General features: G+C 47.6%; 52 protein-coding genes (1 of these 52 running past the window's edge). 46 read left to right on the top strand and 6 right to left on the bottom strand.

From position 1 onward, the window contains the following. The 37 genes from DP091_RS18840 to argH all read left to right on the top strand — a co-directional run. A partial coding sequence (locus DP091_RS18840; protein ID WP_113059741.1) for a helicase-related protein occupies positions 1 to 1,289 on the top strand: 1,289 nt, incomplete at its 5' end. A gap of 101 nt (positions 1,290 to 1,390) precedes the next feature. Next, positions 1,391 to 2,251, top strand: coding sequence for a ComFC family protein (locus tag DP091_RS18835; RefSeq protein ID WP_113059737.1), 861 nt, complete (start codon positions 1,391 to 1,393; stop codon positions 2,249 to 2,251). A gap of 113 nt (positions 2,252 to 2,364) precedes the next feature. Beyond that, positions 2,365 to 2,775 (top strand): TIGR03826 family flagellar region protein, encoded by a 411-nt coding sequence (locus tag DP091_RS18830; protein ID WP_113059736.1) that lies wholly within the window; start codon positions 2,365 to 2,367, stop codon positions 2,773 to 2,775. 87 nt (positions 2,776 to 2,862) lie between these two features. Beyond that, positions 2,863 to 3,159, top strand: coding sequence for a flagellar biosynthesis anti-sigma factor FlgM (flgM, locus tag DP091_RS18825; RefSeq protein ID WP_113059735.1), 297 nt, complete (start codon positions 2,863 to 2,865; stop codon positions 3,157 to 3,159). Next, the gene (locus DP091_RS18820) at positions 3,156 to 3,656 is read left to right on the top strand and encodes a flagellar protein FlgN (protein WP_113059734.1); all 501 of its coding nucleotides are present in this window, start codon (positions 3,156 to 3,158) and stop codon (positions 3,654 to 3,656) included. Before flgM ends, DP091_RS18820 begins: the two co-directional genes overlap by 4 nt. 18 nt (positions 3,657 to 3,674) lie before the next feature. Beyond that, entirely contained in the window at positions 3,675 to 5,246 is a 1,572-nt protein-coding gene (gene flgK, locus DP091_RS18815) for a flagellar hook-associated protein FlgK (protein WP_113059733.1), read from the top strand. Positions 5,247 to 5,258: 12 nt separating this feature from the next. Further along, on the top strand, positions 5,259 to 6,152 hold the full coding sequence (flgL, locus tag DP091_RS18810; protein WP_113059732.1) for a flagellar hook-associated protein FlgL: 894 nt from the start codon (positions 5,259 to 5,261) through the stop codon (positions 6,150 to 6,152). 12 nt (positions 6,153 to 6,164) lie between these two features. Continuing rightward, a complete protein-coding gene (locus DP091_RS18805; protein ID WP_113059731.1) occupies positions 6,165 to 6,740 on the top strand; it encodes a DUF6470 family protein in 576 nt (191 codons plus the stop codon). Positions 6,741 to 6,813: 73 nt separating this feature from the next. Then, positions 6,814 to 7,278, top strand: coding sequence for a flagellar assembly protein FliW (gene fliW / locus DP091_RS18800; protein WP_113059730.1), 465 nt, complete (start codon positions 6,814 to 6,816; stop codon positions 7,276 to 7,278). Beyond that, positions 7,256 to 7,492, top strand: a complete 237-nt coding sequence (csrA, locus tag DP091_RS18795) for a carbon storage regulator CsrA (RefSeq protein ID WP_113059729.1) — start codon at positions 7,256 to 7,258, stop codon at positions 7,490 to 7,492. Before fliW ends, csrA begins: the two co-directional genes overlap by 23 nt. A 169-nt stretch (positions 7,493 to 7,661) precedes the next feature. Next, complete coding sequence (locus tag DP091_RS18790) at positions 7,662 to 8,492, top strand: flagellin N-terminal helical domain-containing protein (protein ID WP_113059728.1); 831 nt, start codon at positions 7,662 to 7,664, stop codon at positions 8,490 to 8,492. Positions 8,493 to 8,572: 80 nt separating this feature from the next. Further along, entirely contained in the window at positions 8,573 to 8,917 is a 345-nt protein-coding gene (locus tag DP091_RS18785; protein ID WP_113059727.1) for a flagellar protein FlaG, read from the top strand. A gap of 15 nt (positions 8,918 to 8,932) precedes the next feature. After that, positions 8,933 to 10,453 (top strand): flagellar filament capping protein FliD, encoded by a 1,521-nt coding sequence (gene fliD, locus DP091_RS18780; RefSeq protein ID WP_113059726.1) that lies wholly within the window; start codon positions 8,933 to 8,935, stop codon positions 10,451 to 10,453. Between the two features lie 59 nt (positions 10,454 to 10,512). Then, positions 10,513 to 10,899, top strand: a complete 387-nt coding sequence (gene fliS, locus DP091_RS18775) for a flagellar export chaperone FliS (protein ID WP_113059725.1) — start codon at positions 10,513 to 10,515, stop codon at positions 10,897 to 10,899. 1 nt (position 10,900) lies between these two features. Continuing rightward, the gene (locus DP091_RS18770) at positions 10,901 to 11,221 is read left to right on the top strand and encodes a hypothetical protein (RefSeq protein WP_113059724.1); all 321 of its coding nucleotides are present in this window, start codon (positions 10,901 to 10,903) and stop codon (positions 11,219 to 11,221) included. 14 nt (positions 11,222 to 11,235) lie between these two features. Then, a complete protein-coding gene (locus tag DP091_RS18765) occupies positions 11,236 to 14,409 on the top strand; it encodes an IPT/TIG domain-containing protein (RefSeq protein ID WP_113059723.1) in 3,174 nt (1,057 codons plus the stop codon). 71 nt (positions 14,410 to 14,480) lie between these two features. Further along, complete coding sequence (fliB, locus tag DP091_RS18760; protein ID WP_113059722.1) at positions 14,481 to 15,713, top strand: flagellin lysine-N-methylase; 1,233 nt, start codon at positions 14,481 to 14,483, stop codon at positions 15,711 to 15,713. A gap of 5 nt (positions 15,714 to 15,718) precedes the next feature. Beyond that, positions 15,719 to 16,825, top strand: coding sequence for a glycosyltransferase family 2 protein (locus tag DP091_RS18755; RefSeq protein WP_181469854.1), 1,107 nt, complete (start codon positions 15,719 to 15,721; stop codon positions 16,823 to 16,825). A 202-nt stretch (positions 16,826 to 17,027) separates the two neighbouring features. Further along, positions 17,028 to 18,503, top strand: coding sequence for a hypothetical protein (locus tag DP091_RS18750; protein WP_113059720.1), 1,476 nt, complete (start codon positions 17,028 to 17,030; stop codon positions 18,501 to 18,503). Between the two features lie 4 nt (positions 18,504 to 18,507). Continuing rightward, entirely contained in the window at positions 18,508 to 19,788 is a 1,281-nt protein-coding gene (locus DP091_RS18745; RefSeq protein ID WP_113059719.1) for a polysaccharide pyruvyl transferase family protein, read from the top strand. A 31-nt stretch (positions 19,789 to 19,819) separates the two neighbouring features. Next, entirely contained in the window at positions 19,820 to 20,674 is an 855-nt protein-coding gene (locus tag DP091_RS18740) for a LicD family protein (protein WP_181469853.1), read from the top strand. A 38-nt stretch (positions 20,675 to 20,712) separates the two neighbouring features. Continuing rightward, positions 20,713 to 21,441, top strand: coding sequence for an IspD/TarI family cytidylyltransferase (locus DP091_RS18735; RefSeq protein WP_113059717.1), 729 nt, complete (start codon positions 20,713 to 20,715; stop codon positions 21,439 to 21,441). A gap of 1 nt (position 21,442) precedes the next feature. Continuing rightward, complete coding sequence (locus DP091_RS18730; protein ID WP_220091175.1) at positions 21,443 to 22,516, top strand: NAD-dependent epimerase/dehydratase family protein; 1,074 nt, start codon at positions 21,443 to 21,445, stop codon at positions 22,514 to 22,516. Between the two features lie 37 nt (positions 22,517 to 22,553). Further along, the gene (locus tag DP091_RS18725; protein ID WP_181469852.1) at positions 22,554 to 23,768 is read left to right on the top strand and encodes a polysaccharide pyruvyl transferase family protein; all 1,215 of its coding nucleotides are present in this window, start codon (positions 22,554 to 22,556) and stop codon (positions 23,766 to 23,768) included. 193 nt (positions 23,769 to 23,961) lie between these two features. After that, the gene (locus DP091_RS18720; protein ID WP_009594275.1) at positions 23,962 to 24,159 is read left to right on the top strand and encodes a cold shock domain-containing protein; all 198 of its coding nucleotides are present in this window, start codon (positions 23,962 to 23,964) and stop codon (positions 24,157 to 24,159) included. Between the two features lie 197 nt (positions 24,160 to 24,356). Then, the gene (gene hpf, locus DP091_RS18715; RefSeq protein ID WP_113059715.1) at positions 24,357 to 24,923 is read left to right on the top strand and encodes a ribosome hibernation-promoting factor, HPF/YfiA family; all 567 of its coding nucleotides are present in this window, start codon (positions 24,357 to 24,359) and stop codon (positions 24,921 to 24,923) included. 666 nt (positions 24,924 to 25,589) lie between these two features. Continuing rightward, entirely contained in the window at positions 25,590 to 28,103 is a 2,514-nt protein-coding gene (gene secA, locus DP091_RS18710; protein WP_113059714.1) for a preprotein translocase subunit SecA, read from the top strand. Between the two features lie 393 nt (positions 28,104 to 28,496). Then, positions 28,497 to 29,610, top strand: a protein-coding gene (gene prfB / locus DP091_RS18705; RefSeq protein WP_113059739.1) for a peptide chain release factor 2 whose coding sequence is annotated in 2 segments (ribosomal slippage) — positions 28,497 to 28,568 and positions 28,570 to 29,610 — 1,113 coding nt in all. Because the reading frame shifts where the segments join, the coding sequence is not laid out codon by codon here. A 26-nt stretch (positions 29,611 to 29,636) separates the two neighbouring features. Further along, positions 29,637 to 30,542 carry a YitT family protein gene (locus DP091_RS18700; RefSeq protein WP_100540915.1) on the top strand — a complete coding sequence of 302 codons (906 nt, stop codon included), beginning with the start codon at positions 29,637 to 29,639 and terminating at the stop codon, positions 30,540 to 30,542. A gap of 295 nt (positions 30,543 to 30,837) precedes the next feature. Next, positions 30,838 to 31,407 carry a GNAT family N-acetyltransferase gene (locus tag DP091_RS18695; protein WP_113059713.1) on the top strand — a complete coding sequence of 190 codons (570 nt, stop codon included), beginning with the start codon at positions 30,838 to 30,840 and terminating at the stop codon, positions 31,405 to 31,407. Between the two features lie 391 nt (positions 31,408 to 31,798). Continuing rightward, positions 31,799 to 32,854 (top strand): N-acetyl-gamma-glutamyl-phosphate reductase, encoded by a 1,056-nt coding sequence (argC, locus tag DP091_RS18690; RefSeq protein ID WP_113059712.1) that lies wholly within the window; start codon positions 31,799 to 31,801, stop codon positions 32,852 to 32,854. Positions 32,855 to 32,872: 18 nt separating this feature from the next. After that, positions 32,873 to 34,099: a bifunctional glutamate N-acetyltransferase/amino-acid acetyltransferase ArgJ gene (gene argJ, locus DP091_RS18685; protein WP_113059711.1), complete on the top strand. Its 1,227-nt coding sequence runs from the start codon at positions 32,873 to 32,875 to the stop codon at positions 34,097 to 34,099. Between the two features lie 31 nt (positions 34,100 to 34,130). Further along, positions 34,131 to 34,967: an acetylglutamate kinase gene (argB, locus tag DP091_RS18680; RefSeq protein WP_113059710.1), complete on the top strand. Its 837-nt coding sequence runs from the start codon at positions 34,131 to 34,133 to the stop codon at positions 34,965 to 34,967. A 263-nt stretch (positions 34,968 to 35,230) separates the two neighbouring features. Beyond that, positions 35,231 to 36,451 (top strand): acetylornithine transaminase, encoded by a 1,221-nt coding sequence (locus tag DP091_RS18675; protein ID WP_113059709.1) that lies wholly within the window; start codon positions 35,231 to 35,233, stop codon positions 36,449 to 36,451. A gap of 58 nt (positions 36,452 to 36,509) precedes the next feature. Further along, positions 36,510 to 37,466 (top strand): ornithine carbamoyltransferase, encoded by a 957-nt coding sequence (gene argF / locus DP091_RS18670; protein WP_113059708.1) that lies wholly within the window; start codon positions 36,510 to 36,512, stop codon positions 37,464 to 37,466. A 106-nt stretch (positions 37,467 to 37,572) separates the two neighbouring features. After that, the gene (locus DP091_RS18665; RefSeq protein WP_071219780.1) at positions 37,573 to 38,805 is read left to right on the top strand and encodes an argininosuccinate synthase; all 1,233 of its coding nucleotides are present in this window, start codon (positions 37,573 to 37,575) and stop codon (positions 38,803 to 38,805) included. Positions 38,806 to 38,936: 131 nt separating this feature from the next. Continuing rightward, positions 38,937 to 40,352 carry an argininosuccinate lyase gene (gene argH / locus DP091_RS18660; protein ID WP_071219779.1) on the top strand — a complete coding sequence of 472 codons (1,416 nt, stop codon included), beginning with the start codon at positions 38,937 to 38,939 and terminating at the stop codon, positions 40,350 to 40,352. 182 nt (positions 40,353 to 40,534) lie between these two features. Here argH and DP091_RS18655 read toward each other — a convergent pair whose 3' ends face one another. Continuing rightward, the gene (locus DP091_RS18655; protein WP_113059707.1) at positions 40,535 to 41,308 is read right to left on the bottom strand and encodes an alpha/beta hydrolase; all 774 of its coding nucleotides are present in this window, start codon (positions 41,306 to 41,308) and stop codon (positions 40,535 to 40,537) included. A gap of 381 nt (positions 41,309 to 41,689) precedes the next feature. On the opposite strand from DP091_RS18655, the gene DP091_RS18650 reads away from it, so the two are divergent. Beyond that, positions 41,690 to 42,418: a bactofilin family protein gene (locus DP091_RS18650; RefSeq protein ID WP_113059706.1), complete on the top strand. Its 729-nt coding sequence runs from the start codon at positions 41,690 to 41,692 to the stop codon at positions 42,416 to 42,418. Positions 42,419 to 42,608: 190 nt separating this feature from the next. Here the strand turns inward: DP091_RS18650 and DP091_RS18645 are convergent, their stop codons facing one another. Next, on the bottom strand, positions 42,609 to 44,045 hold the full coding sequence (locus DP091_RS18645; protein ID WP_113059705.1) for a VanW family protein: 1,437 nt from the start codon (positions 44,043 to 44,045) through the stop codon (positions 42,609 to 42,611). A 206-nt stretch (positions 44,046 to 44,251) separates the two neighbouring features. Between DP091_RS18645 and ftsE the strand changes: the two genes are divergently transcribed. The 5 genes from ftsE (at position 44,252) to DP091_RS18620 (ending at position 50,149) form a co-directional block, all read left to right on the top strand. Further along, on the top strand, positions 44,252 to 44,938 hold the full coding sequence (ftsE, locus tag DP091_RS18640; RefSeq protein WP_113059704.1) for a cell division ATP-binding protein FtsE: 687 nt from the start codon (positions 44,252 to 44,254) through the stop codon (positions 44,936 to 44,938). Then, a complete protein-coding gene (gene ftsX / locus DP091_RS18635) occupies positions 44,928 to 45,836 on the top strand; it encodes a permease-like cell division protein FtsX (RefSeq protein ID WP_113059703.1) in 909 nt (302 codons plus the stop codon). The genes ftsE and ftsX overlap by 11 nt, the downstream gene beginning before the upstream one ends. 27 nt (positions 45,837 to 45,863) lie before the next feature. Next, positions 45,864 to 47,132 (top strand): murein hydrolase activator EnvC family protein, encoded by a 1,269-nt coding sequence (locus tag DP091_RS18630; RefSeq protein WP_113059702.1) that lies wholly within the window; start codon positions 45,864 to 45,866, stop codon positions 47,130 to 47,132. A gap of 131 nt (positions 47,133 to 47,263) precedes the next feature. After that, positions 47,264 to 48,733, top strand: a complete 1,470-nt coding sequence (locus DP091_RS18625) for a S41 family peptidase (RefSeq protein WP_113059701.1) — start codon at positions 47,264 to 47,266, stop codon at positions 48,731 to 48,733. A 93-nt stretch (positions 48,734 to 48,826) separates the two neighbouring features. Further along, positions 48,827 to 50,149 carry a PDZ domain-containing protein gene (locus DP091_RS18620; protein WP_113059700.1) on the top strand — a complete coding sequence of 441 codons (1,323 nt, stop codon included), beginning with the start codon at positions 48,827 to 48,829 and terminating at the stop codon, positions 50,147 to 50,149. Between the two features lie 73 nt (positions 50,150 to 50,222). Here the strand turns inward: DP091_RS18620 and DP091_RS18615 are convergent, their stop codons facing one another. Next, positions 50,223 to 50,873, bottom strand: a complete 651-nt coding sequence (locus DP091_RS18615) for a response regulator (protein WP_113059699.1) — start codon at positions 50,871 to 50,873, stop codon at positions 50,223 to 50,225. 48 nt (positions 50,874 to 50,921) lie between these two features. Continuing rightward, the gene (locus DP091_RS18610; RefSeq protein ID WP_258394612.1) at positions 50,922 to 52,082 is read right to left on the bottom strand and encodes a sensor histidine kinase; all 1,161 of its coding nucleotides are present in this window, start codon (positions 52,080 to 52,082) and stop codon (positions 50,922 to 50,924) included. Positions 52,083 to 52,271: 189 nt separating this feature from the next. On the opposite strand from DP091_RS18610, the gene DP091_RS18605 reads away from it, so the two are divergent. From DP091_RS18605 to DP091_RS18595, 3 genes are read left to right on the top strand one after another with little or no spacing between them, the layout of a single operon-like run. Further along, entirely contained in the window at positions 52,272 to 53,219 is a 948-nt protein-coding gene (locus DP091_RS18605) for an ABC transporter ATP-binding protein (protein ID WP_113059738.1), read from the top strand. A 47-nt stretch (positions 53,220 to 53,266) separates the two neighbouring features. Next, on the top strand, positions 53,267 to 54,448 hold the full coding sequence (locus tag DP091_RS18600) for an ABC transporter permease (protein WP_113059698.1): 1,182 nt from the start codon (positions 53,267 to 53,269) through the stop codon (positions 54,446 to 54,448). After that, a complete protein-coding gene (locus tag DP091_RS18595) occupies positions 54,441 to 55,604 on the top strand; it encodes an ABC transporter permease (RefSeq protein ID WP_113059697.1) in 1,164 nt (387 codons plus the stop codon). The genes DP091_RS18600 and DP091_RS18595 overlap by 8 nt, the downstream gene beginning before the upstream one ends. 207 nt (positions 55,605 to 55,811) lie before the next feature. Here the strand turns inward: DP091_RS18595 and DP091_RS18590 are convergent, their stop codons facing one another. Further along, complete coding sequence (locus DP091_RS18590; RefSeq protein WP_113059696.1) at positions 55,812 to 56,630, bottom strand: OmpA/MotB family protein; 819 nt, start codon at positions 56,628 to 56,630, stop codon at positions 55,812 to 55,814. Continuing rightward, positions 56,614 to 56,644 carry the end of a flagellar motor protein gene (locus DP091_RS18585; protein ID WP_113059695.1) on the bottom strand. 764 nt of this gene lie beyond the right edge of the window, so only the last 31 of its 795 coding nucleotides appear in the window; its start codon lies off the right edge, out of view; its stop codon occupies positions 56,614 to 56,616. Before DP091_RS18585 ends, DP091_RS18590 begins: the two co-directional genes overlap by 17 nt.

The following is a 56,644-nucleotide window of genomic DNA, read 5'->3' as shown; positions in this document are numbered from 1 at the left end:
GATGCGGCAGCGAGGCCCGAAGCCGCACGGCATGCGCCGCGTGCGGCTCGGCGGCTTGCGCCTATTGCGAGGCCTGCCTCGCGATGGGGCGCAGCCGCGCCTGTTCCCTGCTGCTGCATGGCGCAGCAGGATCGGCCGTGCGGGGCACGGCCGGGGGTTCCCCCACCGCGGCCTTAGGCCGGTGGGGGCTAAGCGCAGCGCAGAGCGCCGCCGCTGGCGCTGCGCTGCGGTTCTTGGCGGAGCCGCCCGCAGGGGGCTCCGCGGGGCCCGCCCGGTTTCTCATCTGGGCGGTGACCGGTGCCGGAAAGACTGAGATGATCTTTCCGCTGCTGCAGTCGATTCTGGATGCGGGTGGACGCGTGCTGGTTGCCGCGCCAAGACGGGATGTGGTGCTCGAACTGGCACCACGTTTATCCAAGGCTTTTCCCGCGGAGACGGTGGTCACGTTATATGGTGGGAGTCCGGACCGCTGGAAGCGGGGGAGCATCACGCTGGCAACGACGCATCAACTGCTGCGTTTCAAGAGAGCTTTTGACCTGGTGGTGATCGACGAGATTGATGCCTTCCCTTATCATAATGATCCGATGCTGGATTACGCGGCCAAAGGCGCTTGCAAAATAGGAGGGAAGTATATCTACCTATCAGCCACTCCGCCAACACCGTTACAGCGTGAGGCGGCTGCAGGGAGATTGCCACATGCCAAAGTCCCCGCACGCTTCCACGGTCATCCGTTACCCGTTCCACAAAAGCTGAAAATCTTGACGGTGAACCGCTGTCTACAAGAAAAAAAGCTTCCCCCACTCCTGGTTCGCAGTCTGAGTGCATCTCTTTCCCGTGGTGCTCAAGTGTTCCTGTTCGTTTCCCGGATCAAGCATATTGCTCCGATTCTGGAGCTGCTTCGCAAGGCGATCGCCAACATGCCGATTGAAGGGACTTCATCCATTGATTCGGAACGGACAAGCAAAGTGATGGCCTTTCGTAACCGTGAGATTCGCTTGCTTGTGACAACGACCATTCTTGAACGCGGGGTAACGGTTCCTAAGAGTGACGTGTTTATTATGGATGCGGACAGTGAGCTTTTTGACGAAGCTGCATTGATTCAAATGGCCGGCCGCGCGGGCCGATCGAAGGATGACCCGGCGGGACGGGTGGTTTTTGCTGCGCCCCAATGGACTCGGAGTCAAAGCTCGGCAGTCCGGCAAATCAAAGCGATGAACAGAATTGCCCGTAAGGGAGGGTATTTACGATCTGTTCAGGAATTGTCGAATAGTAGGGGATTCCCGGAATAGTGATGACAATATATTCGCGTTGTTGTTTTGTAGTCTTTTTACCCGTTGAGTTGATGTCTCATTATTCTCTATTCCAACTCTTTGAGAAAGGAAGGAACATATTGATTTCAAACGCCTTTAGCCATCTGATCGGGCATATGCATCGTTTGCTCAAACCAATTGACGAAATCTGTCTAGCTTGTGGAAAAACAGGTTCATTCACCCGGGAACTTCCGGGCATATGCCGTGCCTGTTATCGGAATATCCCCTGGATTATGAAACCTAAATGTTGGCGTTGCGGGCGGGGAATCGGCTGCCCCGACTGTACTCGTTTAGGGATGAACGATCGAAGCTTTGTTTTGAACCGAAGTGCGGTAACCTACGATACGCAGATGAGAGAGTGGTTGGCGCAGTACAAATATAGAGGGAATGAACGTTATGCTCCTCTTTTGATAGAGATGATGCTGCGGGCATACGCAATGCTCCATCGGGAAGCAAACATCCATTTGGGCAATAAGGGGTCACGGAAATCTAGTAACATGCCATGGAATGTACATGCCGTCACTTCGGTTCCGGTCAGTGAGGAAAGGCTTCAGGAGAGGGGCTTCAATCAAGCGGAGGTACTCGCACAGGGGCTTGCGCTTCGAATTAAAGTGCCTTATGTACGGATGTTGGAACGTAGACGTCATACGGATAAACAGAGCTTCAAAAACCGGATGGATCGGTTGAAGGCTATGGAGGGTGTTTTCGGTGCATTTCAAAATGGACCCGATATGCTTTTGTCTATAAGTAGCCAGGCCGCAGAGCATACTCATTCTGAAGAGGGAGCATCCCTGTTCAAAGGACCATTTCGTATACTTTTGATTGATGATATCTATACAACGGGAAGTACGATTAATGCTTGTGCGCAGGTTTTGCGGAGATGCGAATCCCTTATGAAAATGCCCGTCGAGATTTATAGTTTAACCTGGGCTCGTTCGTAAATGATTAAAATAGGAAAAATGTGTGGATTCTGTTACCTGATGATAGACGTATGGCCTAAGATCATGTAATCTAGGGGTATCAAAGGTTCTATGTGGCATGGAGGTTGTTGAGCATGAATCTGGGGAATTGCCCTCGGTGCGGCAAGTTATATACGGTGAATATTCGGGAATTATGTCCTGAATGCATGAAGGTTATTGAGAAAGAATATGAGAAATGCGCAACCTTCCTTCGTGAGCAAAAAGGTGCAACGATTCACGAGGTATCTGAAGCTACGGAAGTATCTGTGCGGCAAATTACGAAGTTCATCAAGGAAGGCCGGATCTCGATTGCGAACGCGCCAAACCTGGCGTATCCTTGCGAAGTATGCGGAACGTTGATTCGCGAGAGCAATATGTGCGAGTCCTGCCGGACGCGATTAACGAGGGAGCTAAGACAGGCGGCTGCTGGCGACCAGGAACACCAGCCAGGGTCCCGCAAAGACAGAGAGACTTACAGTGCAGTCGATAAACTGCGCAAATACTAACTTTTGAACTATTAACAATGTTTCATATCCGGCCGATAAACTTAGTAAAGCTTATCGGTCTTTTATTTTAAGTGAGGTGAATAGGGCGTGAAGATTAACGAATCGGGACGTGTGAACGGCATCAATTCGTATCAACGGAATATTGAATCTCGGGAGATGCAGCATATCGATAAGAAGAAACGCCGCAAGGATGAAGTATCAATCTCCCCGGAGGCGATGGAACTGAGTGCACAGAGTAAAGTACAGGATCCGGAACGCGCGGAGAAAATTCAGCGTCTGAAGGAAGCTGTAACCAACGGCACATATGAAGTGCCGGTTGATCGTCTGGCAGACAAAATGCTCCCGTATTTTCAATCCTACAATAAATCAGGTGAGTCCAAGTGAGTGCTAGGTCCATAATCGATTATATGAAGCGTCAGGATGAGCTGCATCAGCAGCTCATAGAGGCAGGGAAAGATAAAAGGCAAGCCATTCTGGATAATAATGTGGAACGTCTTACAGCGGTCATGACCAAGGAGAACCGCCTGCTGAAGCAGGTGGCGGAAACGGAAGCGCTGCGTCAAGGTGCCGCAGATGATTTTTTACGTGAGAAGGGCATCCGCTCCCAGCTTCAGCTGACGGTTACTGAAATGACTCGTCTCGTATTTAACCCGGAGGAAAAAACTGAGCTGCAGGATGTGCAGCAGCAATTAATGGACAGGCTCATGGAACTCAAAGAGCTGAATGCGATTAACCGAGAGCTCATTGAGCAATCCCTAGCGTTCATTGATTACAGTTTGAATTTGTTAGTTAGTCGTCCGGAGGATGATTTGCTCTATCAGCATCCGAAGCATCAGAATCCTGCCGGCAAGGGCCGGAGCATGTTTGATACCAGGGCATAAGCAGAAAGGAAAATGTAGATGAGATCCACATTTCATTTGCTCGAAATCGGAAAGAGGGGCTTGATTGCCCAGCAAGCTGCAATTAACACAGCTGGTCATAACGTTACGAACGCCAATACCCCGGGATACTCCCGTCAGACTACTCGCCTGGTTGCAGCTAACCCGATTGCATTCCCGGGAATGCAGCGATCCCAAGCCGCAGGTCAGCTTGGAATGGGCGTAGAAGCGGAGAGCATCCAGCGGGTTCGGGACTTTTTATTGGATATCGAATACCGTAATCAGAACACGAATTTGTCGACATGGAGCGTTCAGCAAGAGACGCTTTCGAATATTGAGGGGATTTTTAACGAGCCTTCGGACAGCAGCTTGAGCGCGAGCATTGCCGAGTTCTGGACGGCTTGGCAGACGCTGAGCAAGAATCCTAGTGACACCGACTTGTCCGCTCGTATGGCGGTTCAGCAGAAAGCGATCGCTTTGACGGAGACGTTTAACCATATTTACTCTCAATTGGATACCCTCAGCAATAACTTGACTTCCCGCATCGACACCAAGGTAGCGGAAGCTAACAACTATATCGAGCAAGTGACGGAATTGACGCAGAGTATTAAACGGATCGAGGGTCTTGGCGATAATGCGAACGACCTGCGTGATAAGCGGGATTTGCTCGTTGATCAGTTATCATTGCTAGGGAACGTGAATGTAACGGAGACCGGTGACGTATATCAAGTGACGTTTGGCAACCAGGTCGTGGTTGATGATATGGCGTTCACACCGATTACGAACGCAATTGCGGGCGCATTGACCGGCGGGGAGATTGCCGGTTATGTGACCTCCCGAGATGTGCATGTTCAAGGATATATCACCCAGCTGAACATTATGGCGAACACACTGGCTACAGGCAAAGTGGAAGTGACCCTGCCGGCTGGAACGATCTTACCTCCAGGCGTGAATATCCCGAATGCCGTGATGGATGCGAATAATCCTCGGAAGCTTGCTGAGGATGTGAAACATACGGTTGATGGCCTAAACGGATTACATAAGCTGGGTTATACCCTTAATGAGCCGGCCACAACCGGCGGCGACTTCTTTGTATCTGCTAACGGCGGGCCAATTACCGCTGGGAATATGAGATTAAGCCAGACGATCCAATCCGATCTGAAGAACATCGGCGCTTCCTTGCGGACCGAAATGAAGACGGATCCGAATGGTACAACCTCCGAGGTCGTTTTGAAAGGTAACGGCGGCATGGCGCTTCTGATCGCTGGGTTGTCTGAACGTACGTTTAGTTTTAATCCGAACAATAGCAACGGTGCGGTAAGCGATATTACGAATTTTGAAGGATATCTGCAGTCCGTTATCTCCAAATTGGGTACGGACAGCAGCAATGCCATCAAGATGGTGGAGAACGGCACCTTGCTGGTTGAGCATGCAGATACACTTCGTCTATCGATTAGCAGTGTGTCGCTTGATGAGGAGATGTCGGATCTGATCCGCTTCCAGCATGCCTATAGCGCATCCTCACGTGTGGTTACTACCATTGATGAGATGCTGGACAAATTAATCAACGGTACCGGCGTCGTCGGCAGATAGGAGGAATGAATCATGCGCATAACCCAATCCATGATGACCAGCTCCATGATGAGCGGCCTGCAAGGCAATTACCGCAGACTGGATAAATATCAGGAGCAAATGATGACCCAGCGACGGATTAATCGTCCTTCCGACGATCCGGTGGGTGTAGCAAGTGCGCTCCAATACCGTGGTCAGATCACGGCTACAACGCAGTTTGAGCAAAATGCGGATGATGCGGATGCATGGCTAAAGTATGGGGATACGGTAATGACCGAAGTCACACAGATTATCCAAAAGCTTTCGGAGCTGGCGGTGCAGGGCGGAACGGATACGGTACCAAAGGATGCTAGGGAAAACATTGCCGCTGAGGTGGATCAGTTATTCCAGCAGTTGGTTTCTCTCGGCAATTCGCAATTCAAAGGGAAGTATATTTTCAATGGTGAGAGAACCGATGAAAAGCCATTCCCTGAGGATCCAACCCAAACCTCATATGCTTTGGATGATGGCGAAGTAAGGTATCAAGTTGGTGCTGGGATCACGGTGTCTGTAAACACTTTGGGTGAGCAAGTGTTTGGAGCATATGGAGACACTTCGGGAATATTTGCTGTGGTAGATAATCTAAAGAAGGCGCTGCTTGCTGATGATACAGCAGGTATTCAAAGTGCCATACCTTTTTTGCAGAAAAATTTGGAGACGACAATTACCGCCCAAGCGGAAATGGGCGGTAAACAAAATCGCCTGGAATTTACGCTTAGCAGACTTGGCGATTTAAATGTAAATTACATGGATTTACAATCCAAAGTAGAAGACGCAGATATTTCAAAAGTTATTATTGATCTCAAAACTTCTGAGAGTATATACCAAGCTTCCTTGGATACCATGGCTCGAATTATTCGACCTAGTTTAATGGATTTCCTAAGATAAAGGAGGATATGGATGAATATCCCCCGGATACAACTTCAACAAGGATACTCACAGATTGGCCTTCAAACGACGAAGGGGCAACAGAGTATTGAGCAGCCTAGACCGTCCTTAAATATGAACCGACAGTCGAGTGTTTTAGAGATGGAGCGCACCATGCCAAGTTTGATGATTGATTCGCGCAAGGCATGGTCTGCACTGGGAAAGCCACGAATCGAAGAACTGACGGACCGTTTAGCCCAGTCTTCGCTACAAATATCAATGCAAAACATTGCAGAGATTGCCCGCAACGGGGATCGGATGATGGCTATTCAACAAGGCGGGAGCGTGTTTGCCGAGATTGCTAGGGAAAATGTGTTTAAGGACCGGCCAAGAGTTGAAGTAATGGGTGAACCGGGATATGACAATGTGGAGATTACCTTCATCCCCGGACAGGTCAATACTACTTATATTCCAGGTGGGGTTACTTTTAATCCTGAAACTTACAAACCTGTAATTGATTACCAGCCTGGTAAGGTCAGTACTTATTTAACACAAAAAAATTATATAAATATATCTGTAATAGGGAATCAACTGGATACAGTTGTCTAACTACAGGTTTACAATAGCTATAATGGACAAGTGTCATTATAGCTATTGTTGTTAGAATGGGAGGAATACAGACATGATAGTTAATACAAAGAGATTCGGTCCAATAAAAGCGGAAAATGATCAGGTAATTACTTTTGTAAGTCCATTGTTCGGTTTCGAAGGGCTGGCTAGATATATTTTTGTTCAGTCAGAAGAGGACAGTCATCCTTTTGAATTTTTACAATCCGTTGAAGATGAAAATCTCACCTTTATTTTGACCGATCCGTTTGTCTTTTTTAAAGATTATGAATTCCAATTAGAACCTCATTGGATAGAAGCTTTAGGGGTAGAGAGTGAGATGGATTTACAAGTGATGGTAGTCGTTACTGTTCGTTCTACTGAAGATATCACTTGCAATTTAAAGGCCCCTGTTGTACTTAACAGAGTTAGAAATGTTGCTGCTCAAATTATCTTGGACAATGGTGGTTATTCGACTAAGAAGTCGTTGTTAGAAAGGACGAAAGGAGAGGATTCTGATGTTGATCCTATCCAGGAATAAAGGACAGAAGATTATGATTAATGATAATATTGTTCTCTCTGTTATAGAAATTAACGGGGATCAAGTCAGGATCGGTATTGAAGCACCCTCGAACATAACGATTTACCGTGAAGAACTCTATGAGGCGATTAAGCAGCAGAATCAGCAAGCTATAAATTTTAATGAGGATATCCAAAACATTCTGCACCAGGTGGTTACACAGAAAAAAAAATAAGATAATTCAAAAAATATATTATTCAGCTATAAACAATATTGCAGCGCTACCGATAAATATAATAGGGTCGAAAGTCATGGCAGTGACGGCCGAATGTCATAGTTTCGATCACAAAAATGGGTGAAGCAAGGATGCTAATCACCAACACATTCCAAGGAGGAATTTAATCATGCGTATCAACCATAATATCGCTTCTTACAACACACAACGTCAACTTACTGCAAACAACAGTGCGCAAAGCAAATCTCTTGAAAAATTGTCTTCCGGTTATAGAATTAACCGTGCAGCCGATGATGCAGCTGGATTGGCAATCTCCGAGAAGATGCGTAATCAGATTCGCGGTTTGGAACAGGCTAACAAAAACGCACTTGACGGTATTTCTCTGATTCAAACAGCTGAAGGTGCTTTGAATGAAACTCACTCCATGTTGCAACGTATGGCTGAGTTGTATACGCAAGGTGCGAATGAAGTCTTGACTACTTCTGATACTGCTAAAATTGATGCTGAAATCGCTCAATTGACTGCCCAAATTGACGATATTGCAAACCAAACTAGTTTCAACACTAAGAACTTGTTAGGGAACGCAGCACCAGCAGCCCTTACCTTCCAAGTCGGAGCTAATGAGGATCAAATTATCACATTAAATCTTCAAAAAGCAACTGCTGCTACATTGGGTATTACTGGTCTTGGTTCAACCGCCAAGTTGGATGGTACTAACGCTACTGCAAAAGCTAACTTGACTAAAGTTCAAGATGCAATCGATAAAGTCTCTGAAAACCGCGCTAACCTTGGTGCTGTTCAAAATCGTTTGGAGCATACTATCAACAACTTGGGAACAACTTCTGAAAATCTGCAAGCTGCAGAATCCCGTATCCGTGATGTAGATATGGCGAAAGAAATGAGCGAATCCACCAAGATTAACATTCTTCAACAAGCTGCAACTGCTATGTTGGCTCAAGCTAACCAGCAACCACAAGGTGTACTGCAATTGCTTCGTTAATATGCTATTTGTTTTATTGGGCCGGCCGGGTTATCCGGCTGGCTTTTTTCTATAAAATATAAATTGGGGAGCTGAATTGAGTGCGTATCGATTCGTTCACTGATAAAACTCTTCCACGACAGGGGCTAATTTCGTCGAATCAGAATACAGGGGGAATAAGCAGCCAGACACAGTCGCTTCTAGATAATGTGCCCAGTGTGAGCGAAAAGCGACTTAATGATTTGATAGAGCACGGTAATAAGGTGCTGCGGCGATTGGATACCCGTTTGAAATGGTCGGTTCATGAGGAGAGTCGGCAATTAGTCGTGAAGGTTTTGAATACCGAAACCAATGAAGTATTACGTGAGATTCCTCCAGAGAAATATCTTGATCTGGTTCAGAATTTGATTGATCAGGTTGGCTTATTTCTTGATGAAAGGAAATAAAAGAGGAGGGGAAACATGCCAATTCGATTTAGTGGAATGGCCTCTGGTTTGGACACAGATACACTTATCAGAGATCTAATGAAAGTCGAGAGAATACCCCTAGAGAAGTTGACCAAACAGAAACAGACAATATCCTGGAAACGAGACTCTTACCGGGAAATAAATACTCAGTTGACAGCTATGCGAACATCGATTGATAAGATGAGATTTTCTAATGCATACAACAAACAAAGCGCAACTAGCAGTGATACAAGTATAATAATAGCTACTGCCTCGTCATCTGCAGTAAGTGGAGGGTTTTCTGTACGAGTGGATAACTTGGCTTCCAGTGCTCTGGTGGCTGGGGAGCAAGTGGTTGTTGATCTTAAATCAAAAGTTCCTGCAACAGGATCATTCGAGATTGTAGGACCAAAAGGCCCACCAAAATCTATTCAAGTGACCCCGGATTCTACCTATGAATCTGTGATGAAAGAGGTTAATGCTGCTAATATTGGAGTGACTATGAGTTACGATAGTATTAATGGAAGATTTATGCTAAGCTCTAGCACATCAGGGAGTTCATCCTCTATTTTAATCAATGATGATGGTAACGGTACAGCATCTCAAGTTTTTGGGCTAACAACAATTGTTGATAAGGTGAATCCAGATGGCTCTGTCGTTCAAGAAAATAAAGCGGTCACCGGTACAAATGCAAAAGTGGTTGTTAACGGCCAATCTTTAGAATTCGCTAACAATGCATTTGAGTTCAATGGCGTTCGGTTTGATTTAAAAGGGGTGTCTACATCTACGGTTTCAGTAACTGTTACCAGGGATACTTCTAATATTGTGGATCAGATCAAAGGATTTGTTGAGAAATACAATGCTTTGGTGGACTCTGTAAATGAGAAGATTAAAACGACGCCTAACCGCGGTTACACACCTTTAACGGATGAAGAAAAGGAAGCAATGTCCGAAAAGCAGATCGAACTTTGGGAAACAAAAGCTAAATCGGGTTTGCTTTATCGGGACGATATTCTACAGGGAACGTTATCTAGTTTGCGAAGCTCACTTGTAAATCAAGTGAGTGGCTTAAAAGATGAGATGAATACTCTATCGGATATAGGAGTGACCTTTAAATCTTACACCAAAGGAATGACAAGTGAATTAGGTAAGCTAGAGCTGGATGAAGCTAAACTTAATGAAGCAGTGGCGAAAGATCCAGATGGTGTGATGCAGTTGTTTACAAAATCAAGCCAACTGGATCCTAAGGATAAGAATTACCAAAGTGAGATTGGATATGCTGAAAGGCTTTATTCTACTCTAACTTCAAGCATTAACAAAATGATTAACAGAATAGGAACGGTCACTGTATCAGATCAAGTTGATGGAAGTCAGTTGGGTAAACAAATTGATACAATTAATGACAAGATGTCAACTTGGGAAAGTCGATTGAAGTTAATTGAAGATCGATACTACAAGCAGTTCACTGCTATGGAACTAGCGTTACAAAAGTTAAATAATCAAGGTTCCTGGCTTACGTCTCAGTTAGGTGGTTAATTAAGCAGAGCCATATTCAGAATCATATTTAACTAAGAGTAAAAAGGGAGAGGTAATAAATGTACGCATTAAATCATCAACAACAATATATTAAAACAAAAGTAGAAACGGCTGGTCCGGGTGAATTGACCCTCCTTTTATATGAAGAGTTGTATCGTAAACTGAATATGGCAAAAATGCTATTTAGTAAGAATCAACAAACTGAGATGTTAGAGAAAATTCATGGGGCCCAAGCGATTTTATATGAATTAATTGGGACGTTGAATTTTGATTATGAATTAGCGGGTCAACTTCGAGAGCTATATCAATTTTATTTATCTCAACTTAATTCATTTGTGATTAAAAGAGAACTGGAATTGTTGGAGTCAGTGATCGAGTTTGCAAAAGAGTTTGCCATGACTTGGAAGGAAGCAGTACATCTTGTGAAGAATGGCAAGGGGAATTAATATGGATCGATACCAAACTATGTTAGCTTTAAGATGCGTGCTTGAAGAGGTTTTGCAACAAGGGGATGTGAAAGGTCTATTGGCTAGAGAAAATGAAATTGACCATCTCTATCATCTATTGCAAACAAGAGAAGAAGAGGAATATAACCAGGTAGAAATTGATATGCTTAATGAATTGGTAGAATTAAATGATTCAGTAAAGATGCTTGTTACTGAATCAATGAACCAAATGCAACAAACTCACGCACTTTCTTCCAGGGTGTCAAGAAGCTATGATTCAGCAGGTGTAAATGAATCATACTTTTATGACGGGAAATTTTAGATAGGAGGGTAAATATGAAACTTAGGTTTCAAAAGATCTTTATGGTACTGCTTACACTTATAGTAGGTTTAAGCATAGCTCCCATGCACTTTGCGGAAGCTTCAAGCGATTATGTGACTGCTACTAAATCTGTAAATCCCTCCGAAATTTTAGTCGGTGGTGAAACTGAGGTTACACTAAATATTAAAGGAACGCCACCGGTTAATGTTGTAAAACCGAATGATGTTATTCTCATAATCGATAGGTCCGGAAGTATGGGAACCGAGAAAATGGATAGCGCTAAAAGTGCAGCAAAAGGATTTATAGATTTAATGGATCTTTCGAAGCACCGTGTCGGAATCGTTGATTATAGTGATACCGCCGCCTCGTTTGATTTAACTTCCGATGCTCAAAGTGCCAAGGCATATATTGATACTCTGAGAGCTGGTGGCGGTACATCAACAGGTGCTGCTATTGAAAAGTCAAAAGAACTGCTGTCAAATCACCGTGAAGAAGCACAACCAGTTATTGTTTTGATGACTGACGGTCAAGCAACTGGTACAGGAGATGGATTAAACGCCTTTGACTATACATTAAAAAAAGCATCAGAAGCAAAAGATGCAGGTATTGTATTTTACACAATTGCTTTATTGAATACCAATGAGGATCCAATTACAAGTGCTCCGAACGTTTTGCTGAAGAATATGGCTACAACTTCACACCATCATCATTTTGTATTAGGATCAGTTGGATTGTCGGAAATCTATGCTGCAATCGTTCAAGAAATTGGATTGGCGAGTGCATATGACGTTGTTGTAACTGAGAATGTTAATGATAATTTTGAAATCGTGGCAGGTTCATATGAACATAATATTCCTAAGCCAACGGTAAATGGAAACACGCTTACTTGGAACTTTTTAGAGTTGAAAAATGATACCTTGTCCTTTAGTTATAAAGTTCGTCATAAACTAGCTTCAAAAGCGGGTACCTTCCCGGCTACTAAATCAACATCAGTTATTACTTATAAGGACTATTCAGGAGCTAACAGAACATACTTTATTCCGTCACAATATATCAAAGTAAAATACCCGGCTCCCATTATTACATCAGTGACACCTGATAAGGGGAAAGTTTCTGGAGGAGAAGAGATTACAATTATAGGTGAGAATTTTCTTCCTAATCCTCAAGTATCCTTCGGGGGTTATACCTCAAGTTCAGTCACTTTTGTAAGCGATAAGGAGTTAAAGGTAATAACTCCTCAAGGTGCACAGGGGCAAGTTAAACTATCGGTGATAAATACGGATGGTCAAGCTGCGGCTGCAAACTTTAATTACTATGTTGATCCGGAAGTGAGTCAAATATCTCCAAATACAGGATCGGTAGCAGGTGGTACACTTGTTATGATCAATGGAAAGTACTTTTTACCGGGAGTTAAAGTGAAGTTTGGTGAAAATTACTCCCCAACAGTCACACGTTACTCATCAATATACTTGAACGCCGTCACGCCGGCAGGAACAGATCCAGTATCTGTTGATGTAACAATAGAAAATCCGGACGGGACCCTTGTCACAGTACCTAATGCTTTTACATACACCCCTCTCCCGACAGTAAAATTAACATCTATATCTCCTTCAACGGGATATACAACAGGGGGTGAAACGGTAACGTTAAACGGTGAGATGTTCAAGAAAGACAGTAAGGTCTTCTTTGGTGATGTTGAAGCCACGGGGCTTGTATACTACAGTCCTACTAAATTGACAGTGATGTCACCTGCTTGGTTGCAGGAAGAGGCCGTTGATGTAAAAGTAGTAAATACGGATGGAACATCGTCAGAATTACTTCAGGTATATCAATACGTATCGCCTCCGCCTCCACCTGCACCGTCGATTACTTCCGTTAGTCCGAATCACGGTCCGCTAGCGGGTGGTACTCCAGTTTACATTGACGGAAAGAATTTTGTTGCTGGTGCTAAAGTTATCTGGGGAACAGATAGAGAACCGCAAGTAACCTTTGTAAATAACACGAGACTTCTTATTACAAGTCCGGGATGGTCTACGTCCGAAACTGTTGATATCACGGTCATTAACCCGGACCAGCAAAGCACGCTATATGAAGATGCGTTTACGTACGATGAGCCGCCAAAGCTGCCGGCTCCAAAGATTAAGGCTATTACACCGGCAAATGGCCCTTTAAAAGGAAATACCACAATTTATGTGGATGGTTCAGGATATAACTCGAGTACAAAAATGTACTTTGTAACTAGTGGAGGAGAAGTTGATCTTGGTGCTACATATGTTAACTCCACAAGAATAATGGCAGTAACGCCTGCTTCAAGTTTACCCGGGCCTGTCGATGTAAAGGTAGTAAATGCTGATTTACAATCAAGTACACTCCCGAGTGGTTTCTCATACGACCCGCCTCCTGTTTACCCAGATCCCGTAATTACGGGCATCAACCCTAGTGTTGGTAGTACAAGAGGAGGATATCTGATTGATATTAATGGAACTGGTTTCCAAAAGAATGCAATTGTAATTTTTGGCGATAAGCAGTTAACTTTAACGGCTTACCTAAATTCTACAAATGTTAGAGTAACAGTACCAGCATCAAACACAACTGGAAGTATTGATGTTACTATTATTAATCCTGACGGTAAATCCCATACAATGGTAGGTGCATTTACTTATCAGGAAGATATTCCAACGATTAAACTACTGTCTCCAAACTCCGGGCCGATGGCTGGAGGTACAGTTGTTTATGTGGATGGTTCTTATTTTGTTAAAGACGTAACTGCATCACTGAATAACGTAAGTGTACCAGTAACCTATGTCAATGCATCAAGAATTATGTTCACTACTCCAGCTTCATCAGTTTCTGGTACTGTAGAGTTTAAAATTACTAACCCTAGCGGGTTATCAGCAGTTTCATCATTTACCTATAATGCACCTCCTCCAGCATTGCCTCCGGTAGTTACAACTGTCTCACCTGCATATGGTCCACTCAGCGGAGGGACATTCATTTATATTGATGGAAGTAATTTGAAATCGGGTGCTAAGATTAACTTTAATGGTGTACTATATGATACAACGTATGTTAACTCCCGCCGTGTTATGTTCCAAACACCAGCAGGAACATCGAAAGGGATTGTAACCTTTACGATTATTAATCCTGACGGGCAAGAGAGTGGAACGTTGAATTTCGAGTATAAATAATATATCCAACAATGGTACAAAGGGGCCAATTGGCCCCTTTGTTCAAATTGAAAAAGTGCAGGAGTGATTTTATGCAACGAGAAGTTCTCATACCCACATATATGAAATCATTTGCATGTATTGGTTCAGCATGTGAAGATAGTTGTTGTATTGGTTGGCGTGTGAACCTTGATAAAAAGACATATAAGAACTATAAAAATTTGAAACACCCGGAATTAGGGATGAAATTAAGAAAATCTATAAAGCGTATTAAAAATGAAGAATCAAGTGAATCAAAATATGCTTATATTGTAATGGATCAAAAAGCACGTTGCCCTATGTTAGAAGAAAGTGGATTGTGCGGAATTCAAGCAAAACTTGGTGAACATATGCTTTCCTCTACTTGCACAAGTTATCCTAGAATTGTAAATAAAGTAAATAGAATGGTTGAAGTCTCATCGAAATTGTCTTGCCCGGAAGCAGCTAGACTAGCACTCATGAATCCAGATGGAATTGAATTTGACCACATGGAATATGAAGTAAATCCGATATGGGGAATGAAAGAATCCTTAGACACAACCAAAACCAGCAATGGAGAGCATTTATTTGAACCTTTACGGATTTTCACCATTGAAGTAATCCAAAATCGAAATCTACAGTTAAGCGATCGAATGGTTTTTCTTGGTTTATTTATAGATAAACTTAAAATTCTCTTGAAAGAAAAGTCTTTTAATCAGGTAGAATTATTAATCAATGAATATAGAAGTAAGATAAATTCTCCACAATTTATCAATAGTTTATCGGCTGTTCATATTAGCCTCGATTTACAGCTAAGACTTGTAATAGAGTTTATTCAAGCAAGAAACCTTTATGGTGGAGGAGTTCCAAGGTATAAGGAATGCTATTCTGATATGATAACAGGGCTGGGTATTACAGATGAAGACTCTTTTAATCTTAATGATTTAATAAAGAAATATAAGGAAAGTTACTCATTGTACTATGCTGAATTCATTGAAGAGTATGGCTATATATTGGAAAATTACTTAGTTAATTATATTTTTGAAAACTTGTTTCCGAATTTGGAACAGGGAAATGTATTTGATCAGTATATTAGAATGTCTGTTTTATATGCAATGCTAAGGATTCATCTCGTTGGAGTTTCTGGTGCTTATAAAGGATTAGTTCCTGAAATGGCACTAAAAGTGATTCAATCTTTTACACGTGTTGTAGAGCACAACACTTCCTATATAAATTCAATTACGGAACTGCTTGAAACAAATGGATTAAATAAGCTTGCTCATATAGCTGCGATGCTAAAGGAATGATATTCGTGAATAGTAATTTACCTGTTTCAGCCTGTGTACTTGTTAAAAATGAGGAACAGCACATTTTAAATTGTATTCGGTCCCTTATACCAGTTGTAAACGAGATCCTTATAATTGATACTGGTTCTACAGATAAAACGATTAGCATTGCATCCCATGAAGATGTAATTATTCTTAATTACACTTGGAATGATGACTTTTCCGAAGTTAGAAATTATGCGATTGGCGTAGCCAGCCAGCCATTTATTTTAATGATTGATGCTGATGAAACATTGAACATAAATTCTTATACATATCTCGAACAATATACTCGGAGTTGTGTTAAGGTTCCGGCAACTGTGAATATAAGGAATGTTATTGATGAGAACACAATAGTTAATTCTGTTGTTACCCGCTTGTTTCCTAATTTATCAGGTTATTGTTATAAAGGAATGATTCATGAACAACTATTCTATGATGATAAACCGCTAGAGCAAGTTCTGCCTACTGAAATTGTTATAGACCATTATGGATACCGAAAATCCGAAATTCAAACAAAACATAAAATAGAGCGAAATCTTACGTTGTTGAATAAACAATTAGCAATAGATTCGAATTCCATTTATTTGAAATATCAAATTGGGCAGACATATTATGTGAATGGTGATTATCAAAAAGCAATTCCGTATTTTGATGATTCAATCAGAATGATATCAGTTTCAAAATTCGATGCGTTACCTAGATTTATGTCAACGGTATTCCTTTCCTACGGCTATTGCTTGTTGTATACTTTGCAATTTGATATATTGGACAATCTAATAAATGACGCAACAGAATTATATCCCGACTTTACGGATCTGTACTACTTGTATGGTGTTTCGCTAATAGAAAGAAAAGATATTCATAACTTTTCTTCAATTCAGGATGTTTTTGAATTCTGCATTCGTTTGGGAGATGTGAAGAATCCTCTTTATGAATCGGTGGAGGGAGTAGGTTCGTATAGAGCCTTATTTAATCTGGGCGTCTATTTTGAAGTGACAAATAATGTTGAACAAGCATTTAAATACTATCTTCAAAGCTCAGAATATAATTTCAAACCTGCTATAGAAAAAATAAAACGTTTGTCCATGTGATGGATGATGACCTGAAAACTTTGTGTATCGGGTCATTTTATTTTTTATAAGGGAGTAAGGTCCTATCCGAAACCGGGGTTCAAGCCCCATGTATCTTTTGATTATAATATAGAAGGAATAAACTTAAGCATTACTTAATTACAATTAAAAGTCGATAAATATATTAGAGTTATTCAATTGTAAATATAGATGGAGGCTCACTATGAGAAAGAAAGTACAGAATCAGATTATAGAGATTCTCCCAACAATTTTGGAAGGGGTTAGCTACGCAGTAACGTCACGTTCCCAACAGGTAGGTGTGGTTCTAAACGATTGTTATACAACATTTAATTTTATATCTGACATACTCTATGAAGGACTGACTGTAGAACGATTCAATTTTTATCACAATTTTATTGTTGAATTGCAAGTTTTACTCAAGACAATTCACGAAGAGATATCAGTTGGGCATCATGTTCAAGATTTAGCAAATGAATTCAAAAAATTACTCCAAAATTTGGAGGATGAACTTATCCATGAAACCGAGGTTAAGATTGAGGTCGTATTCATGCCATATAAATCAAGTATGTGGGATAGCCTTGAAAGTATATGGATGGCAGCCAAGGAAGACAAGAGATGCAATGCGACCGTTGTACCGATCCCTTATTATGATAAGAACCCAGACAGAACGGTAGCAGCAATACATTATGAGGGTGGACAGTTTCCGGATTACGTCCCCATTGTACACTATGACAATTATGATTTAAGTTCCGCTTTACCTGACATCATATATATTCATAACCCTTATGATGACAGCAACAAGGTTACTTCAGTTGATCCGAGATATTATTCACATCATTTAAAACAGTACACGAATATGCTTGTCTATGTTCCATATTTTATTTCCGGAGCGTATGCGAATGTTGAAGCTTTTGCGCAGAAACACCTCACATCATGTCTTAAGTCTGTAGATCAAATCGTTGTGCAGTCGGATATGCACAAAAAATTGTATTCAGACTGTGGAGTGAGTGAAAATAAATTACTTGTACTTGGTTCTCCTAAATTGGACTCTGTGAAAAATATGTTCAAGGAGCAAATTCTAGTTCCTACAGATTGGATTAAGAAGATTGAAGGAAAGAAAGCAGTTGTATTAAATAGCAGCATTGGTTCGCTTTTGGTGGCTCCAAATTATCTTACTGAATTAAAGCATAGAATATCAATCATATTGTCTTTTAGTGAATTAGTTTTGATATGGAGACCGCATCCTTTACTAAGAACCACTATTTACTCTATGAAGCCAGCTTTGTTAGGTGAGTATAATGAGATCATTCAAATGGTTCAGAAACATGAGAATGCTATTCTTGATCAATCAGGAAGTACATTACCTGCAACCGTTGCGTCATTCGGGATGATAAGCGACACCAGTTCTTGGGCACGTCAGTATATCGCAACTGGAAAGCCGGTGTTAATGCTTCGAGGAACCAGTGGAGCCAAAAAGGATAGATTATGTGTCTTTGATCATTTTTCAAGCTACTTTTTAAATGATGGCTACAGCATAGAAGATTTTTGTCGTATGCTTATTTCCGGTAAGGACGAAAAGAAAGCAGAGCGATTGAAGGATGTAAGAAATTCAATAGTAAATACGGATGGCTCTTGTGGCAAAAAAGTAAACCATCAAATAATTAGTCTTCTGGGGTGATTGGATGAGGTACGGAATTATCTCCTATAAAAAAGCAGTTAGACCCAATGGGACAAAATGGACAAACTTGGGGGATCCCATTCAATCTTATGCAATGGTTAAAATTTATGAAGAGATGGGTATACCGGAGTTTGAGCTTGTTAAAATCAATAGAAATTCATCAAAGACATATGACGGAGACTATGTCATTTTACCGTTTAATTGCTTTAACATGATCTTTGATAGAGAAAAGCATAATGCTCTTCCTGTTTCAGAAAAAATCATCCCTGTTTTTGTAAGTTTTCATTTGCACTCCCGCAACTTAGATTCAGAGCTTGTGCAGCATTTGAAAACATATGAACCTATAGGTTGTAGAGATGAAGAGACGATGATTGTTTTAAGAGGTCATGGCATTCGTTCTTATTTGTCAGGATGTGTTACCGCAACGTTACCGAAACGACAAAAAACGCCGACAAATGGTAAAAATTACTTTGTTGATTGTCCCCCAAGTCTGAAGAATTTTATTCCTCAAAGTATTTTAGATAATTCGGAGTTTCTTACGCATATGCCCTATATTCCAAGGATTTCCGATGATATCTTTCTAACAGACGAGGAAGAACAAAATTATTATCAACAAGGTGTTAATCAACTTAAGATTTATGAAAATAATGCTAGTCTCGTTGTTACTTCGAGATTACATGTAGCTGCACCCTGCATGGCGATGGGGATTCCCGTCATACTTGTCAGTGAAAATTTTGATGGTAGATTCGCATGGATTGATAAATACTTGCCTCTCTATACTCATGGCGAGTTTAGTAAAATCAACTGGAATCCGAGTCCTGTCGACTACGAAGAGGATAAAGAGATAATCAAGAAACAATTCATTTATAGAGTAAAAAAAGCGTATGAGGAAAACCACCTATTATACAATTGTAGCAGTTTATACGAGAATAGACGAAGATCGCTGTATAATAAAGGAATCATTGATTCATTGAAACAAATATCAGAATTGCCGGAGCAAGTAAATTATGCATTATGGGGTGTAAAGGGAGAGACCATGAACCTGCATCATATAATCGCCGATCATTTCCCAAAGTGGAATTTATGTACAGTTATAGACGAGTACTACACCGGTGAATATGAAGGTTATAAAATCAAGAAATCCAAAGATATCCCTGGATTGAATAAGGATTTAATTTATTTTGTTGTTCCCGAAGCCGCTCATGAGTTTGCATCTAAGTTTCTGAAAGAACAGAAATTAAGATGTTTTCTGATCAAAAACAAAACGGATATCATTGAAATTTAATTTAAAGGTATTGATAACGATGAGATATGCAATGAGAAAAGAGGTTCAAAACGTTGAACTTTCTAAAAGCGAATTACGCAAAATGCAAATGAATATGCTTGAAATACTAATTGAAATTGATCGTATCTGCCGAAAGCATAATATAAAGTACTCTTTAGATGGAGGGACATTTCTCGGTGCGGTTCGCCATAAAGGATTCATCCCATGGGATCCTGACGCAGATATTGTGATCTTGAGGAAAGATTACGATAGATTTAAACATGCCTGCGAAAAAGAATTGAACGACTCTTGTTTCTTCCTGCAGGATTATAAAACAGACAAATTTTACAGGTGGGGTTATGCTCGCTTGCTTCGGAAGGGTACTTCGTACGTCAGGGCAGGACATGAGCATCTGAAATCACAAAATGGTGTGTTTGTAGATATCTTCACTTTAGATAGCGTGCCGGATTCTTATTTAGGAAGGATCGCCCATAAATTTATTTGCTATTGTATCCGGAAATCTTTATGGTCTGAGGTAGGTAAGGTCGTACATCCGAATTTTTTTTTACGAACTTACTACAAACTCATATCGAAAATCAGTAAAGAGTCACTATTTTATTTAAGAGATACAATTGCTGAGTTATGTAACAAGAATGAGCAATCAATATTAGTTCGACATATGTGTTCGCCCCATCCGCCAAAACACTCTTATGGTTTTCCAAGGAGTCTATTTAGCTCTTTAAGCGAGTATGAATTTGAGGGTCATAAGTTTTTGGGGTTCACCGAATATGACTGGTATTTAAAATCGATTTATAACGACTACATGACACCTCCGGCAGAAAAGGATAGAGCAAGCCATATTCCCTGCTCAAGTTACTCATTCATAGAACCGACAGAGTTAAAATAACAAGGATTTTTAATTGTATGAGGGGAAGCGCATTATAGATGATGACAACTGCACTAATATTCGCAGGTGGCACAGGGTCCAGAATGAACAGCAGATCAAAACCAAAACAGTTCCTAGAGTTACACGGTAAACCGATCCTTATTCATACGTTGGAACATTTCGAGTACAGTCAAGAGATTAACAGTATAGCCGTTGTTTGCCGCGAAAATTGGATTGACTATCTTAAAGAACAACTAAGACATCATTTCTTCGAAAAAGTACGCTGGGTAGTTCCCGGAGGTGAGACAGGACAACAATCGATATTTAATGGACTAAAAGCGATCTACGAATCCTGCGATAACCCGAAAGAAACAATCGTTCTAATCCACGACGGTGTCAGACCATTAATAAATGAAAAAGTTATTTCCGATAATATAGCTACGGTAAAACAATTTGGATCGGCGATCACTGTGACTAAAGCTGTAGAGACCGTAATTAGAACGAATGATCTAAATGAAATTGTTGATATTCAGGATCGAAATCTTGCGAAAATAGCCAAAGCTCCTCAAAGTTTTTATCTTAATGATATTATGGCGGTGCACCTTAAAGCATTAGAAGATAATAATGTGACGATGGTTGATTCGGCATCATTAATGCTGCATTATGGTTATAAGCTTCATACGGTTGAAGGTCCTGTCGAAAATATCAAGATTACGACTCCTTTTGATTATTATATTTTCAGAGCTATTTATGAAGCTCGGGAGAACTCTCAGATTTTTGGATTGTGAGATGAATAAAAAGATGAATATAGAAGCGCCAAACGACAGCATATTGCAAAAAGATATCGATAGAATTGCTCAAGAATTGGTGAAATTCCCCGAAATTAATCACAAGACGATTTTTGTAACAGGCGCAAGCGGTTTATTAGGTTCACTTACTGTTAAGTCACTCTTATGTCTGAATCGCTGCTATCGTTTTAAAGTGTCTGTAGTAGCATTAGTAAGGAGCTTGGAGAAAGCTCAAGCAGCTTTCGGTGACCTGATGCATGATGACAAATTACGAATTATTGTCGGGGACATTGGTGAAATTCCCGATATTGTTGAACCTATAGATTATATCATTCATGGGGCTAGCGTTACTTCATCGAGAGATTTTGTGGAGCATCCCGTGGAAACCATTTTTACAGCCATTAATGGAACGAATCAAGTGCTGGAACTTGCTAGGTCCAAAAATATATCAGGTATGGTGTATATATCTTCACTTGAGATGTACGGTACCATAAACTCCGACATTCCTGTGTCAGAGGATGCAGGGGGTTATATTGATCCGCTATCGATTAGAAGTAGTTATTCAGAGAGCAAACGTATGGCAGAAAATCTGTGCTGTGCCTTCTCGTCGGAATACGGACTTCCCGTAAAAATTGCAAGACTTACACAGACCTTCGGTCCAGGAGTTTCATATAACGATAACCGAGTTTTCGCTCAATTCGCGAGAAGCGTTATCAAGAAAAAAAACATCGTGCTGCACACCAAAGGAAGCACAGTTAGAAACTATTGTTACACCAGTGACGCAATTCGAGCGTTATTTTATATTTTATTAAAAGGTACCACGGGATCTGCATACAATGTAGCAAATATGGGTACCGGCATATCGATCCGTGATATGGCCGAATTGGCAGCTAAATTCGGTTCCCATACGAACATAGTGTTTGAACGGGGGGATAACGAAAAACGCGGATATAATCCACCGGTAACCATTTGCCTCGACACTTCCCGTCTGCAGGCATTAGGTTGGTCAGCCGAGGTGGGATTGGAAGAGATGTTCCAAAACCTAATTAAAAGTATGGAATCTAGTTTGATATGAGTTGTCTTAGTGAAAATAATGATAAGCAGGTATGGTAATGAAAAAGAAGATTGCTCTAGTGGGTTTGAATAATTTCAATAATATGGGGGATCAGATTATATCGGAAACTATGCAGTATCTGGTTCAAAAAAATTGGGATGATAAAGTTGAAACTTACTTTGTGGACATCAACCCATATGACTCCTACTGCAAAGCAAACATACCATTTCGATTCAAATGCTTTAATATGATCAGAAAGCTAGAGTCTATTTCCCGATATTTTAAGCGTCCGGACGATGTTACATATTACATTCAATACTTCTCTTGGAAGATCAAACTGTATAAATATTATGAACAACAGCTCAGAAAAGCAGATGCTGTGATTTTTTCTGGCGGCGCTTTTATTAAATATCATACACAAGAGCTGAACTATTTAGTGGACATGATTATTAGGATAGCAACGAAACAAGGCATCCCGGTGATGATGAGTGGAATGGGCATAGAAGGTTACAGTCCAACGGATCGGAGATGTCAAAAACTAAAAGAAGCTATTAATAGATCATGCGTTAAGATGATAACGACAAGAGATAATTTACCGTTGCTCAATGAAAAGTACATTGTTAACAAATCTATTATTACAGCATTGGTTGGGGATCCTGCATTTTATATTCCTGAACGTTATCAGATAGAGAGACAAAGAACCAATCGAATAGGTATTGGAATAATTCGAAGCGATAATTTTATAAAATACGGAATTAATTTTTCAGAAGAGCAAGTTTTGAATTTATATCAAGAGATCATCAAGGAACTTGAGAAAAGAAAGCTTCCTTGGACATTATTCTCAAATGGCTTTACTTCTGACTACAAGTTTGGATTGCAGTTGCTAGATAGTTTGGAAATGGATCATAGTAATTTTCTACCGCGTCCCAGGAATACGGCGGAATTCGTTAGTATGGTATCACAATTTGATTTTATCGTTGGAGCACGGTTGCATGCTATTATTACAGCCTACTCGTTAGATATCCCGGCGATCGGATTGATCTGGAATGAAAAGTTAGCGTTGTTCGGAACATTGATTGGTAAGGAACAGAATTTTTTAAGTGTTACTGAGACTAACGCACAGCATATAGTTGATATAATAGAAGAAAAACGTAATGATTATTATGATGAAAAACAAAGAGAAAAGCTAAAAGAACTAACAAACAAATATATTGACATATTCATTGATATGTTTTTAAAACCTGTTTCACCCCCTCCCTCCCCGGGTAAATAACCCTAAACCTATTTTGTCCGCAGACTATTTTTGCCCGCCAACTCAGGCCTGAAGCCAAGTCGACATTTTTCCGGTTTTTTTGCAAAAGAAAACCTTTTCCTTGGTAATTGACACTGGATAAGTCGGGTGCTATAGTCGGAAATGTGGACAATTAGTGTCACACTTTATTTGACAATGAAGGGAATGTTAGTGCATGCAAGGTAAAGTGAAATGGTTCAACGCAGAGAAAGGTTATGGCTTCATCGAGACTGAGGACGGCGGCGACGTATTCGTACATTTCTCCGCGATCCAATCCGAGGGCTTCAAGACTCTGGAAGAAGGACAATCCGTAGAATTCGAGATCGTTGAAGGCGCTCGTGGCCCGCAAGCAGCTAACGTAATCAAATTATAATCATCCCGGCTTAGCCGACCTACATAAACGGTAATCGATGGTTAACAATTGGAGATTCGCTAGCCCAAGACTCCGGAACTTCCGGAGTCTTTTTTTGTATCCGACCTCCGATAAATATTGTGCAAAAATTCACAATTCTATCTTTTTACATAGCCTTAACAAAATGCTATAATGAAGGTGCAAAGGAGGAGTGCCCAATGCAATTCACTATCCGAGGTCAACAAATTGAAGTGACCGATGCTTTGAAGGACTATGTTGACAAGAAACTCAGCAGGCTAGATAAGTATTTTGATGCACCCCCCACCTCCGAAGGATATGTCACACTGAATGTCATTCGAGGATTGCACACAGTGGAAGTGACCATTCCGCTCACAGGCGTGGTACTGCGTGCGGAAGACCGAAGCGACGATATGTACGCTTCCATTGACGCTGTTGTGGACAAGTTGGAACGTCAGATTCGCAAGCACAAAACCAAGCTGAACCGTAAGATCAAGCAAGAGGGCGGACTGAAGACGCTTATTGCGGCGAACGGAGCAGCGGCAACCAGTCAGATGGATGCAGAGCAAGTCGAGTATGACGAGGACAATTACGAAGTTGTCCGTACGAAACGTTTTACCATGAAGCCGATGGACGTGGAAGAAGCGATCCTGCAGATGAACATGGTAGGCCATAATTTCTTCGTATTTTCCAACATTGACACACAAGAAGTAAATGTCGTTTACAAGCGTGATGACGGCAAGTACGGATTGATCGAGCGGGACTAATTTTAAACGTTGAAATGAAATTGAAATGTAAGATGAGCCTTCATCCGTGTAAGCGGGTGGGGCTCTTTATTTGGATATATACGTTTTCGATGCGATAGGCATCGTAAAGGCGCTGGCATTTGATGGTAAGCCCATCGAAGTGTGCTGAATAGTGCAACCAATTATTTTAATGAGATTGGCTCACAGGGGACTTCGGGAACGTTTCTTAAACAGCTTCGGGTACAACGTCTTAAAGACTTCCTATATAAGAGGATTAACGTTCGGTTAGCCACGATTCAGCAATAGTTCCGGGGCGGAGTCTTTATTATTTTCGGACAATGAGAGATGAATATCTGGCACCCATTTAGATGTAGAGTTTCATTTATGAAATGAATATACTTCCATTGGTTATGACTGGGTAAATGCTCCACGCAACTTTTTTGAGCCTTCCCGCGTCTCATAGAGTGAGGGCTTCACGTAACAGACATCTCTTGTGATAGCACATATTGTTGCGGCATCCCTTACAAACTGTTACAATTTATGCAAACCCTCATTTTATGGGACGGGCTTTTTAGCCTGCATGAAATGGGACCATCATAAGGAATCAATGAATCGATTTCATCATTTAACCCTTTGGCATTTAATGAAGTTGATTCTATCACTTGTTTTGCACGAAAGGGGTTAACCATGCTAGGACTTGTCAAAAAGATATTCGGCGACACCAACGAGCGTGATGTCAAACGTCTCATGAAGACGGTCGATGTAATCAACAAACTGGAACCGGATTTTGAGAAGCTCTCCGATGAGCAGCTGCAATCCAAAACCGAAGAGTTCCGCGCGCGGATCGAGAAAGGTGAGACGCTGGAGGAATTGCTTCCTGAAGCGTTTGCGACAGTTCGTGAAGCTTCCAGACGGACACTCGGCAAGCGTCACTATGACGTGCAGCTGATCGGAGGAATGGCCCTCCACGAAGGCAGAATTGCAGAGATGAAGACCGGTGAAGGTAAGACCCTTGTAGGTACGCTGCCGGTTTACTTAAATGCCCTGCTTGGCAAAGGTGTTCACGTTGTAACGGTCAATGATTATTTGGCGCAGCGTGACAGCCAAGAGATGGCGCAGATATATAATTTCCTGGGAATGACGGTCGGGGTTAACCTGAGCGGTATGGAACACCCGGATAAACAGCAGGCATATGCTTGCGATATTACGTACGGAACGAACAATGAGTTCGGCTTTGACTATCTGCGGGACAACATGGTCCTCTACAAAGAGCAGATGGTTCAGCGCCCACTCTATTTCTGTATCATTGATGAAGTGGACTCCATCCTGGTTGACGAAGCGCGTACGCCGCTCATCATCTCGGGTCAAGCTCAGAAATCGACCGAGCTGTATTTTGCCGCTGACCGTTTCGTGAAGCGTCTGACTGCGGAAGAGGATTATACGGTAGACATTAAGGTCAAATCCGTGGCCTTAACCGAAAAAGGCGTTGCGCTGGCGGAGCGTTCCTTCGGTATCGACAACCTGTATGACCATAACCACGTAACCTTGAACCACCACATTGTACAAGCGCTGAAAGCGAACGTGATCATGCGCCGCGATGTGGATTACGTTGTTACCGACGATGAAGTGGTCATCGTTGATGAATTCACGGGACGTCTGATGGCTGGACGCCGCTACAGCGACGGTCTCCACCAGGCGATTGAAGCGAAGGAAGGCATCGAAGTTCAGAACGAGAGCATGACTCTTGCAACGATCACCTTCCAGAACTACTTCCGGATGTATCGCAAGCTGGCAGGTATGACCGGTACGGCGAAAACCGAGGAAGAAGAATTCAAGAAGATTTATGGTCTTGAAGTGCTGCAAATTCCTACGAACAAACCGAATCAGCGTATCGACATGCCGGATGTGGTTTACAAGAGCGAAGAGGGCAAGTTTAAGGCGGTTGTAGCTGAGATCGTAGAGCGTCACAAAAAGAACCAGCCTATTCTGGTGGGTACGGTCTCCATCGAGAACTCCGAGCGTTTATCGGACATGCTGAAGCGCAAAGGCGTCCAGCATAAAGTTCTGAATGCGAAGTACCATGCGGAGGAAGCGGAAATCATCTCCCGCGCCGGCCAGCCGGGATCGGTAACGATCGCGACGAATATGGCGGGACGCGGTACGGATATTTTGCTTGGTGAAGGCGTACAGGATATTGGCGGGCTTCACATTATCGGTACGGAACGTCACGAATCGCGCCGGATCGATAACCAGCTGCGTGGTCGTGCCGGTCGTCAGGGTGACCCGGGGTCCACACAGTTCTATCTGTCCCTCGGCGATGAGCTGATGAAACGTTTTGGTACGGACAACGTGCTGAACATGATGGAGCGTCTTGGTTTTGAAGAAGACCAGCCGATCGAGAGCAAGATGATTACCCGTGCGGTTGAATCCGCGCAGAAGCGGGTAGAAGGCAACAACTTCGACATGCGTAAAGTCGTTCTTCAATATGATGACGTCATGAACCAACAGCGTGAGATCATCTACAAACAGCGCCGCGAGATCTTGGAGTCCCAAGACATTAAGCAAATCGTTGTAGAGATGATTAAGCCGGTGATTGATCGTGTCGTTCAGGCTCACTGCAGCGATGACATTCCGGAGAACTGGGAACTGCAAGAAGTGGCAGACTACGTCAACAGCAAGCTGCTGGATGAGGGTGCCGTTACCCGCGAAGACCTGTGGGGTAAAGAAGCAGAAGAGCTTACCGAGTACATCTTCGATCGCGTGATGAAGAAGTACGAAGAGCGTGAGCAAGCCATCGGCGAAGAAATGGTTCGCGAGTTCGAGAAGGTTATCGTGCTGCGTGCGGTAGACAGTAAGTGGATGGATCATATCGATGCAATGGACCAATTGCGTCAAGGTATTCACCTTCGTGCTTACGGCGGTACCGATCCGCTTCGCGAATACCAATTCGAAGGCTTCGAAATGTTTAATGCCATGATCGCGACGATCCAGGAAGAAGTGGCGACGTACATCATGAAGGCCCAAATCGCGACGAACCAGGAGCGTCAAGCCGTTGTGGACGAGAACAAAGTCTCCACGAACAGCAGCAGCGAACCTGCCGAGAAGCGTCCGGTCCAAGTGGCTGAACAGATCGGCCGGAATGATGCATGCCCTTGCGGCAGCGGCAAGAAATATAAGCACTGCCATGGACAGAATGCATAAGCGATTCGGCCCATTGGCGATGAATATAATATAAGAAAAGCATCCAGCGACGTGCGTTACAGTAGTCGGACCGCGTGTAGAGGATCATTTTCTTACGATGATCGAATTTGTTCAGTTTCGTAAAACCGACAATTTTGGTAATCCTTATAAGCCCGTCCAGAATACGGGCGCGGAACTATTTAACTCCCTTAAGAGCGGCAGATGAACCGGGTGATTGTGGTCTATTCCACCGTGATCCGAAATCACTGCTGCGCTTAAGGGAGTTTATCTGAATAAACAGCGAAACCTGTTGTGAAGCGATGAGACATGGATTTTCTCATGAAATGGAACGTTTTTCATACAGGAGAGGGTATACTGAAATTATTACATGAAGATAAGAAAGGGCGAGGACTCATGATCGATCCAAGTGTGAAGCAGGACCTGCGTGAAATTAGCAAGAAACTAACCAATCTTAGGGGGTCTCTTTGACTTAGATTTAAAGCAGGAGATGATTGAGAACTTTGAAGAAAAGATGGCAGCCCCGGATTTCTGGGACGACAATGAGAAAGCTCAGGCGCTCATTGCCGAGATGAATGCCGTGAAGTCATCCGTGGATCAATATCTGAAGCTGCAAGCGGATTACGACGATGCCGTCGTGATGATCGAGCTGGCGGATGAAGAAGGCGATGACTCTCTTGCGGGAGAAATTGGAGAGACGATCAAGGACCTGGTTGGGCGTGTGGAAGAGTTTGAACTCCAACTGCTGTTGAACCAGCCTTACGATAAAATGAATGCCATCCTTGAGCTGCATCCGGGCGCGGGGGGTACCGAGTCGCAGGACTGGGGCCAAATGCTGCATCGCATGTATACGCGTTGGGCGGAAAAACGCGGCTTCAAGGTAGAGACGCTGGATTATTTGCCTGGGGATGAAGCGGGAATCAAAAGTGTGACGCTGCTCATTAAGGGCTACAATGCTTATGGGTATTTGAAGGCCGAAAAAGGCGTGCATCGCCTGGTTCGGATCTCCCCGTTCGATTCTTCCGGCCGTCGCCATACCTCATTTGTGTCCTGTGACGTCGTTCCGGAGATTAACGATGAGATTGAACTGGACATCCGCACGGAGGACCTGAAGATTGATACTTACCGTGCGAGCGGTGCCGGTGGTCAGCATATCAATACGACGGACTCGGCCGTACGGATCACTCACTTGCCAACGGGTGTGGTCGTAACCTGTCAGAATGAACGGTCCCAGATTAAGAACCGTGAGCGTGCGATGACCATGCTTCGTTCCAAGCTCTACGAGCGCAAGATCGAGGAGCAGCAGAAGGAATTGGCGGAAATCCGCGGCGAGCAGTCCGATATCGCTTGGGGCAGCCAGATCCGCTCGTATGTTTTCCATCCGTACAGCATGGTGAAAGACCATCGTACACAGGTGGAGACGGGTAATATAGGAGCCGTCATGGACGGGGATCTGGATGCTTTTATCGATGGATATTTGCGCAGCCAGATCAAGCAGGAAGTCGAGTAGGACGTTGAGGAGAGATTTGAAGAACTATGGCGCAATCCGCTGGCAATCCATCGATTAACAAAAGAAAAAGAGAACCCCTGATTCCGATCAACGGTCCCCTTCGACAGACGGTGGACGCTGTTTTTATCATCATCGGCTCCTTTATTATGGCGCTGTCATTTAATCTGTTTTTCTTGCCCAACCACATCGCCTCAGGCGGTGTGTCCGGATTGTCCGTTCTTGCGCAAGCATGGCTCGGCATTGAACCGGCCTTTACGCAGTGGGCGCTGAATATCCCCTTGTTTGTGCTCGGCTTCTGGCTGCTAGGACGTGACTACGGCATTCGTTCCCTGCTGGGAAGCGTGATTTTGCCGTTGTTCGTTTTTTTGACCAAGGACTGGCCGATTCCAACCTCCAATCCCCTCTTGGCTTCCATCTACGGCGGGATCGGCGTCGGGATCGGCATGGGGCTGGTCTATCGCGGCAGGGGTTCAACCGGTGGATTAACCATCGTGGCGCAGCTCCTGCAAAAATACAGCGGCCTCAGCTTTTCCCTTTGCGTCGTGCTCTTGGATGCGATTGTGATCTCTTCGGCAGCCCTCGTGCTGTCGCTGGAGCAGGCGTTGTACGCACTCATTGGACTGTACGTGACAGGCAAAGTGATTGATGCGATTGAGCTGGGCTTTAGCTTCACCAAGGTGGCTTACATTATATCCGATCATACGGAGCCGATAACCAAGGCCATCCTCGAGGACCTCGACCGTGGATTAACCAAGCTGACCGCAGAGGGAGGCTACACGGGTGAACACCGGACGGTGCTGATGGTCGTGGTCGGACAGAGTGAAATTCCCCGTCTGAAGACGGTGGTACAATCGGTGGACCCGAATGCGTTTGTCATCATTAGCAATGCCCATGAGGTATTGGGTGAGGGCTTCCGCAATATTAAGGCGTAAAACAATAAAAGCTGTGTCGAGAGGTTCTCGGCACTCGGAGAGACGGTGTATATCACCGTCTCTTTTTTTGTGGGCTATAGAATGTATAAGTTTTCAGCGAAGCTGAACCGTTCGTTAAGTTGCAAGCAGAACGTCCTCTAAACGTGGTCTGTCCGCCGTGAAGTCCGTTGATACACTTTTTTCCGAATGGGATGGACTGTTCGGTGGGAACCAGACAGATAACCTTGAATTTTCCTTTATTTTTCTAGCAAAGAGCATATAATGGTATCTAATATTGTTCAGGGGGTAGGGGATTATGGAAATCGAACAGATCTTTGCTAATTTGCCGGTGCTGGAAACTGAGCGCCTGAGGCTTCGCAGAATATCGATGCAGGATGCGGACCAGATGTATGCCTATGCCTCTGATGATGAGGTTGCCAAGTACGTAACATGGGAAACGCACCGCTCAATCAACGACAGTAAGAAATTCATCCAGTTTATACTTGTCCAGTATGCCAAGCATGATATTGCCCCTTGGGGGATCGAGCTGAAGGAAAGCGGGCGTCTGGTCGGGACGGTGGATTTTGTATGGTGGAAGCCCGAACAGCAGAGTGCCGAGATTGGATATGTACTCGCACGGGATTGTTGGGGGCAAGGTCTTATGACGGAAGCGGCCTCCGCTTTATTGAAGCTCGGATTTGGAGAAATGGATCTTGTGCGCATCCAAGCGCGTTGCATAGAAGGGAATATCGGCTCTCAGCGTGTCATGGAGAAGATCGGCATGTCCTATGAGGGGACGTTGAGGAAGGGGATTAAGACCAAAGGGCGGCATTGGGATCTCAAATTATATTCCATTCTAAAAGAAGAATATGAATCCGCTCATTAGCCATTGGACGAACATGGAATTTACATGCATTTTGGACCAAATTTGAATAATCCATTGTATTTATATGAATACGGTCGTATAATAATACATATTTATGAGACGGATAAAGTCAATGAATACCTACGAAAAAAGAGTGTTCTAACGCAGGAGCAAAAAACTCCAAAGAAGATCACCACCAGCTTGACTGCTTCTTGAAGCAAAAATGATATCAAGAAGCACCAGTAGACACGCGTGGTTTTTGATAACCCATCATATGATGAGGATAGCATCAGCGGCAGCGTGATCGATCGGATGAAGGAAACGGATGAGCATGGCGTACAGATGAAGGATGGATGAATGGGACCTTGCATAAGGTCCTTCAGCTGTTCCTTGGGGAGAGGGATGAGGAGAAATGACGGACACAAACATAGTAAAAGTAGCTATTGTAGGATCTACCGGCTACGGTGGCGTGGAACTGATTCGCTTGCTGCAAGCACACCCGCGCGTTGAGATTACATCGGTAATCTCTTCATCGACGGCAGGCGTACCGATATCGGACGGTTTTCCGCATTTGACGAATATCATCACACGTAACCTGGATGGCGTTAACCCAGCGGAAATCGCTGAGGTGGCAGACCTGGTGTTCGCGGCCACGCCTTCGGGTGTCAGTGCCAAGCTGGTGCCGGAACTGCTGGATGCAGGCCTGAAGGTTATTGATCTGTCAGGAGATTTTCGCTTAAAAGATGGAGCAGTGTATGAACAGTGGTATAAGCATACGGCTCCGAGTGCGGAACTATTAGAGAAAGCCGTATACGGTCTATGCGAAGTGTTTGGCGAAGAGGTCCGCGATGTGGATTTCATCTCCAATCCGGGCTGCTATCCGACAGCAACGCTGCTCGGGCTGATTCCGGCCATCAGCGCGGGATGGATTGATGCCTCTTCCCTAATTATCGACGCTAAATCCGGCGTGTCCGGTGCAGGCCGGGGAACGAGTTTGATGACGCATTATGCCGAGATCAACGAGAACTTCAAAGCCTATAAGGTAAATAAACACCAGCATATTCCTGAGGTTGAGCAGGTATTGACTCAGGTCGCGGGCGAACCGATTACGGTTACTTTTACGACCCATCTGGTCCCGATGACGCGGGGAATCATGACCACTATGTATGCCAAGCTGAACGGTCCTTATACGGAAGAGGATTTCATTGAGCTGTACCGTCAGTATTTCAAGGACCGCCGGTTTGTGAGAATCCGCGACTTGGGTGTATGGCCTGCGACAAAAGAAGTCAGCGGGTCCAACTACTGCGACATCGGATTCGCGGTGGACGCGCGTACGAACAGAGTGACCATTATATCGGTCATTGACAACGTGGTGAAGGGTGCGGCCGGTCAGGCAATCCAGAACCTGAATTTGATGATGGGATGGGAGGAGAGCCTCGGACTTACGTTTACGCCGATTTATCCGTAAGCGGCTGGGGATACAGACATGGGAGAGAATATGTTTGCGATTATCGATGGGGGCAGCATCGTAACGCCGCAAGGCTTCAAGGCTGCCGGACTCCACTGTGGACTTAAGAAGACCGACCGTAACGACCTGGGCGTCATTGTATGTGACGTGCCTGCCGTGGCGGCTGCTGTATATACGACGAATCTGTTTCAAGCGGCACCGCTGAAGGTAACGCGTGAAAGCCTGCAGGACGGCAAGCTTCGCGCGATCGTCGTGAACAGCGGGAATGCCAATGCCTGTACGGGTAAGCAGGGTGAAGAGGATGCTTACACGATGCGTGCCAATACGGCTGCGCAATTCGGCCTGGACGAGAACGATGTGGCCGTCGCCTCAACGGGAGTCATTGGGGAACTGCTGAAGATGGACCGCGTTTCCTCGGGGATCGCCGGCCTGCCTGCACGACTCAGCGGCGGAAGCGAAGGGGCTGAGAGCTTCAGCCAAGCGATTTTGACAACCGATCTCGTGAAAAAAGAAGCCTGCGTGACCGTTCAAGTTAACGGTACGAAGGTGACTATCGCCGGAACAGCAAAGGGGTCGGGGATGATTCATCCGAACATGGCGACCATGCTCGGATTTATGACAACAGATGCGGTCATTGGTCAGGAAGCGCTGCAGCTGCTGCTGCGCCAAACGACCAATCTGACCTTTAATATGATTACGGTGGATGGCGATACGAGCACCAACGATATGCTGGTCGCGATGGCTAGCGGCATGGCGGGGCACGACATGCTTTCGCCGGAGCACCCGGATTGGGATGCATTCGCAGCTGGCTTCCATTATGTGTGCCAGCAGCTGGCAAAGGCGATCGCGCGTGACGGAGAGGGAGCTTCCCGCCTGATCGAGGTTCGCGTGGACGGTGCCGAGAGCGATGATGACGCGCAAGCGATTGCCAAGACGATCATTGGCTCCAGCTTGGTCAAATCCGCCGTATTCGGCGCAGATGCCAACTGGGGACGCATTATTGCGGCTGTCGGCCGTGCGGGCCGTCCGGTTAATCCGGAGACGGTCGATATTGCCATAGGCCCGATTTCGGTGCTGGAGCAGTCAAGGCCCGTTGCTTTTGACGAGGAAGCAGCTCTGGTTTACCTTCAGGGTGATACCGTGGATATCGACGTGAAGCTGCATATCGGCAGCGGGTCGGCTACGGCTTGGGGCTGTGATTTAACCTATGACTATGTCCGCATTAATGCGGCTTATCGTACTTAGATAAACATTTAGTAGGACGGAGGAGACGGATATGAAGAGCACGATCGATCAGGAGAATTCGCAGCCGGTTCAAACCTCAAGCGCGGATACGTTCGTGATGAAATGCGGCGGCAGCACGCTCGCGGCCCTTCCTGACAGCTTCTTCGAGGATTTGAAGAATCTGCAGCAAAAGGGAGTTAATCCCGTTATCGTTCATGGTGGCGGACCCGCGATCTCCGGCAATCTGGAGAAGCTCGGCATCGAGACCGAGTTCGTGAACGGGCTGCGCAAGACGACGGAGGATGTGCTGGATGTTGTGGAGATGGTGCTTGCGGGCACCATCAATAAGCAGATCGTACGACGGATTCAAAGCGTAGGCGGCTCTGCCATCGGTTTATCCGGCTCGGACGGCGGGCTGATCGAGGCCAAACCGGTGACGAACCACGCGGAAGTTGGCTGGGTAGGTGACGTTACGTTTGTGAAGTCATCCATCCTGAGCGGCGTGCTGGAGATGGGCTACATGCCAGTGGTTGCGCCGATTGGGGTGGATCCGTACGGTCAGCGCTACAACATCAATGCCGATACGGCGGCGGGTGCCGTGGCTTCTCATCTGGGCGTAAACCGGATGATCGTTGTCACTGACGTACCTGGAATTATGAAAGGATCGGGCGGCGAGAAGCGGGTGCTTCCAACCGTGACGGTTCAGGAGATCGAGGACATGATCGGGACAGGCGAAATCTACGGCGGCATGATACCGAAGGTCCGAGCGGCCATCAGCTGCATTCACGGCAAAGTGAGCGAGGTTGTCATCGTGGACGGAAGCGAGCCGAATGTACTGAGCCGAGTGCTTGGCGGAGAAGTGCTGGGCACGCGCATCGTGCGGATGTAATAAGCTACGGTTTGATATTCAAACCGTAGCTATATGAAATCTTCAACGGAGAAGGCGGAATCATTCCGGAGAAGCGAAGCGGGCCCCTTTGTCCACGGAATTTATCCTTGTTTACGTCATCCATAAAATTCTGTGGGCAACAGGGATCGGAGGAATGGTCCGAATTCGCAGTGCTGGATAAGCATAAATGGATGCCTTAATCGGGAGATGTTCCGAACGTGAAACACGAAGCTATGCCAAATGCAAAGGAGTGTGTAAAGGTTATGGGAAAAGAAACAGCAGCAGACGGTGTTAAAGCAGCGAATGAAAGCTCGTTGTTCCAGACGTATGCCAGATATCCAATCGCCCTGGTCAAAGGGGAAGGCAGCTGGTTATGGGACGCTCAAGGCAACAAATATCTTGATTTTATGGCGGGCCTGGCGGTAACGAACCTCGGCCATGCCCCGGTGAAAGTGAAAGAGAAGCTGAAGGCCCAGCTGGATGAATTGTGGCATGTCTCGAACCTGTTCCACATTCCCGGTCAGGAAGAAGCGGCCGAGCTGCTGACTGCGAACACCTGCGCGGATGCGGTTTTCTTCTGCAACAGCGGGGCGGAAGCGAACGAAGCGGCCATTAAGCTGGCGCGCCGCTACCATCAGAAGGTAAAGGGAACGGGACGCTACGAGGTCATTACATTTACGCAGTCCTTTCATGGACGGACGCTGGCTACGCTGACGGCCACCGGCCAGGATAAGGTAAAGGAAGGGTTCCTTCCGCTTCCGGCAGGCTTCAAAAGCGTTCCGCTGCATGACCTTCCGGCACTGGAATCGGCCATTAACGATAACACCGCTGCGATCATGATCGAAATGGTGCAGGCGGAAGGCGGCGTGCATCCGGTGGAGCCGGAGTTCCTTCAAGCCGTCACCGGGCTGTGCAAGAAGCATGGACTGCTGCTGATCGTGGACGAGGTGCAGACGGGCATGGGCCGGACCGGGAAGCTGTTTGCGCATGAGCATTACGGCATTGAGCCGGATATCTTTACTGTGGCCAAAGGGCTCGGCTCCGGGTTCCCGGTCGGCGCGATGCTGGGTAAAGCTTACTTGCGCGAAGCCTTCACGGCAGGAAGCCATGCGACAACGTTTGGCGGCACACCGATTGCGAGCGCCGTTATCCAGGCCACTATCGAAACGATGCTGGAGGACAATGTGCCGCAGCGTGCGGCCGAAGCCGGAGAATATTTGATGACGAAGCTGAATGAGAGCCTCGGTAGTCATCCCTTTGTGAAGGCGATCCGGGGTAAAGGTCTGCTGATCGGCATCGAATGCGTTGAGCCGGTTGGCGAGCTGGTGCTGAAAGGGCAGAGCCGCGGGCTGCTGTTCGTAACGGCAGGACCGAATGTGATCCGGCTGCTTCCGAATCTGTACGTCACTACACAAGAGATCGACCAGGCGGTATCGATTGTTACGGAACTTATACATGAGCATACGGCGGTTAGCCAAGCATAGAAGAATCGTGCAGTGACATTTTGGACAATAACAGCATGGTTAAGGAGGACTGGAGAATATGGCCACTAGCGGACAAGTGAAGGAATTAAGCCTGAAAGGGCGGGATATGATCGAGCTGGACGAATACTCGACGGAAGAGATTCAGTTCTTGCTTGATTCGGCAATTGAGATCAAACGCAAGCAGAAGAACGGCGAAGTCTATCAGCCGCTGAAAGGCAAGACGATCGGATTGATTTTTGAGAAGTCGTCCACGCGGACGCGGGTTTCATTCGAGGCTGGGATGTTCCAGCTGGGCGGACATGCACTCTTTTTAAGTAAAAACGATATTCAGCTCGGACGCGGCGAGCCGATCAGCGATACGGCGCAGGTGATGTCCCGTTATTTGGACGGCTTAATGATCCGTACCTTCGGGCACGACAACGTGGTCAACCTGGCGAAATATGCCTCCATTCCGGTTATCAACGGCCTGAGTGACATGGCGCATCCATGTCAGGTGCTGGCCGATTTGCAGACGGTGCTGGAGCACAAGGGCAAGCTGAAAGGCCTTAAAATGGCCTTTATCGGGGATGGCAACAACATGGCGCATTCGCTCCTGATTGGCGGTGCCAAGATGGGCATGCATGTGGCCGTAGCCAGTCCGAAGGGCTATGAGGCGGATGCCAGCATCGTGAAGCTGAGCGAGGAAATCGCGGCGCAAACGGGTGGCAAAATTACGATTACGCAAGACCCGATCGAAGCCGCGAAGAATGCCGACGTGATCTATACGGATGTATGGGCAAGCATGGGCTTTGAAGAGGAGCAGGCACAGCGGGAAGCTGCGTTTGCGGACTACCAGGTGAATGAAGAGCTTGTGAAGGCAGCGAAGCCGGATTATTTGTTCCTGCATTGTCTTCCGGCCCATCGGGGCGAAGAGGTCAGCGAAGGCGTGATCGACGGTGCCAACTCCGTCATTTTTGATCAGGCTGAGAACCGTCTCCATGCTCAGAAGGCTTTGATGGTTGCTTTGATGGCATAAAGCCGTTGATGGCAAGCGAACATTCTCTATGAAAATGCGTCAATGGACGTTATCTTTAGTATAATGAACGACAGGGTTGTTAGTAACAAAGAGAGGGAGTTTAACGATGGCAAAACAAAAAATCGTGCTGGCGTATTCCGGTGGCCTGGATACGTCCGTTATTCTGAAATGGCTGAAAGAAACTTACGATGCGGAGATCATTGCTTTCACGGCCGATATTGGCCAGAAGGAAGAGCTGGACGGACTGGAGGAAAAAGCGCTGGCGACCGGCGCCTCCAAAGTATACATCGATGATCTGCGCGACGAATTTGCAACGGATTTCATCTATCCGATGTTCCAGGCGGGTGCTATGTACGAAGGGCAGTACCTGCTCGGGACCAGCATCGCGCGTCCGTTGATTGCCAAGCGCATGGTGGATATCGCTCGTGCCGAAGGCGCGACGGCGATTGCGCACGGCGCTACGGGCAAAGGGAACGACCAGGTCCGTTTTGAGCTGGGCGTAGCTGGCTTGGCACCGGACATAGAAGTAATCGCGCCTTGGCGCATCGAGGAGTTCCGTAACTCCTTCCCGGGTCGCGCAGAGATGATCGCTTACGCGGAAGCCCATGGCATTCCGGTGACGGCATCCGCGGCGAAATCCTACTCCATGGACCGCAACCTGCTCCATATCAGTTATGAGAGCGGCGTGCTGGAGGATCCTTGGTTCGATGCAAGCGCAGAGGACAGCAAGGATATGTACCTGCTCAGCGTATCGCCTGAGGATGCGCCGGATGAAGCGGAATACCTCGAGCTTACGTTTGAGCAAGGGAATGTTGTTGCGCTGAACGGCGAATCGATGAGCCCGCTGCAAGTGATGGAGAAGCTGAACGAGCTGGGCGGCAAACACGGCATCGGTCGCGTGGATATGGTGGAGAACCGTTTCGTTGGCATGAAGAGCCGCGGTGTCTACGAGACGCCGGGTGGAACGATCCTGTTCACCGCTCATCGCAAAATGGAATCCATCACGATGGACCGCGAAGTGATGAACCTGCGCGACAGCCTGATTACCCGTTACAGCACCTTGGTTTATAACGGTTTCTGGTTTGCGCCGGAGCGACTGGCACTGCAGGCGCTGGTAACCGAGAGTCAGAAGAACGTGACGGGTACGGTACGCGTGAAGCTGTACAAAGGCAACATTATCGGCGCAGGCGTGAAGAGTCCGGTCAGCCTGTACAACCCGGATATCGCTACGATGGAAGCCGATCCAACGCAAGCTTATGATCAGGGCGATGCGACCGGCTTTATCCGCTTGAACGCACTGCGTTTGAAAGTGGCAACCGGCGTGAACCAGAATCAATAAGTGTACAATAATGAACAGGCTGAAGGCCGTTTTCATGCAAGGGAGCTCCGTTGTTTCTCGCGTAACCGGGAACAATGGGACTTCTTAAGCGGGAAGCGGCCCTCTGCCTTAAACAGAGAGGGGCAAGTGTTGTGAGCAAGTTATGGGGCGGACGCTTTACGAAGCAGACCAACGCATTGGTAGAGGAATATACGGCATCCATCGGTTTTGACAAGCAGCTGGCTGAGGAGGATATCCAGGGAAGCCTTGCGCATGTGTCCATGCTGGGCAAATGCGGCATCGTGCCGGCCGAAGACGTGGAGACGATCAAGGCTGGCTTGAACAAGGTGCTGGAGCGCATCCGTGAGGGCAGCATCGAGTTCTCCGTTTCGGATGAGGATATCCATATGAACATCGAGAAGAATCTGATCGAGGAAATCGGACCTGTCGGCGGCAAGCTCCACACAGGGCGCAGCCGTAACGATCAAGTGGCTACGGATATGCATCTGTATTTGCGTAACCGCGTGGTGGCGCTGACCGGCATGCTGCATGAGCTGCAAACCGCATTGATCGGGCAAGCGAAGGATAATCTCGACACGATTATTCCGGGGTATACGCATCTGCAGCGTGCCCAGCCGATTCTGTTCGCGCATCATCTGATGGCTTACGTGTCCATGTTCCAGCGGGATATCGACCGTCTGATCGACAGCTATAAACGCATTAATGTGTTGCCGCTCGGGGCAGGCGCGCTTGCGGGTACGACGTTCCCGATCGACCGCCATTTCGTGGCGGAGCAGCTTGGGTTTGACGGCGTTTATGAGAACAGTCTGGATGCGGTCAGCGACCGCGACTTCATTCTGGAATTCCTCTCGGATGCTTCCATCATCATGATGCACTTGTCCCGCCTGAGCGAGGAGCTGGTGCTCTGGAGCAGCACGGAGTTCAACTTCATCGAGCTGGATGATGCGTTCTGTACGGGCAGCAGCATTATGCCGCAGAAGAAGAATCCGGATGTACCAGAGCTGGTCCGCGGCAAAACCGGTCGGGTTTACGGCAACCTGATGGGTCTGCTGACCGTGTTGAAGTCGCTGCCGCTTGCTTATAACAAGGATATGCAGGAAGATAAAGAGGGCATGTTCGATACGGTGGCTACACTGGAAGGTGCATTACAGCTGTTTGCACCGATGATTGCCACGATGAAGGTCAACAAAGGGCGCATGCGCGAAGCGGTGAATACCGACTTCTCCAACGCAACCGACATCGCGGACTTCCTGGTCGGCAAAGGGCTTCCTTTCCGTCAAGCGCATGAAGTGATCGGCAAGACCGTATTGTACTGCATCCAGAACAACAAGTATCTGCTGGACCTGACGCTGGATGAGTTCAAGCAGTTCTCGGAGCTGTTCGACGACTCCATTTATGGCGTGCTTCAACCAGAGACGGTGGTCAATGCGCGTAACGTTTACGGCGGCACGGCAACCGAGCAGGTGAAGGCGGCCATTGACCGCAGCGTTCAGACCCTACAGGTTACGGAAGAATGGCTGGGTCTCCGTCAAGGGAATGTAGAGTAACGCTACAGAAATCGCAAGCGTGAAAAAATAGAGGTGGACCGGCAAACGCTACATTTGCCGATCCACCTTTTTTAAGATATCAAAAAAGTATGAACGAATCGCAGAGGCGGTGTCCTCCATTGCCGCGGATAAACCGAATAACGGGGCAACTGCCCGTAGGTTTGCATGCATATCTTCATTCATCAGGCTTTCAACGGAAGCCACTTCAGCACATCCTGAATGTGAGTATCCCAATACCCCCAATCATGACCGCCTGGGCCTTCCAGATAGGTGAGGTCGAGGGATGTTTCTTCGCAGGCTTTGCGGAATGCCTGATTGTCTTCATAGAGGAAGTCTTCGGTTCCGCAGCATTGATACAGCAGCGGCTTAGGCCCCTCTGATCGATCGACTTCCTGAAGCAGCCACAGCAAGTCGTTGTCGGTGCCGGTAATATCTTGATCTCCGTAGACTAACCGATGTTCAAACAAGGCCTCATTCCTCCGGACATGACCCGCCATATCAAGCGCGCCCGACAAACTGGCAGCCGCGGCAAAGGCTTCGGGACAGCGAAGGGCCAGCTTGAATGCCCCGTATCCGCCCATGGACAAGCCAGCGACGAAGTTATCTTCTCTTGCGTGGGATAACGGGAAGAAGGAACGTGCAATGGCCGGCAGCTCCTGGCTGATGAAGGTCCAGTATTTGCCGCCGTATTCCATGTCCGTATAGAAGCTGCGGTGCACCTGCGGCATAACGACGGCAATGCCCATCTCGGCCACATAGCGTTCGATGGAGGTTCTGCGCAGCCAGATGGAATCGTCGTCGGACAAGCCATGCAGCAGGAAGAGTGTCGGATGAAGCCCCTTTTTGGCATGATTGGTCATACCGATCTGCGAAGAGGTTTGCTGAGGGAGAATAACGGTCATGGACGTGCTGAGACCGAGTACCTCCGAGTAGAAGTGACATTGCATAAGAGCCATGTTATGTATCCCCTTTCATTTTTGTGAATGTGAGATCGAAAAGACGAGTCTATTTAAATCATATCACAATCGATATCCCTTACTCCAAGCAAATCTGAACCGCTTCTGCGGGGGAGAGCAGATTTGGCCACTAATCCTCCGGGGATAGTAAAGGCGGCTCGGTCCGGAATCGAAATGGATTGGATAAGATGCATACATCGTCTCGGTCTTGAGACCGAGGCGAAGTTCGGCCATCAGGCTGTTCTATGATTAGCGGGGGTATGGTATCTTAGAGGGAGATTATGACTCCACCTGGTGGAGGATAGACATTTATTAAGGTAATTGTTGTGATGAAGCCGTTTAGATATAGATAGTGATTACTTTGCGATATGGAGGATACTCATGATACCACGTGACGACAAGCTATCCGATCTGAAGATTACGGGAACCGGAAGTTCAAGCGGCGGCCAATACGACAAGGTACGGATTGACGGTGCCGGGCAGATAAATGGAGATCTGGATTGCCGGGAATTGATAGGCAATGGAACGATGAGCGTCAATGGCGCCGTCGCTGCCCGTACGATCCGCGTAAACGGTTCGGGAACCATTAAGGGGGCCGTGGAATCTGAGGAGCTGAATGTAGCCGGCAGCCTGAGCTTGAAGGAAGGATTGCGCAGCAGATCCATCTATATCGGGGGGCATTGCAGCATTCACGGAGATTCCGAATCCAAGAAGCTTGAGGTTACCGGAAACTTGAGAAGCCATGGTGATGTGCGGAGTGAATCCGCCACGTTCCAGGGAGGCTTTAAGATCGATGGCCGCCTGCATGTTGGAACAGCGGATATCCGAGTATTGGGTCGCTGCCTTGCACAGGAAATCGTTGGGGACCGGATCACGATTCGCAAAAAAGGGAAGCGGCTCTGGGAAATGCTGTCCTTGTCTTTAAGGGGAACGCGTCTGGAGGCTCGTATTATTGAAGGCGACGTCCTTGACCTCGAATATGTCGAAGCTGATATCGTCCGCGGTAATCGGGTGATCCTGGGCAAAGGCTGCGAGATTCGGCAAGTGGAGTACAGAGATGAGCTGTCACAGCACCCGGAAGCCGAGGTCAGAGCGTCCAGGCGGTTTTAAGAGTGACAACGAAGCCCGAATTCAGGCTCAGCTGAACAGGTGGAATATACCGAGGCTTCAGCGCAGATGCCATGGCAGAAGTCGGGGCCTATTATAAAATCGATGCTTTACATTAAAATAGCGGCAAGGCAAAAAGCCCGGATTCGTGGTTCTATTCACGAATTCGGGCTTTTTCATGCTGTCTCCAGGTTTATGGTGCGCTGATACCGTCCTCAACCACTTCCTCTTTCGGTGTATCATTCGCTTCCGGCAGTTGGACCTCGCTTGTCGGATTGATGGCAACGATGCTGTTCTGGGGGCGGTAGGTATCCTTGGATATTTTCACCTTCTCGACAACCTTGCCGTTTACTTTCTTGGTTCGGTAGGTTTCAACCACATAGCCTGGCTTCCCGTTCTGAACCACCTGCTTGAGTCCTGGCGGCAGCGAGTTATTGTGAATGACCTTCTCTGGCGAAGGCAAGGTTTCAACGGTGGTGGACACAAGCTCATATTCCGTATTTTCCGGAAAGGTACCAAACATCTTCAGCGTTAAATTACCGTGCGATACTTCCGATAAAATAAGCAGATGCTTGCCTGTATTGTTCCGGAAACGGAAATTGATCGCCCCTTCCGCGAAGGTGGCATCCTGCCCCTTGGGCAGGTAGCTGACCGGAAGGGAATGATTCCGCCTTTCGGTGATCTCCAGTCCGATCAGTAGGGCGGCATGATACACCGTGCTGGATACCTGGCAGATTCCGCCGCCGATTCCGGGGACCAGCTTGCCGTTCACGATGACAGGAGCTTCTTCAAAACCGTATTCCTTTTTTGCAGTATCAATAATATGAGCATAATTGAATTCATCGCCGGGCTTCAGAATCATGCCGTCTACGGATTTGGCAGCAGCGGTCACGTTATGAACGCGTCCAGGCCCGCTGGATCCGAGACTGGTGGAGAATTCAACGATTTTGCGCTCAATCCCTTCATCCTGCAGCGATTTTACGGTAACGGGAGGCTTTTGACGGATGAGAGGCAGCGAAACCGTAATGATCTCATCTGGATTCGGCTCGGTGAAGTGAGACTCATTCGGAAGCACAGCGCTGAACCCTTCATAGAATGCCGGCCAATCGATGCGGTATGCCGTTTTCTCCGGAGTGTACCGGACAACATCATCATCGGATATGCTTCGTACCGCATTGACGGGTTCCCCGAAGCGTTCCTTTTGCCACTCTTCGCTCAGTCTCTCTTTTAACACATCGCGATCCCAGTCTGTGGATATATGCCATTCCAGCTGAAAGTTACGCCGGTATAGAACTTGATCCCATAGAGATCCTTCGGACAACCTGGCGATAGCCTCCTGAAAATCGGCTGCGTTGAATTGAACTCCGCCCTCTCGGAGAGTGAAGCTTTCCTTGTGTCCCTTGAGCGCGTCCGATTGCAGCTCCACCTTCAACGCTGTCATCGCCTGCAGCCGTTGATCCAGCTCTGACAGCACCTCGTCTGATGGTTTGCCGCCTACCTGCCAACCGGAGAGAACGACCCCCTTCGGGAGTTCCTTCTGGTTCACGTACATCGTCAATAGACCGAAGCCGACGGAGAGGAGAAGACCGAAACTGATGACAATGATGAGACCAAGATGAATTTTTTTCATTCGAAACCACCTTCTTAACTTCGTATTGGCCGCAGTTCATGCACTTGTTCATGTATATGTCACGGTGGGCTTAAACTTTCGGGTACTCAAAAGGTAACAAATTTGTTACAATAGACGATGTCGTGAGGATTTTTCATGGATTTTAAAGGAATTCGATGGAAACTGTCGAAAGTATAATGGCTAATTAAGGATTGGGAAGTGATGAAGTGATCGAAATGCAGGACGTATGGAAGACTTATCCGAACGGCGCTCATGCGCTTCAAGGAGTTTCCGTCAAAATCAATCGAAATGAATTCGTCTATGTTGTCGGACCATCAGGTGCGGGCAAATCGACGTTTATGAAACTTATCTATAGAGAAGAAGTGCCTACCAAGGGTCAAATTTCCGTTAACGGATTTAATATCGGGAAGCTGCAACAGCGCAAAATCCCCTATGTTCGCCGAAATATCGGGGTTATTTTTCAGGACTATCGTCTGCTGCCCAAGCTGACTGCTTACGAAAATGTAGCTTTTGCCATGGAGGTTATTGAAGCGCCGCCGCGTCTCATCAAGAGACGGGTCATGGAGGTGCTGGAGCTTGTGGGTCTGAAAGCCAAGGCGAACCGCGAACCTTCCCAGCTCTCCGGCGGGGAGCAGCAGCGGATCGCAATCGCCAGAGCGATTGTGAACAACCCCGCCGTCATTATTGCGGACGAGCCTACAGGTAATCTGGATCCGGAAACCTCGTGGGGCATCATGCAGCTGCTGGATGAAATCAATTTCAGGGGAACCACCATCGTAATGGCTACCCACAACAGGGATATCGTGAACACCATGCGCAAACGCGTTCTTGCGATTGAGCACGGACAGATCGTTCGTGACCAGCAGAGAGGAGATTACGGGTATGAATTTTAGAACCTTCTTGCGGCACTTGCGGGAAGGGGCGAAGAGCGTTTTCCGGAACGGATGGATGTCGGTCGCATCCGTCACTTCCATCGTGGTGTCTTTGTTTATACTGGGCGTTTTCATGCTACTAGTCATGAATGTGAACGCTTTAGCCGATAAAGCAGATAGCAATGTGCAAATCAATACGTACTTAAATCTCAACGTGGATGAGAAGCTGCGCGAGACCATTAAGGGTGAAATCGAGGCCATGCCGGAGGTCAACGCCATCAAGTTCGTGTCCAAGGAAGAGGGCATGAAGGAGCTTGAGGAAAGCCTGGGCTCCGAATGGGTGGAAGGCTTCAGCGAGGCGGACCAGAATCCCCTTCCGGATGCATTCGAAGTTTCCGTTATTGAACCGACCACGGTCGGTTTTGTTGCCGACAAGATTACGGCCCTGAACCAGAAGTATACGGAGGAGCCGATCCTGCGTGTCAAATATGGGGAAGGCACGGTAGAAACCCTGTTCAAGATTACGAAGACGGTGCGGAATATCGGCTTTATTTTCGTAGCGGGACTCGGCTTGATGTCCATGTTCCTGATCTCGAACACCATTCGGGTTACGATTTTGGCCCGTCGCCGCGAGATCGGCATAATGAAGCTTGTCGGCGCGACCAACAACTTCATTCGCTGGCCGTTCTTCGTGGAGGGCGCCATGATCGGCCTGATGGGCTCCATTGTGACGGTCACGCTGTTGTTTGTAGGCTACAACCGCCTGTACGCCGCATCGCAAACGGATTTGACGTTAGCTCAAAGTTTAATCCCTCTAGGAGATTTGTGGCTGCCGATCGGCACCATTGTTGTTGGGCTGGGCATTGTCATTGGCATCTGGGGAAGCACCATGTCGATACGTAAATTTTTGAAAGTATAAAACAAGGTAAAGGATGGGGAGCGAAACTTGAAGAAGATCGCCGCAGGAGTAGCAGCCTTATTACTGGCCACTGTTATGATTCAACCGACCGTCGGACAAGCCGAGAAGAAGACTTCAGCCGATGTAGATCGAGAGCTGAGAGTGCTTCAGGAGCAGGTCAAGAAAGCACGGGCACAGAAGAACAAAGCAGCGGAAAATAAACAAGAAGCTCAGCATTACAAGAAGAAAACAACGAAGAATCTGAAATATGTGTTGGAGCAGATCAGCATCGTCAGCAATGAATTGACCAAAATCTCCATGAAGATCGAGGAGACAGAGGATCTGCTGAGAAAAACGACCAATGAACTTGAAGCGGCGGAGGAGCGCATCGCCTCCCGTGAGAAGCTGTTGGAATCCCGGATTCGCCTCATCTACATGGATGGGCAAGTATCGTATCTGGATGTGCTGCTCTCCTCGACCAGCTTCAGCGATTTTATTGAGCGTGCGGATTCCTTGAAGACGATCGTTAACCAGGACCAGGATTTGCTGGTGGAGCATAAGCAGGACAAGCTGCTGGTCATTGACAAGAAGAAGGAACTTGAAGGACAGTATGCAACCGCCAAGGACCTGTATGGCCAAATGGAGGACCGCAAGAGCATCCTGAACGAGAAGGAACAGGAGAAGCGCGTACTACTGGCCCAGTATGATCAGGAAATTGAGGATGCGGAAATCTTGACTGAAGAGCAGGATAGAATGCTGGTTGCCCTGGCAAGCAAACGTTCGGATCTGCAGAAGGAAAAGAATAAGCTTGCGGCCGAGGAAGCTGCGCGTAAAGCGGCGGCTGCCAAAGCGGCAGCGGCGAAAAGAGCCAAGGCGACCACTCTCGGCGGTAGTAAAGGCGGCGGGGGATATACAGGGAACGGCGGACCATTCGCCATTCCGGTCTCCGGGGCCAGACTGTCCTCCGGTTATGGGCCGCGGGTCCATCCAGTAACCGGTGAAGTTGGCAAGATGCATACAGGTCAGGATTTCGCCGCTCCGCAGGGAACTGAAATCCGGGCAGCCGAGAGCGGCACGGTCATTTTGGCCGAGTGGTGGAGCGGTTACGGAAACTGTGTTATTGTTGATCATGGGGGCGGCGTATGGACATTGTATGGACATATCCGCAACGGCGGCATTAAAGTCAGCGAAGGCGATAAGGTGTCCAGAGGGCAGAAGATTGCCGAAGTAGGCTCCACGGGTCAGAGCACAGGACCGCATCTTCATTTTGAGGTTCGGGTCAATGGATCGCCGGTGAATCCTTCACCTTATCTGTAACAGAATTTCATGACGTATACCATATAACCTTCAGACCGCTGTATAAATATTCCCGGCAAGCCAATCATATACTAGGTGGACGGGATTCCCCGTGTGTGTAGCAGTTGAAACGTACAAAGGCGGTGAAGTACTTGCTGAAAAAACGAACGGCTGTCTTTCTGGTCATAGCTGCCATGCTATGCGGCGTGCTGTTAACGATGGCTTTGACCCAGCTGCCCGCTCCCAGCCAGACCGGAGACGGTGAGGGGCTGCTGGCCAGTATAGCGAACAGGAATGGACTGGAGCAGTCTGAAGCGAAAAAACTGGGGACAGCAATTGACCTCATCGAAAGCAATTATTACAAGGATATCGATCGGTCGAAACTGATCGACGGCGCCATCAACGGGATGATGGAAGCGCTGGAAGATCCATATTCCAACTATATGGGAAAAGAAACGGCAGCCCAGTTTGAAGAGAGCATCGAGGGCTCCTTCTCGGGGATTGGCGCGGAGGTGTCCTCTGTAGATGGCAGTGTGGTCGTTGTATCTCCGATCAAGGGATCTCCTGCGGATAAAGCCGGCATTCGGGCGAAGGACACCATCCTTTCAGTCAATGGCGAATCCTTGCAGGGCCTTGAGCTGAACGCGGCCGTCAATAAGATTCGCGGTCCGAAGGGCTCCAAGGCCGTCCTTCAGATCAAGCGTGCTGGCTCCGAGCAGCCGATCGAGTATGTTATCGTTCGTGATGACGTCGATCTGGAAACCGTAACGGCACGGATGGAGAAGGGCGGAATCGGCGTTATTGAGATCTCCCAATTCTCGCTGAACACAGGCGAACGCTTTAAGGAAGAACTCGAGAAACTGGAAAGCCAGGGCATGAAGGGACTGCTGATCGACGTCCGGAACAATCCAGGCGGCGTGCTGTCTGTTGTCATTGACATTGCAGAGCAGTTCGTACCTAAGGGCGAGTTGATCGTTCAGGTAGAGGATAAGAATAAGAAGCGGGAGAAGCATCCTTCGAACGGTGAGGCGAAATCTTATCCGATTACCGTGCTGATGAACAAGGGCAGCGCCAGCGCTTCCGAAATTTTGGCGGGCGCACTGCAGCAGTCGGCGGGAGCTACCTTGATGGGTGAGCATTCCTTCGGTAAAGGAACCGTACAAACGAGCTTTGATAAGCAATTTGGCGATGGAAGCCTGCTCAAGGTAACGATTGCCAAATGGTTGACGCCAAACGGTACCTGGATCCATGAGAAGGGAATTGAGCCGGATATTCAGGTGTCACAGCCGGAATACTTTACCGTTGCACCGATCGATAAGAAGAAAACCTATACGTACGACACCAATAGCACGGATGTGAAGAACGCGCAGATCATGCTTGAAGCCGTTGGTTATAAGACTGGGCGTACCGATGGCTATTTCGACCGGAACACGGAGAAGGCGATCAAGAGCTTCCAGAGCAAGCACAAGCTGAAAGCTGACGGTATCCTTAACGGCGCCACTGCCGAGGCGTTGGAAGCCGCATTGATCGAGAAGATTCAGGATCCGAAAGAGGATAATCAAATGAATCGCGGAATTGCCGAGGTTCGGAAGGAAATCGCCGCTCAGGCGTCGAACAAGTAAGAAGGCTGAACGTTAGCCTTCTTTTTTTCTTTTAAGATATCAGAAAGTATAAGCTTTGAAGCGTCTTGAAGCTGAAAGGAGCGTGGCAAGCTGTTGGAGACATTGAAACAACTGCTTATGTATGGGATAGATGCAGGCATACAACTGCTGACGCAGCCCTTTTATTATATTTCAATTTTGTTTGTGATGCTGTTTTACCGAAGACAGGTGCTGGTTGAGCGTAAGCTGTTCCATGTGAAGCTGCATTCCTGGGGGTTGCAGACATGGCGAACGTTTCTGGGCGGGCTGCTGGCAGGAATCGGCGTGTCCATCGTTGTAGCCTTCCTCGGGATATCCTTAAGCCTGGAAGCCATTATATGCATATGGGTAACTTCCCTGATCCTGATGCTGTTTCATATCCGGTACTTATGCTTTGCCTATTCCATCGGCCTTCTTGGGATTATTCAGTTTGGATTAAGCTGGTTTCCGAATTGGCAGCCGGATGGGTGGATCAGTCAAGTAACCACAACGATTGTTGGATTGGACATTCCCGCGCTGCTGGCTTTATCCGCCGTCCTGCATTTTGCAGAAGCCTTGCTTGTCAGGATACAGGGTTCGGGTTTTGCTACACCGCTGTTCCTTGAGGGGAAGCGTGGCAGGCTCGTTGGCGGCTATCATATGCAGAGTTTCTGGCCCTTGCCCTTGTTCCTCCTTGTTCCGGCGGTAAGCGGAGGCAGTGTGCTGCCCTGGACGCCATTCTTCGGCGGCGATGCCTGGAGCGCAGGCTTTACGATGATGGCGCTCCCGGTCGTGATCGGCTTCGGGGAAATGACGCAGAGCATGCTTCCACAGGAGAAGGCAGGAATCACATCGAAGCGGCTCATATTCTACGGAGCGATTGTGCTGGCATTGAGCCTGCTTGCCGAGTGGTGGACACCGCTTACTATCGTGGCTGCGTTAGCGGCATTACTGCTGCACGAAGGCTTGGTGTGGTACAGCCGTTATGAAGAGCAGCAGCGCAGTCCGATCTTTGTGCATCCGATTCGTGGACTACGCGTCCTCGCGGTGCTTCCGAATAGTCCGGCAAGCGAACTAGGCATTCTGGCTGGAGAGACGATTCTGAAGGTGAACGGTAAACTGATCCATAGTAAGGAACAGCTGCATAGCGCCCTTCGTCAGAATTCGGCCTTCTGTAAGCTGGAGGTTCAGAATCATCAAGGGGAGAGCAAGTTCCTGCAGCGTGCGATTTACGCGGGGGATCATCATCAGCTGGGGGCTATCGTGGCGCCTGATCCGAGAGATGGCATAGCGGTGAGATTGAAGCCGGTAAGCTTGATCACGCTGCTGGCGAATAAACTTCATATTCGCAGCAAGCGGGGTTCTTCCGGCAGCACAACGACCGGCGGTTCCGAAGAAACAGGTTTCCATTCATCATGATACTGGAAAGCGGGCCTTTGTCCTATATCGGACAGTGACCCGCTTTTTTGGTTGCAAAATGCTGTATATGGATTTAGCCCTGCACTTTTCTCAAATAAAAAATGGCGATTTGCGTGCGGTCCCGAAGATTGAGCTTTCCCAAGATTTCGGTGACATAGTTTTTGACGGTACCTTCGCTTAAATAAAGTTGCCCGGCAATTTCCTTATTGGAGAGGCCCTCCGCAATAAGGACAACGACCTTCTTCTCGGTCGGGGTCAGTCCGAATTGTTCCAGCTCAGCGGATTTAGGGACGGGCTGCGCCGTCGGACGAAGCATGCCGGTCAGTTTGCGCGCGATATCGGGATGAATCAGCATGTTTCCGTCATGCACGGTTTTAATCCCCTGGATGATCCGGTCCGGCGGAATGTTCTTCAGCAGATAACCGCTGGCCCCGTTCCGCAGAGCTTCGACAATATATTCATCATCATCGAAGGTGGTCAGCATAAGCACTCGCACATCCGAGTGACGTTCACGAATCCGCCGCGTTCCCTCTACGCCGTCGCATACCGGCATGCGAATGTCCATGAGCACGACATCGACAGGAAGTCCCTCCTCCAACAAAGCCAGCGCTTCCTCTCCGTGCTCTGCGACAGCCGATACTTCGATATCCGGATCCATCCCCACCAGCAATTTCAAGCTTTCCCGAATGAACGGATCATCATCTACAATTAAAACAGATATCATGGATGGCCACGACCTTTTCGATAAAATAAGATACTGCGTCTTGTTATATTACATAATCTCACGCTTCCGGTAGACAGGCAGCCGGGTGATGACGGTAAAAGGCACGGTTCTCCGTACCTCCAGCGTGCCACCCACTACTTGGGTTCGTTCGAGCATGCCGCTCATCCCGATACCTTGACGGCTCGGTGCAGCTTCGCCGCCAGCCGGCTTCTGGACTGTACCATCGTTGGAAACCTCCATCCGGACGTCCTGTTCCCCGTAATGCAGGATGATCTCGACCCGTTTAGCCTCGCCATGGCGGATGGCGTTCGTGATAGCTTCACGGGCATTTTTGTATAACACCACCTGTTGACTGGGATAGAGCGGATAGGGAATACCCTGCAATATTAGCTCGGTCTCGATCCCGGTCTGTCTGCCTGTCTCCTCCAGGAGCCGATCGAGGGAATAGTCATCTGTGATCCGCCGCGCCGGATTCATCTGTTTCACGGCCGTTCGCATCTGCTCCATGCTCTCTCCCAGCTGGTCACGGATTTGACGGAGCATATCCATGCCGCGCGCGGAATCATGCGGAACGGTGAGGAGGGCTGCTTCCATCATCATTTTAACTCGAATCAGCCGGTGGCCGATGTCGTCATGCAGCTGGCGGGAGATGCGGTTGCGCTCCTCGGCCTGCGCCGCACTCTCTACCTGATGGGCGAATTGCAGCAATTGTCTGCCGGCCTCGTCCTGCTGGAAATGCAGTCTTTTCAGCTCGTCGTATAACTGAATATGATCCGCTTCCTTCCGCTTCATTTCATGGATGTGGTTGAACGTTACCGCCATGAACAGAAACAGCAGATTGGCGGTCGTCAGCAGCAGCGCATCGTAATCGATAATAGCCATGTTGAGCAGCAGAAGGTGACCGAACGCCGCCCATAGCCTGCCTGGCCGCTCGAACAAGGGTAAATAGACGCATAGGGTGGAGATGGACAGGAACACCATCATGAAGCCGAATTGATGACATAGCCACAGAGATAGTGGAATTTCCAGCAGAGCCGCTGCCTTCAGATAAGCAGGCGATGGCAAAAAGCGGCTTAGAACCGTAATCGCCAGAAACAGCAATACGTACACCATATATGTCCCGTAATCATCGAGCTGCTGCAAAAAGATGTCCGCGGCGGCCGGAAGGAGAATGAAGCCATACCTTAGATAGGTGAGTGGGGATGTCACGTGCGATCAAACCCTTTTCCTTAGTGAAATCAAACCGTTCAAAACATTGGCTTCATTATATCACATGGATGTTTTCAGTAAGGAGATGACTTTCGTCACCCTATAAAGTGACTTCTTCTACCTTAAAAATCCGGCGATTCCAGATAGAATAAAATCAACAAATGGATACGAGAGATTTGAGAAATGGAGATGGTGAAGATGGCGGTCTTTCTGCAGATGAAGGATGTCGTGAAACGATATGGAAACAAGCTGTCGGTGGATCATATGAACCTGGAAGTGAACGAAGGGGAAATCTTTGGGCTTCTGGGACCGAACGGGGCGGGCAAAAGCACGTCCATCAATATGATCTGCGGACTTCTTCCCAAGGATCAGGGCAGCATCAAGGTGGACGGCATCTCGATTGAAGAGCAGCCGCTGGAAGTGAAGCGGAGAATCGGGTTGGTGCCGCAGGATCTGGCTCTGTACGAAGAGATGTCGGCTTGGGACAATGTTGCTTTTTTTGCAAAATTATACGGGCTCCGCGGCCCTCTGCTGAAGGAACGGGTGGAAGAGGCGCTGGAGTTTGTCGGCCTGCAGGATCGGGCGAAGGAAAAGCCGTCCACCTTCTCCGGGGGGATGAAACGAAGACTGAATATTGCATGCTCGATCACGCATCGTCCAAAGCTGATCATTATGGATGAACCTACGGTGGGGATTGATCCGCAGTCCCGGAATCATATCCTGGAATCCGTGAAGACGCTGAACCGCATGGGTTCTACCGTTATTTATACAAGTCATTACATGGAGGAAGTTGCCGCGATCAGTGATCGGGTGGCGATTATGGATCAAGGTCATGTTATCGCCTGCGGGACGCAGCATGAGCTTCGGGCACGCGTTGCGCATGAGGAAAAAATCATTCTTACCGCTGATGGGATCACACCGGAACTGGTGGAGGAGCTGACCATTCACCCGCGCGTCCGGCGCGTCACGCAGAATGACAGCGAGATCGAAGTTTATGTACCGTCAGCTCAGGGTGAGCTGCAGGATATTTTGTTCATCTGCAGTAAACACCATACGACGCTTCGCTCCCTGCAATGCGAGGAGCCGGGGCTTGAAACGCTGTTTCTCAGCCTGACCGGGCGAACGCTTCGCGATTGATCATAAGGGACACGTGCAGAGGAATCCATGAAGGAGGAATACCGAAGATGAATATGATGATTATCGCCTGGTTTGAGCTGAAGCGGATGGCTACCAGCCGAACGGTGCTGATCAACCAGTTTCTGCTGCCGCTCATTCTTATTTTTATATTGGGAAACGCGCTCTCGGGCTGGTTCGGCAACGATCAGGAATTCAAACAGCCGTCGGTCAGAGTAGGATTTGTGTTGGATGCTGCGGATGGAGGCCAGCTGCCGGGAAGTATTCAGGCTCTAACCGGCTCGCCGGAGATGCAGGAGATTCTCGTTCAATTGATGGCAGCGAGCCGTAAAGAGGTTGAAGGAAAGCTGCGCAGGGGCGAGGTGGATTATGCGGTGGTAATCCCCGCTTCCTTTGATGAACGGATGGGTCAGGGCGCGGACGTGAAGCTTGAATTGCTGCCCGGAAAAGACCGTAATCTCAACCTGGTAGCAGACACGATCTTTAAGACCTTTATCGCAGATGCCAATCACAAACAGGCCGAGGTTATCGTTATGGGCGGAGATAAAGTTCTTGCGGCTCAAGCGGGAGCATCTGTGGAAACCTCGTCTGGCCCGAACGTAACGATCGGGAAACTGGGCGAGAAAGGAGCCACGTATTCAGCAGCCCAATACTACGCTGCCTCCATGCTGATTATGTTTCTGTTGTATTCGGGTCTGATGGCAAGCAGCAGTCTGCTGGGAGAGCGGGAAAGCCGGACCCTGTATCGCCTTCAAAGCGCACCCGTCACCCCCGGAACCGTATTTGCCGGTAAAATTATCGGCTGCAGTCTGATCACGCTTGTACAGGCAGCAGCCATCGTGCTTGGTTCCATGTGGCTGTACGGCGTGAAATGGGGGCCCCACCCCCTGCTGCTCATCGTGGTCTGCGTATTAATCACATTATCGTCCATGACCATTGCCACGTTCATCACCTTGGTCTCCTCAACGGCGGCAGGAGCCAGGGGGCTGATGCAGGCGATCATTATCGCCATGACATTTGTGAGCGGGGGATTCATGCCGCTTCCCGTGGAATTTTTCCAAAAAATCGCTTCCTTCACCGTCAACCATTGGGCCATGCAGAGCATGCTGCGGATGATGCTGAACAGCGACGTGCACTTGATCGTCACCTGCCTCGGCATGCTGGCGGCGATTACCGCAGCTCTGTCAGCTGCAGCCATGATTACGTACAGAAAGGTGGGATACCATGCATAGCTTAACCATTGCCTGGCATATGGTGCGGCGCACGCTGGGGCGAAAAAGAGGCTGGATCGTCTACCTGCTGGTTCCTTGCGTGGTCGTTACTTTGACGGTGTTTCTCTTGGGGCAGACCTCGGCTGCAAGCATACTGGTCTCATATGTGAATGAAGACGATGGCCCGGCAGGTCAGTATCTGATGAATGAGCTGGAGCGCAGCGGCCAATACGTACTCAAGGAGTCCGAATCCGAGAATACGCTGAGAGAAGACTTGGTGGAGAATAAAAGCACGGTAGGCGTTTATATACCGAAGGGCTTCAGCGATGGATTGATTGAAGGACAGCAGCCGACGGTTCAAATATATGAGGTCTCAACCTCGGAGGCTTCGGTGATGATACGAATGACGGCAGACTCTGCGGTCACGCGTCTGAGCGGCACCGCTGCTTTGATCCGGGAAACCTCGGAGCCGGATGTTGACCGAATACTGATGCTGCAAGATGTGCTCAAGCAATCCGCAATGAATCGGGTGGATACGGAGGTCACAGATTTGAATCTGTACGCTAAGCCAGGCCTATCCAACGTAACGGGTTTTACCCTGATGTTCATGATGACCCTCATCTCCAGCGTGGTCTCGATGATGATCGATGACCGCAGGCAGCGAACGCTGTCCCGCATGTACACGGCACCAGTGCGTGCCTATCAGATCGCTTTAGGCAATTTTCTGGGCAGCTTGGTGGTCGGCTCGCTGCAGGTGATCATCGTGCTAGTACTGAGCCGATATGTGCTCCGTTACGATTACGGAGTTCCGTTATTCCTGCATTTCCTTATTCTGATGGCCTTCATGCTGGTATCGTTAGGCGTGGCAAGCACGGTCGCCGGGTTGATCCGGAACGGGCAGAATGCGGCCATGATCAATTCCATGATCGTCACGCCGACCTGCATGCTGGGCGGGTGCTTCTGGCCGCTTGCCATCATGCCGGAGTTCATGCAGAAAATCGCCAACTTCATCCCGCAAAAATGGGCCATTGAGGCGGTTGAGATAGCGGCCACCGGTGGTACGCTATCCGATATCGCACTGCCGCTGGCCGTTCTCGGCTTGATGGCGATCATTCTGCTTGCCGTCGGTTCCGCTATCCTGCGGCCAAGCGAGAGCGGAGTTGGGCACGGCGCATAAACGGGTATGCTGGATACCGCATGGTTCTTAGGAACGTTGTCGGTGATCGAATCATTTTTTTGAAAAAAAACGAAAGCGCCCGGCCAGATCTGAATGCATGTCCATTCAGTCTGCCGGGCGCTTTTTTACTATAGGTGACGATGGGATAAGAGTTTTCTTAAGGGAGGGCAGGGTAGGGATGCGGGTTTTGCCGCATGACGCCTCTTCCTACTCTTTAAGCTGTCGTAGAACGGTAATTTCAACCCGCCGATTCTTCTGCTTGCCTTTGGCAGTCGCATTATCCGCGGCTGGTCTTGTATCGGCATAGCCTGCGTACTGGAAGCCTTCCGGGTCCAGCTTGCTGTTATCGAGGAAGAACCGCAGCACCGACATCGCCCGGGCACCGGAGAGCTCCCAGTTATCCTTGTAACTGGAGTAGCGGCCGATCGGCACATTGTCCGTATGCCCCTCGATGCTCACCGTGGTGTTTAAATCGCCGAACAGGCTGGCTAATTTGCCCAGAACCGGAGCGGCCCCGGGTTTCAGCTCGGCTTTGCCGACATCGAACAGGAAGCGGTCGCTCAGCGTAATGGCAATCCCTTGCGGCTCGTCCGAGATGAAGATATCTTCCTCGAGCTGGTTGTCCTTCACGTATTGTTGAATGAGCCCCATAAAGTTCGCCAGCTCTTCCTCCTGGGCACGGAAAGCGAGCTCCCGCTCGGTTAGCGGTTCCGCCGCCGTATCCTTATCCTCGCTGCCCTCCTCTTCGGCAGCAGGCTTCGGCGGAGGATTCTTATGGTTCTCCGTATCGGCTGTGCCGGTAATGCCGGAGCCCATCTCCAGGATGCTGTCTCCGCTCTGGAAGGTGGCCTGCAGGGATTGGGTGACGAGTTTGTATTTTTCCGTATCGAGCCGGCTCATGGCATACATCACCACAAAAAAGATCAGGAGCAGCGTAATCAGGTCGGCATAGGTGATCATCCAGCGTTCGCGCTGGTCGCCTTCCGCCTGCTTGCGATGACGGCGCCGTCTATTCGGCTGTCTCATGCGCGATCCCCCTT

This window comes from Paenibacillus sp. MDMC362 (genome assembly GCF_003269305.1).
GTDB lineage: Bacteria > Bacillota > Bacilli > Paenibacillales > Paenibacillaceae > Paenibacillus_AQ.
Note: the sequence above shows the minus strand (reverse complement) of the source record. Positions and strands in the feature narration are given on the sequence as shown.

Excerpts from the sequence above, each read along its gene's own strand:
- secA (WP_113059714.1), top strand. The coding sequence starts at position 25,590 with ATGCTAGGACTTGTCAAAAAGATATTCGGCGACACCAACGAGCGTGAT.
- DP091_RS18590 (WP_113059696.1), bottom strand. The coding sequence starts at position 56,630 with ATGAGACAGCCGAATAGACGGCGCCGTCATCGCAAGCAGGCGGAAGGC.
- DP091_RS18615 (WP_113059699.1), bottom strand. The coding sequence starts at position 50,873 with ATGATATCTGTTTTAATTGTAGATGATGATCCGTTCATTCGGGAAAGC.
- argB (WP_113059710.1), top strand. The coding sequence starts at position 34,131 with ATGAAGAGCACGATCGATCAGGAGAATTCGCAGCCGGTTCAAACCTCA.
- DP091_RS18700 (WP_100540915.1), top strand. The coding sequence starts at position 29,637 with ATGGCGCAATCCGCTGGCAATCCATCGATTAACAAAAGAAAAAGAGAA.
- DP091_RS18655 (WP_113059707.1), bottom strand. The coding sequence starts at position 41,308 with ATGGCTCTTATGCAATGTCACTTCTACTCGGAGGTACTCGGTCTCAGC.
- fliS (WP_113059725.1), top strand. The coding sequence starts at position 10,513 with ATGTACGCATTAAATCATCAACAACAATATATTAAAACAAAAGTAGAA.
- hpf (WP_113059715.1), top strand. The coding sequence starts at position 24,357 with ATGCAATTCACTATCCGAGGTCAACAAATTGAAGTGACCGATGCTTTG.
- DP091_RS18770 (WP_113059724.1), top strand. The coding sequence starts at position 10,901 with ATGGATCGATACCAAACTATGTTAGCTTTAAGATGCGTGCTTGAAGAG.
- DP091_RS18665 (WP_071219780.1), top strand. The coding sequence starts at position 37,573 with ATGGCAAAACAAAAAATCGTGCTGGCGTATTCCGGTGGCCTGGATACG.
- flgL (WP_113059732.1), top strand. The coding sequence starts at position 5,259 with ATGCGCATAACCCAATCCATGATGACCAGCTCCATGATGAGCGGCCTG.
- DP091_RS18750 (WP_113059720.1), top strand. The coding sequence starts at position 17,028 with ATGAGAAAGAAAGTACAGAATCAGATTATAGAGATTCTCCCAACAATT.
- argF (WP_113059708.1), top strand. The coding sequence starts at position 36,510 with ATGGCCACTAGCGGACAAGTGAAGGAATTAAGCCTGAAAGGGCGGGAT.
- DP091_RS18790 (WP_113059728.1), top strand. The coding sequence starts at position 7,662 with ATGCGTATCAACCATAATATCGCTTCTTACAACACACAACGTCAACTT.
- DP091_RS18735 (WP_113059717.1), top strand. The coding sequence starts at position 20,713 with ATGATGACAACTGCACTAATATTCGCAGGTGGCACAGGGTCCAGAATG.
- ftsX (WP_113059703.1), top strand. The coding sequence starts at position 44,928 with ATGAATTTTAGAACCTTCTTGCGGCACTTGCGGGAAGGGGCGAAGAGC.
- DP091_RS18605 (WP_113059738.1), top strand. The coding sequence starts at position 52,272 with ATGGTGAAGATGGCGGTCTTTCTGCAGATGAAGGATGTCGTGAAACGA.
- fliB (WP_113059722.1), top strand. The coding sequence starts at position 14,481 with ATGCAACGAGAAGTTCTCATACCCACATATATGAAATCATTTGCATGT.
- DP091_RS18745 (WP_113059719.1), top strand. The coding sequence starts at position 18,508 with ATGAGGTACGGAATTATCTCCTATAAAAAAGCAGTTAGACCCAATGGG.
- DP091_RS18695 (WP_113059713.1), top strand. The coding sequence starts at position 30,838 with ATGGAAATCGAACAGATCTTTGCTAATTTGCCGGTGCTGGAAACTGAG.
- DP091_RS18725 (WP_181469852.1), top strand. The coding sequence starts at position 22,554 with ATGAAAAAGAAGATTGCTCTAGTGGGTTTGAATAATTTCAATAATATG.
- DP091_RS18600 (WP_113059698.1), top strand. The coding sequence starts at position 53,267 with ATGAATATGATGATTATCGCCTGGTTTGAGCTGAAGCGGATGGCTACC.
- DP091_RS18650 (WP_113059706.1), top strand. The coding sequence starts at position 41,690 with ATGATACCACGTGACGACAAGCTATCCGATCTGAAGATTACGGGAACC.
- DP091_RS18645 (WP_113059705.1), bottom strand. The coding sequence starts at position 44,045 with ATGAAAAAAATTCATCTTGGTCTCATCATTGTCATCAGTTTCGGTCTT.
- csrA (WP_113059729.1), top strand. The coding sequence starts at position 7,256 with ATGTTGATCCTATCCAGGAATAAAGGACAGAAGATTATGATTAATGAT.
- argC (WP_113059712.1), top strand. The coding sequence starts at position 31,799 with ATGACGGACACAAACATAGTAAAAGTAGCTATTGTAGGATCTACCGGC.
- DP091_RS18595 (WP_113059697.1), top strand. The coding sequence starts at position 54,441 with ATGCATAGCTTAACCATTGCCTGGCATATGGTGCGGCGCACGCTGGGG.
- DP091_RS18720 (WP_009594275.1), top strand. The coding sequence starts at position 23,962 with ATGCAAGGTAAAGTGAAATGGTTCAACGCAGAGAAAGGTTATGGCTTC.
- DP091_RS18740 (WP_181469853.1), top strand. The coding sequence starts at position 19,820 with ATGAGAAAAGAGGTTCAAAACGTTGAACTTTCTAAAAGCGAATTACGC.
- DP091_RS18730 (WP_220091175.1), top strand. The coding sequence starts at position 21,443 with ATGAATAAAAAGATGAATATAGAAGCGCCAAACGACAGCATATTGCAA.
- DP091_RS18830 (WP_113059736.1), top strand. The coding sequence starts at position 2,365 with ATGAATCTGGGGAATTGCCCTCGGTGCGGCAAGTTATATACGGTGAAT.
- DP091_RS18805 (WP_113059731.1), top strand. The coding sequence starts at position 6,165 with ATGAATATCCCCCGGATACAACTTCAACAAGGATACTCACAGATTGGC.
- fliD (WP_113059726.1), top strand. The coding sequence starts at position 8,933 with ATGCCAATTCGATTTAGTGGAATGGCCTCTGGTTTGGACACAGATACA.
- DP091_RS18765 (WP_113059723.1), top strand. The coding sequence starts at position 11,236 with ATGAAACTTAGGTTTCAAAAGATCTTTATGGTACTGCTTACACTTATA.
- fliW (WP_113059730.1), top strand. The coding sequence starts at position 6,814 with ATGATAGTTAATACAAAGAGATTCGGTCCAATAAAAGCGGAAAATGAT.
- flgK (WP_113059733.1), top strand. The coding sequence starts at position 3,675 with ATGAGATCCACATTTCATTTGCTCGAAATCGGAAAGAGGGGCTTGATT.
- argJ (WP_113059711.1), top strand. The coding sequence starts at position 32,873 with ATGGGAGAGAATATGTTTGCGATTATCGATGGGGGCAGCATCGTAACG.
- DP091_RS18675 (WP_113059709.1), top strand. The coding sequence starts at position 35,231 with ATGGGAAAAGAAACAGCAGCAGACGGTGTTAAAGCAGCGAATGAAAGC.